The 57,671-nt window shown below is 47.5% G+C and carries 52 protein-coding genes; 25 read left to right on the forward strand and 27 right to left on the reverse strand.

The genetic code is table 11. The features are described 5' to 3' along the window. Window positions 1-183: 183 nt before the first annotated feature. The 7 genes from AAKU64_RS05285 to AAKU64_RS05315 all read right to left on the reverse strand — a co-directional run bounded on the left by AAKU64_RS05285 (window position 184) and on the right by AAKU64_RS05315 (window position 6,464). Window positions 184-1,659, reverse strand: coding sequence for a DUF3426 domain-containing protein (locus AAKU64_RS05285; protein WP_354361598.1), 1,476 nt, complete (start codon window positions 1,657-1,659; stop codon window positions 184-186). A gap of 47 nt (window positions 1,660-1,706) precedes the next feature. Beyond that, entirely contained in the window at window positions 1,707-2,618 is a 912-nt protein-coding gene (gene prmA, locus AAKU64_RS05290; protein WP_354361600.1) for a 50S ribosomal protein L11 methyltransferase, read from the reverse strand. A 24-nt stretch (window positions 2,619-2,642) separates the two neighbouring features. Continuing rightward, window positions 2,643-4,010 carry an acetyl-CoA carboxylase biotin carboxylase subunit gene (gene accC / locus AAKU64_RS05295; RefSeq protein WP_354331118.1) on the reverse strand — a complete coding sequence of 456 codons (1,368 nt, stop codon included), beginning with the start codon at window positions 4,008-4,010 and terminating at the stop codon, window positions 2,643-2,645. 188 nt (window positions 4,011-4,198) lie between these two features. Then, window positions 4,199-4,657, reverse strand: a complete 459-nt coding sequence (gene accB, locus AAKU64_RS05300; RefSeq protein ID WP_322121345.1) for an acetyl-CoA carboxylase biotin carboxyl carrier protein — start codon at window positions 4,655-4,657, stop codon at window positions 4,199-4,201. A 167-nt stretch (window positions 4,658-4,824) separates the two neighbouring features. Beyond that, entirely contained in the window at window positions 4,825-5,262 is a 438-nt protein-coding gene (aroQ, locus tag AAKU64_RS05305; protein ID WP_354361602.1) for a type II 3-dehydroquinate dehydratase, read from the reverse strand. 66 nt (window positions 5,263-5,328) lie between these two features. Then, window positions 5,329-5,868, reverse strand: coding sequence for a TlpA family protein disulfide reductase (locus AAKU64_RS05310; RefSeq protein ID WP_322121347.1), 540 nt, complete (start codon window positions 5,866-5,868; stop codon window positions 5,329-5,331). Then, window positions 5,865-6,464: a hypothetical protein gene (locus AAKU64_RS05315; protein ID WP_354361604.1), complete on the reverse strand. Its 600-nt coding sequence runs from the start codon at window positions 6,462-6,464 to the stop codon at window positions 5,865-5,867. The genes AAKU64_RS05310 and AAKU64_RS05315 overlap by 4 nt, the downstream gene beginning before the upstream one ends. A 242-nt stretch (window positions 6,465-6,706) precedes the next feature. Between AAKU64_RS05315 and mpl the strand changes: the two genes are divergently transcribed. The 9 genes from mpl to AAKU64_RS05360 all read left to right on the forward strand — a co-directional run bounded on the left by mpl (window position 6,707) and on the right by AAKU64_RS05360 (window position 15,221). Further along, window positions 6,707-8,116, forward strand: a complete 1,410-nt coding sequence (mpl, locus tag AAKU64_RS05320) for a UDP-N-acetylmuramate:L-alanyl-gamma-D-glutamyl-meso-diaminopimelate ligase (protein ID WP_354361606.1) — start codon at window positions 6,707-6,709, stop codon at window positions 8,114-8,116. Next, window positions 8,113-8,685, forward strand: coding sequence for a YqiA/YcfP family alpha/beta fold hydrolase (locus AAKU64_RS05325; protein ID WP_354361608.1), 573 nt, complete (start codon window positions 8,113-8,115; stop codon window positions 8,683-8,685). Before mpl ends, AAKU64_RS05325 begins: the two co-directional genes overlap by 4 nt. A 60-nt stretch (window positions 8,686-8,745) precedes the next feature. Continuing rightward, entirely contained in the window at window positions 8,746-9,336 is a 591-nt protein-coding gene (locus AAKU64_RS05330) for a chorismate--pyruvate lyase family protein (protein WP_354331108.1), read from the forward strand. Between the two features lie 102 nt (window positions 9,337-9,438). After that, a complete protein-coding gene (locus AAKU64_RS05335; protein WP_354361610.1) occupies window positions 9,439-11,571 on the forward strand; it encodes a ribonuclease catalytic domain-containing protein in 2,133 nt (710 codons plus the stop codon). Window positions 11,572-11,651: 80 nt separating this feature from the next. Beyond that, the gene (locus AAKU64_RS05340) at window positions 11,652-12,545 is read left to right on the forward strand and encodes a TonB family protein (RefSeq protein WP_416200139.1); all 894 of its coding nucleotides are present in this window, start codon (window positions 11,652-11,654) and stop codon (window positions 12,543-12,545) included. Next, window positions 12,542-13,450 carry a shikimate dehydrogenase gene (gene aroE, locus AAKU64_RS05345; protein WP_354361612.1) on the forward strand — a complete coding sequence of 303 codons (909 nt, stop codon included), beginning with the start codon at window positions 12,542-12,544 and terminating at the stop codon, window positions 13,448-13,450. Before AAKU64_RS05340 ends, aroE begins: the two co-directional genes overlap by 4 nt. Further along, window positions 13,447-14,133: a monofunctional biosynthetic peptidoglycan transglycosylase gene (gene mtgA / locus AAKU64_RS05350; RefSeq protein ID WP_354361614.1), complete on the forward strand. Its 687-nt coding sequence runs from the start codon at window positions 13,447-13,449 to the stop codon at window positions 14,131-14,133. The genes aroE and mtgA overlap by 4 nt, the downstream gene beginning before the upstream one ends. Then, window positions 14,130-14,594, forward strand: coding sequence for a hypothetical protein (locus AAKU64_RS05355; RefSeq protein ID WP_354361616.1), 465 nt, complete (start codon window positions 14,130-14,132; stop codon window positions 14,592-14,594). Before mtgA ends, AAKU64_RS05355 begins: the two co-directional genes overlap by 4 nt. A 93-nt stretch (window positions 14,595-14,687) precedes the next feature. After that, a complete protein-coding gene (locus AAKU64_RS05360; RefSeq protein WP_354361618.1) occupies window positions 14,688-15,221 on the forward strand; it encodes a GNAT family N-acetyltransferase in 534 nt (177 codons plus the stop codon). A gap of 117 nt (window positions 15,222-15,338) precedes the next feature. Here AAKU64_RS05360 and AAKU64_RS05365 read toward each other — a convergent pair whose 3' ends face one another. The 5 genes from AAKU64_RS05365 to thiD form a co-directional block, all read right to left on the reverse strand. Continuing rightward, on the reverse strand, window positions 15,339-17,246 hold the full coding sequence (locus AAKU64_RS05365) for a bifunctional diguanylate cyclase/phosphodiesterase (RefSeq protein WP_354361620.1): 1,908 nt from the start codon (window positions 17,244-17,246) through the stop codon (window positions 15,339-15,341). 10 nt (window positions 17,247-17,256) lie between these two features. Then, the gene (locus tag AAKU64_RS05370) at window positions 17,257-17,937 is read right to left on the reverse strand and encodes a transglutaminase-like cysteine peptidase (RefSeq protein WP_354361622.1); all 681 of its coding nucleotides are present in this window, start codon (window positions 17,935-17,937) and stop codon (window positions 17,257-17,259) included. A 374-nt stretch (window positions 17,938-18,311) separates the two neighbouring features. Next, window positions 18,312-18,635: a hypothetical protein gene (locus AAKU64_RS05375; protein WP_354361623.1), complete on the reverse strand. Its 324-nt coding sequence runs from the start codon at window positions 18,633-18,635 to the stop codon at window positions 18,312-18,314. Between the two features lie 86 nt (window positions 18,636-18,721). Then, window positions 18,722-20,008, reverse strand: coding sequence for a glutamate-1-semialdehyde 2,1-aminomutase (hemL, locus tag AAKU64_RS05380; RefSeq protein WP_354361625.1), 1,287 nt, complete (start codon window positions 20,006-20,008; stop codon window positions 18,722-18,724). A gap of 145 nt (window positions 20,009-20,153) precedes the next feature. Beyond that, complete coding sequence (gene thiD, locus AAKU64_RS05385) at window positions 20,154-21,014, reverse strand: bifunctional hydroxymethylpyrimidine kinase/phosphomethylpyrimidine kinase (RefSeq protein WP_354361627.1); 861 nt, start codon at window positions 21,012-21,014, stop codon at window positions 20,154-20,156. A 180-nt stretch (window positions 21,015-21,194) separates the two neighbouring features. On the opposite strand from thiD, the gene AAKU64_RS05390 reads away from it, so the two are divergent. The 6 genes from AAKU64_RS05390 to AAKU64_RS05415 all read left to right on the forward strand — a co-directional run bounded on the left by AAKU64_RS05390 (window position 21,195) and on the right by AAKU64_RS05415 (window position 32,078). Beyond that, window positions 21,195-21,347 carry a rubredoxin gene (locus AAKU64_RS05390; protein WP_322121697.1) on the forward strand — a complete coding sequence of 51 codons (153 nt, stop codon included), beginning with the start codon at window positions 21,195-21,197 and terminating at the stop codon, window positions 21,345-21,347. Window positions 21,348-21,508: 161 nt separating this feature from the next. Next, window positions 21,509-21,910 carry a response regulator gene (locus tag AAKU64_RS05395; RefSeq protein WP_322121366.1) on the forward strand — a complete coding sequence of 134 codons (402 nt, stop codon included), beginning with the start codon at window positions 21,509-21,511 and terminating at the stop codon, window positions 21,908-21,910. Between the two features lie 32 nt (window positions 21,911-21,942). Then, complete coding sequence (locus tag AAKU64_RS05400) at window positions 21,943-22,308, forward strand: response regulator transcription factor (protein WP_262837714.1); 366 nt, start codon at window positions 21,943-21,945, stop codon at window positions 22,306-22,308. Between the two features lie 44 nt (window positions 22,309-22,352). Then, window positions 22,353-22,955, forward strand: coding sequence for a chemotaxis protein CheW (locus AAKU64_RS05405; protein WP_354361629.1), 603 nt, complete (start codon window positions 22,353-22,355; stop codon window positions 22,953-22,955). Window positions 22,956-23,048: 93 nt separating this feature from the next. After that, window positions 23,049-25,400: a methyl-accepting chemotaxis protein gene (locus AAKU64_RS05410; RefSeq protein WP_503012690.1), complete on the forward strand. Its 2,352-nt coding sequence runs from the start codon at window positions 23,049-23,051 to the stop codon at window positions 25,398-25,400. A 153-nt stretch (window positions 25,401-25,553) separates the two neighbouring features. Beyond that, the gene (locus AAKU64_RS05415) at window positions 25,554-32,078 is read left to right on the forward strand and encodes a hybrid sensor histidine kinase/response regulator (RefSeq protein WP_354361631.1); all 6,525 of its coding nucleotides are present in this window, start codon (window positions 25,554-25,556) and stop codon (window positions 32,076-32,078) included. An 88-nt stretch (window positions 32,079-32,166) separates the two neighbouring features. Here the strand turns inward: AAKU64_RS05415 and AAKU64_RS05420 are convergent, their stop codons facing one another. Next, on the reverse strand, window positions 32,167-33,684 hold the full coding sequence (locus tag AAKU64_RS05420) for a cryptochrome/photolyase family protein (protein ID WP_354361632.1): 1,518 nt from the start codon (window positions 33,682-33,684) through the stop codon (window positions 32,167-32,169). Between the two features lie 98 nt (window positions 33,685-33,782). Between AAKU64_RS05420 and AAKU64_RS05425 the strand changes: the two genes are divergently transcribed. The 9 genes from AAKU64_RS05425 (at window position 33,783) to AAKU64_RS05465 (ending at window position 41,924) form a co-directional block, all read left to right on the forward strand. Then, window positions 33,783-34,505 carry a YqgE/AlgH family protein gene (locus AAKU64_RS05425; protein WP_354361634.1) on the forward strand — a complete coding sequence of 241 codons (723 nt, stop codon included), beginning with the start codon at window positions 33,783-33,785 and terminating at the stop codon, window positions 34,503-34,505. 14 nt (window positions 34,506-34,519) lie between these two features. Further along, window positions 34,520-34,972, forward strand: a complete 453-nt coding sequence (gene ruvX / locus AAKU64_RS05430; RefSeq protein ID WP_354361636.1) for a Holliday junction resolvase RuvX — start codon at window positions 34,520-34,522, stop codon at window positions 34,970-34,972. 58 nt (window positions 34,973-35,030) lie between these two features. Then, on the forward strand, window positions 35,031-35,543 hold the full coding sequence (gene pyrR / locus AAKU64_RS05435) for a bifunctional pyr operon transcriptional regulator/uracil phosphoribosyltransferase PyrR (RefSeq protein ID WP_354361638.1): 513 nt from the start codon (window positions 35,031-35,033) through the stop codon (window positions 35,541-35,543). Continuing rightward, window positions 35,536-36,495, forward strand: coding sequence for an aspartate carbamoyltransferase catalytic subunit (locus AAKU64_RS05440; RefSeq protein WP_322121374.1), 960 nt, complete (start codon window positions 35,536-35,538; stop codon window positions 36,493-36,495). Before pyrR ends, AAKU64_RS05440 begins: the two co-directional genes overlap by 8 nt. A 143-nt stretch (window positions 36,496-36,638) precedes the next feature. Further along, window positions 36,639-37,922: a dihydroorotase gene (locus tag AAKU64_RS05445; RefSeq protein WP_354361640.1), complete on the forward strand. Its 1,284-nt coding sequence runs from the start codon at window positions 36,639-36,641 to the stop codon at window positions 37,920-37,922. A gap of 269 nt (window positions 37,923-38,191) precedes the next feature. Beyond that, window positions 38,192-38,932 (forward strand): lysophospholipid acyltransferase family protein, encoded by a 741-nt coding sequence (locus tag AAKU64_RS05450; protein WP_354361642.1) that lies wholly within the window; start codon window positions 38,192-38,194, stop codon window positions 38,930-38,932. Between the two features lie 142 nt (window positions 38,933-39,074). Further along, a complete protein-coding gene (locus AAKU64_RS05455; RefSeq protein ID WP_354361644.1) occupies window positions 39,075-39,287 on the forward strand; it encodes a hypothetical protein in 213 nt (70 codons plus the stop codon). 51 nt (window positions 39,288-39,338) lie between these two features. Then, window positions 39,339-41,075, forward strand: a complete 1,737-nt coding sequence (locus tag AAKU64_RS05460) for a tetratricopeptide repeat-containing diguanylate cyclase (protein ID WP_354361646.1) — start codon at window positions 39,339-39,341, stop codon at window positions 41,073-41,075. A 21-nt stretch (window positions 41,076-41,096) separates the two neighbouring features. Beyond that, the gene (locus tag AAKU64_RS05465; protein ID WP_354361648.1) at window positions 41,097-41,924 is read left to right on the forward strand and encodes an SAM-dependent methyltransferase; all 828 of its coding nucleotides are present in this window, start codon (window positions 41,097-41,099) and stop codon (window positions 41,922-41,924) included. A 207-nt stretch (window positions 41,925-42,131) separates the two neighbouring features. Here AAKU64_RS05465 and AAKU64_RS05470 read toward each other — a convergent pair whose 3' ends face one another. From AAKU64_RS05470 to AAKU64_RS05485, 4 genes are all read right to left on the reverse strand, one after another. Beyond that, window positions 42,132-42,995: a symmetrical bis(5'-nucleosyl)-tetraphosphatase gene (locus AAKU64_RS05470; protein WP_354361650.1), complete on the reverse strand. Its 864-nt coding sequence runs from the start codon at window positions 42,993-42,995 to the stop codon at window positions 42,132-42,134. Next, complete coding sequence (hemH, locus tag AAKU64_RS05475) at window positions 42,992-44,098, reverse strand: ferrochelatase (RefSeq protein WP_354361652.1); 1,107 nt, start codon at window positions 44,096-44,098, stop codon at window positions 42,992-42,994. Before hemH ends, AAKU64_RS05470 begins: the two co-directional genes overlap by 4 nt. A gap of 23 nt (window positions 44,099-44,121) precedes the next feature. Next, window positions 44,122-45,768, reverse strand: a complete 1,647-nt coding sequence (gene recN / locus AAKU64_RS05480; protein ID WP_354361654.1) for a DNA repair protein RecN — start codon at window positions 45,766-45,768, stop codon at window positions 44,122-44,124. 99 nt (window positions 45,769-45,867) lie between these two features. Continuing rightward, entirely contained in the window at window positions 45,868-46,761 is an 894-nt protein-coding gene (locus AAKU64_RS05485; protein WP_322121382.1) for an NAD kinase, read from the reverse strand. A 152-nt stretch (window positions 46,762-46,913) separates the two neighbouring features. On the opposite strand from AAKU64_RS05485, the gene AAKU64_RS05490 reads away from it, so the two are divergent. Then, window positions 46,914-47,615: an HAD family hydrolase gene (locus AAKU64_RS05490; protein ID WP_354361656.1), complete on the forward strand. Its 702-nt coding sequence runs from the start codon at window positions 46,914-46,916 to the stop codon at window positions 47,613-47,615. A gap of 146 nt (window positions 47,616-47,761) precedes the next feature. On the opposite strand, the gene AAKU64_RS05495 is transcribed toward AAKU64_RS05490, so the two are convergent. The 10 genes from AAKU64_RS05495 to AAKU64_RS05540 form a co-directional block, all read right to left on the reverse strand. Further along, a complete protein-coding gene (locus AAKU64_RS05495; RefSeq protein ID WP_354361657.1) occupies window positions 47,762-49,774 on the reverse strand; it encodes a S9 family peptidase in 2,013 nt (670 codons plus the stop codon). 179 nt (window positions 49,775-49,953) lie between these two features. After that, entirely contained in the window at window positions 49,954-50,955 is a 1,002-nt protein-coding gene (locus AAKU64_RS05500; RefSeq protein ID WP_354361659.1) for a CopD family protein, read from the reverse strand. Then, on the reverse strand, window positions 50,956-51,330 hold the full coding sequence (locus AAKU64_RS05505) for a copper resistance CopC family protein (protein WP_354361661.1): 375 nt from the start codon (window positions 51,328-51,330) through the stop codon (window positions 50,956-50,958). Between the two features lie 70 nt (window positions 51,331-51,400). Continuing rightward, a complete protein-coding gene (locus AAKU64_RS05510) occupies window positions 51,401-52,840 on the reverse strand; it encodes a multicopper oxidase family protein (RefSeq protein WP_354361663.1) in 1,440 nt (479 codons plus the stop codon). Between the two features lie 9 nt (window positions 52,841-52,849). Beyond that, window positions 52,850-54,358: a TolC family protein gene (locus tag AAKU64_RS05515; protein ID WP_354361665.1), complete on the reverse strand. Its 1,509-nt coding sequence runs from the start codon at window positions 54,356-54,358 to the stop codon at window positions 52,850-52,852. Window positions 54,359-54,518: 160 nt separating this feature from the next. Further along, window positions 54,519-54,962: a hypothetical protein gene (locus tag AAKU64_RS05520; RefSeq protein ID WP_354361666.1), complete on the reverse strand. Its 444-nt coding sequence runs from the start codon at window positions 54,960-54,962 to the stop codon at window positions 54,519-54,521. A gap of 292 nt (window positions 54,963-55,254) precedes the next feature. After that, window positions 55,255-55,989: an arsenical resistance protein ArsH gene (gene arsH, locus AAKU64_RS05525; RefSeq protein ID WP_354361762.1), complete on the reverse strand. Its 735-nt coding sequence runs from the start codon at window positions 55,987-55,989 to the stop codon at window positions 55,255-55,257. Further along, window positions 55,958-56,395 carry an arsenate reductase (glutaredoxin) gene (arsC, locus tag AAKU64_RS05530; protein ID WP_354361668.1) on the reverse strand — a complete coding sequence of 146 codons (438 nt, stop codon included), beginning with the start codon at window positions 56,393-56,395 and terminating at the stop codon, window positions 55,958-55,960. Before arsC ends, arsH begins: the two co-directional genes overlap by 32 nt. Window positions 56,396-56,467: 72 nt before the next feature. Continuing rightward, complete coding sequence (locus AAKU64_RS05535; RefSeq protein ID WP_354331041.1) at window positions 56,468-57,208, reverse strand: aquaporin; 741 nt, start codon at window positions 57,206-57,208, stop codon at window positions 56,468-56,470. Next, the gene (locus tag AAKU64_RS05540; protein WP_354331039.1) at window positions 57,205-57,576 is read right to left on the reverse strand and encodes an ArsR/SmtB family transcription factor; all 372 of its coding nucleotides are present in this window, start codon (window positions 57,574-57,576) and stop codon (window positions 57,205-57,207) included. The genes AAKU64_RS05535 and AAKU64_RS05540 overlap by 4 nt, the downstream gene beginning before the upstream one ends. Between the last annotated feature and the right edge of the window lie 95 nt (window positions 57,577-57,671).

Genomic DNA, 57,671 nt, shown 5'->3' on the forward strand with positions numbered 1-57,671 from the left:
TTTGATTCTTGACATACTTTGCTCTCCAAAATGATCCAGTCTGGACAGTGCATGAAATTATTTGCTGTTCATAGATGGTAGCGTTGGACGCTTACACTAATGAGGGCATTGTTTTTGATTGAGCGGGAATATTGCTAGCCCGGCGTTGTGTCGCAACACCGCATTCAACACTAAAGAATAGAATTAGGGATAGAAGATGCTTAGGTGATAACCGGATGCTTTGGTCTGAGATAACTCGAAATACAGTTTGATTTGCTGGTCGCTGGCGGCGCTAAAGCCTTTACTCAACTGGTTTGCTAAATCAGTTTTGTTCTCGAGCTTGGAGTCTAATTTATTACTATCTGACTTAGTGTCGGGCCTATTATTTTTGTCACTCAAGTACTCTTCTGGCTTAAATACTTTACGCAAGACAGGCTTATCTTTAGCGTCATTTAAAATCAGCTCCACCATTGGCCATGCTTGTGCGGTGGCGCTTTTATTTTGTAACTGTATCGCTAGCGAAAAGACATTCTTATCCGTCGACAAGGCTTGCAACTCATTTGATTCCAGCGAGATTTGATCGATTTGGGCGAGCAAGCTAATTTGGCAATGCAGTAATTTGCAGGCATCGGCCAGCATCGGTTTAGTTTGCGGCACCCAGGCTGCGATGTGATTGCGTGCAATAAATATGCCTTGTCCCAGCAGCCCGACAAACAGGACTAACGACAAAGTAATCATCAAGCCGCGCAGGATTTTGCTACGTCCTTTACGTTTTTCCGCCGCTAAAATAAAGCCCGGTGTATCGAGATCAGTCTCTGCGTTTGCATCCGTTACTGGTGATGTACCTTCAGATAAATCGTCAGTGATGGAATCTGCTTTACCAGTCGTGTCAAAAGTCAGGCCGTCATGCAAATAAGCCTCTGGCTCACCAGCATAATCATCAGCTTCGGGGTTTGAGTTTCCAGGCTCATCTGCGTTGACGGTATTATCGGCGCTTGCAGGCTCATGCAAATAAGGTTCTTGCTTGTGGTCTGCGGGGCCAGTATCCTCTTCCGCCTCTGTCGCAGACCATCCTGGTTCATCCATCAAGGCAATGCGGGTTTGTAGTTCTACTTGCCCGATTGCTTCATCATCTAAATTGCTGTCGTTAGAGAGTGTGGTCTTATCGTGCTTGGCAGGTGAGCTGATGTCCTCATCCATCCCGAGATCAAAATCTAAGGAGTCAGCGCTAATTTCTGCTGCTGGAGAGTCAGTCACCAGCGCGGTGTTGGCTGCTGTAGTGACTGCGGTACTGACTACCTCGCTGATTGGTGTCTGGGGCGGTGTTTGATCGATGCCAGACGACGAATCTGCTACAGAAACTGCTGTATTCAATTCAGCAGTTTGGAGCAGGCTAGATTCTGCTTTTCTCTCTGTTGCAGCGATTTCATGATGCTCGTCGATATGAGAATCGACGTCGGTATTTAAGTCGCCATCAACATTGATAGGCACTACCGGCGCAACTTGCACCTCGAGTGCTACCGTTGGCGCTGTTTGCACCGTCGGCCCGAGCAGATGCTCTATCCCGTTAAACGTCTGCTGGCAAGAGCCGCAGCGCACCAGACCGCCATGCAGTTTTAACTGATCATTGGCGACTCGGAAAGTCGTTTGGCAGTGGGGGCATTGGGTGGCGAGTGCCATGTGATGTCGATGCTTAGTTTTTGCTTATTTAAATTGCTTTATGGGGCTTAGCTAGGTTTTTTTCCGGAGAGCGCTACCCAGCCCTCATGTTCTGCCCAGACTGTGAGTGTAATAAACGGTGCATAAGCGGCGGCAACTTCTTCTGCCTGACGGGCTAAAACACCGGATAAAATTAAAAATCCACCAGCCGCAACCCGACCAGATAACATCGGTGCCATGACCTTTAATGGGCTGGATAAAATATTCGCGACCACGACATCAAACTGCGTTCCAACCGGATGGGATGCAGAGAATTGCTCAGGCAGCGTGTAAGTAATATCGCAATGATTGCGTTCAGCATTAAAGTTGGCTGACTCGATCGCTTGAGGGTCAATATCCACGCCGACAACGGCTTGCGCACCCAGTTTTTTTGCCACCATCGCTAAAATGCCAGAACCGCAACCGTAATCCAATACAGATAACTCTTTTGGCGCGTGCGCCTCTAGCCATTCCATGCAGAGGCGAGTAGTCGGGTGACTACCGGTGCCAAATGCCAGACCGGGATCTAGCTCCAGTACCAAGGCTGCAGGGTCGGGAATCTCGTGCCAGCTCGGTACTACCCAAATATTTTTGCCGATGTGTATAGGCTCAAACTGCGATTGGGTCAATCTAACCCAATCCTGATCTTCTACATGGCGAGTCGTGTAGGCTGGAATTGTTGTCAATGCAATCGCCGCTGATGCTTCTGCCAAAATTGCGGCAGCATCGGCGTCGGCAGCAATTAACGCCACCACCCGACTACGATCCCAAGCCGCTTCTTCCGGCTCCATACCTGGCTCACCGAATAACGGTTTTTCAGCATCAGTACCTTCATCCGCATCTTCTACCGACACCGATAAAGCACCCGCTTCCATCAAGGCATCTGACAGGTTTTCAGCGTGTTCACGCGCTACTTCGATGAGAATTTCTATCCAGGCCATGTTTGAATCTTTCTGCTTACTAATTTACTTCGTTTTTTTGGACAGATCCGGCATTTCTGCCAGCTTGTGTTCCAGATAATGGATGTTGGTGCCGCCTTCAATAAAGCGGGCATCCACCATCAATTCACGATGCAAGGGGATATTGGTTTGTATGCCTTCTACTACCATTTCGGATAAGGCGATTTGCATGCGGCGGATGGCTTGCTCACGCGTTGTGCCGTAAGCAATTACTTTGCCGATCATGGAATCATAATTTGGTGGTACAAAGTAGCCCGCGTAGGCATGTGAATCTACCCGAATCCCAGGACCGCCTGGTGTATGCCAGGACGTGATGCGACCTGGTGACGGGACAAACTTAAACGGGTCTTCTGCATTGATACGACATTCAACTGCATGGCCTTTGAACTCGATGTCGGCCTGGCGGAAACGCAATTTTTCGCCGAAAGCGATATGAATCTGCTCTTGCACGATATCGACACCGGTGATCATTTCTGTCACAGGGTGTTCTACTTGCACGCGAGTATTCATTTCGATGAAATAGAACTCACCGTTTTCATACAAAAACTCAAACGTACCAGCGCCACGATAGCCAATTTTGCGGCATGCAGCGGCGCAACGTTCGCCAATTTTTTCTATAGTCTTGCGAGGAATACCCGGTGCCGGTGCTTCTTCAATTACTTTTTGGTGGCGACGTTGCATGGAGCAATCGCGCTCGCCTAACCAGATCGCATTGCCGTGCTGATCTGCCAGAATCTGGATTTCCACATGGCGTGGATTTTCCAGAAATTTTTCCATATACACTTCTGGATTGCCGAAAGCCGCGCCTGCTTCTGCTTTGGTCATCGTAACCGCATTCAGCAAAGCAGCTTCGGTGTGTACCACGCGCATACCGCGCCCGCCGCCGCCGCCAGCCGCTTTGATGATGACCGGATAGCCGACTTTACGGGCAGTTTGTACAATTACTTTTGGATCATCCGGCAAAGCGCCTTCAGAGCCTGGTACGCAAGGCACGCCAGTTTTGATCATAGCTTGCTTGGCAGAGACTTTATCGCCCATCAAGCGAATGGATTCCGCACGCGGTCCAATAAAGACAAAGCCGGATTGCTCAACCCGCTCAGCGAAATCTGCATTTTCAGATAAGAAGCCGTAGCCAGGGTGAATCGCTTGCGCATCGGTCACTTCTGCTGCGCTGATGATCGCTGGCATGCTGAGATAGCTCAGATTGGATGGCGCTGGCCCGATACAGACGGACTCATCGGCTAGTTTGACGTATTTGGCTTCACGGTCGGCTTCGGAATGAACGACGACGGTTTTGATACCCATTTCGCGGCAGGCGCGCTGGATACGTAGCGCGATTTCACCCCGGTTGGCAATTAGAATTTTTTCAAACATGATATGAATTTTACGGTGGCAGTGCTTGCAGCGTTGCAGGCAGTATTTTTATAAAGCACTGATTTCTTTAATGAGATCATATAAAAAAACTGGGTTTAGCTGTGGCTTTAGCTGTGAGACTTTAGCTGTAAATTTAGCCAGGAGTAATCGTAGTGTTCGCCGAGAGTGATCTTGCGGCGATCTTACAACTATCCTACGATAAACAAGGGCTGACCGTATTCAACAGGTTGGCCGTTTTCCACCAAAATCTGTTTGATCGTGCCAGTAAAATCGCTTTCGATTTCATTCAACAGTTTCATCGCTTCGATGATGCAAAGGGTTTCGCCTTCTTTAACGCTTTTTCCGATTTCTACAAACGCGGCATTACCAGGCGCAGAGGAGCGGTAAAAAGTACCAACCATAGGGGATTTGACTACATGACCATCGGGAACTACTGGTGCTGCAGGTGCGCTTGCTGCTACTGGCGCTGCTGCCATTTGTTGAGGCATTTGCTGCATATGTTGCGGCTGCATCATCACAACTTGATTTTGCGGCATTGCAGAAGATTTAACGATGCGGACTTTACCTTCGCCTTCAGTGACTTCGAGTTCTGCAATATCTGACTCGGCGACGAGATCGATCAAGGTCTTGAGTTTTCTTAAATCCATGTGAAATCCCCTAGTGAAGATGTTTCTGAGCGAGCAAAATGACTCAGAAAACGTGATTAGAACAAGCGCATCAGCGCAATAACCAGCTTAGAAAACAAGCATTGAATGGACATAATTATATGTCATATCAAAGATAATATGGGTAAATTGCGTGAAGATGCAAGAATTTAAAGATTTTTTAGGCTAAAGTCAATCGCTAATCGATAGCCTTCAGTGCCAAGTCCGAGGATCACGCCTGTGGCGACGTCGGACAGATAGGAATGGTGCCGGAAGTTTTCTCTTTGGTGCACGTTGGAAATATGCACCTCAATAAACGGAATTGCTACACCAACCAAAGCATCGCGCAAAGCGACGCTGGTATGTGTGAGTGCGCCGGGATTAATAATGATCGCGTTAACTTGCTCCAATCTTGCTGCATGGATGCGGTCAATTAAAGCGCCTTCATGATTACTTTGAAAACTTTGCAGTTCCGCCCCAGCTTGCGCGGCTTGCAATTTTGCTGCACTTTCTAGGTCTGCCAAGGTAACTGAACCGTAAATATGCGGCTCACGAGTCCCGAGCAAATTTAAATTCGGACCATTCAGCAGCAGCAGTTTGCTTGCCATATTATCAATTCTATTTCACGAAGATAACGCATTTTGCCGCTATTTACTTGGTATTGGCAAGGAAAACTATTTTGCTACGTTAGATAGTTTTGCAATATCAGCGCGCAATTCCTCCATTTTTAAGCGTCCCAGATACTGTTTTGCAATACTGCCATCCGCCGCAATCAGTACTGTAAATGGCAACCCACCGCCTTGATTGCCTAGCTGGCGCGATAATTCTGTGCCTTCCATGCCAGCTGAAAATACTGGATAAGTAATCTGATATTTTTTGGCAAACTCAGCAATATTGGTCGGACTATCGATGCCTAAGCCTAGTAATTGAACATTCTTTCCAGATAGTTCCTTTTGTAGCGCAGATAACTCGGGCATTTCTTGTACGCAAGGACCGCACCAGGTCGCCCAGAAATTAACGACTAAAAACTTACCTTGCCATTGCGCCAGTTTCTGAGCCTGGCCTTTGCTGTCAGATAGTGTGAGCCCCATCAATTGCGCCACACTGGTATTTTTAGGTGCTACGGGCGCCAATTGCTTATTGGCGGCGACTACGCCTACAGTTGCTGAGGCAATCGCGATCAGTACTGCTGCGATAAGAAAACGTTTATTCATTCCTGACTTTCTGTAATCAATGCTTTGACTGCGGCGATAGAAGCGCGCTCATTGCGTCCGCCATGTTTGATGTCGTCCTGGTTGTATAAAGCCAGATGAACACCTTCCTGTTTGTACATGAAGCTGAGTGTTTCAACTTGTTCACTACGTTTATGGGCACGATTTCCCGCACTATTTTCGGATACTTCAAAGCGGATATCTTTGTTTAGCAAAAAAATCGTGACGTCCTTGCTATTGTCGGTAAATAAATGCAAATGAATATCAGAATGCTCGCCGGCGGTGCCATTTAACGCGGCGCCGACCAGGTAGGGATTAAACTTCTCCAGTTCTTGCATGACCTCAACAGCAATTTTTCGTAATTCCAGCAAACGTTGCGGCTGTGTGTCACCAAAGAAAATCGCATTGTATTCACGGACTTCTTGCTCAATTTCTTGATTATCTGGCATCACATCGCCACGAATTTTTTGGTTGCCCAGCAACTGTTTGGCAGCGCGTCGCTTGGCAGATCCATAGTCTGCACCATCCTCAGCGATCATACGGGCTGCCAGCGCAGCGATTTCTGCGCGCAGGGAGTCGGATTCGTTTAGGCTGCTCATCATCATTGCGGCATCATAAACCAAAATACTTTGCGATGTTTCTAGTCGTACGGAATCTCTTGGCAGATGTCTTGAGGCGGTCGTCTGTCAGGTAGAATTGCGGGATTCTAAAATTTGCAGGATTTGTGCCAAATCGTTTTAGTCTGTTTGATCGTTTTGATCACACGGAATTATTCTCACGGTCTCGCTAATTCCTGTATTGCACTTATTCGCTTAGGCGCTTCGATAGCGCGATAAAAACCATGCATATTCATATATTAGGTATCTGCGGCACATTTATGGGCGGTCTGGCGGTCTTGGCGAAGGAGGCCGGACATAAAGTTACTGGCTGCGACGCCAATGTCTATCCGCCGATGAGCACTCAGTTGCAGGCGCAAGGGATTGAGCTGACCGAAGGTTTTGCGGCGGATCAAATCGCGTTGGAGCCGGATTTGTTTGTGATTGGTAATGTGGTCACACGCGGCAATCTGCTGATGGAAGAAATTTTAAACCGCGGTTTACCCTACATCTCTGGTCCGCAATGGATGGGCGAGCATATCTTGCGCGACAAGTGGGTGCTGGCGGTAGCAGGTACACATGGCAAGACCACAACGTCGGCGATGCTGGCATGGATACTGGAGTCTGCTGGTTATGCGCCAGGCTTTTTAATCGGGGGAGTGCCGCTCAATTTTGGTATTTCCGCCCGACTCTCCGGTTCGCAAGCCTCGGATTTTTTTGTCATTGAGGCGGACGAGTACGACACGGCGTTTTTTGATAAGCGCAGTAAGTTTGTCCATTACCATGCTAAGACCGCAATTTTAAATAACCTCGAATACGACCACGCAGATATTTTTCCGGACGTGGCGGCGATAGAAACCCAGTTCCATCATTTGGTGCGCACCGTGCCCGGCGTCGGGCGCTTGATTGTGAATGGGGAGGAAGCCACTTTACAAAACGTGCTACAACGCGGTTGCTGGAGTGAGAAAGAATTCTTCACTACCGATGCGTCTGCAGACCAGCAAGGCTGGTCCTTGTCGCTGCAAGATGGCGAAGATTTTGAAGTGTTTTTCAATGGTCAATCCCAAGGTGTGGTGCAGTGGCAACTGAACGGTGCTCACAATCGTCTGAATGCTTTAGCCGCGATTGCTGCTGCACGCCATGTCGGCGTCACTCCTGCGATTGCGATTGAGGCGCTGGCGCAGTTTGTCAACGTCAAGCGCCGTATGGAAGTGCGTGGGGTTGAGGGTGGAGTTACTGTCGTTGATGATTTTGCACACCATCCTACGGCAATCACGACAACGGTTGCGGGTTTGCGTCGCAAGGTCGGCGCCGGGCGCATTTTGGCCGTACTGGAGCCGCGTTCCAACACCATGAAGTTGGGTAGTATGAAGCAAGCCTTGCCCGGTAGTCTGGAGCAGGCTGACTTGGTGTTTGCCTACGCAGCTCCGACTGCTTCTGCAGGAGGCAAGTCGGTGATAGGATGGGATCTGGCAGAAACCTTGAGTCCGCTGGGCGCCAAAGCCTCAGTCTTCAATGATCTTGACAAGCTGGTTAGTGCCATCGTGCAGCAAGCGCAAACGGGTGACCACATTCTGGTGATGAGCAACGGCGGTTTTGGTGGAATTCATCAAAAATTGTTGGATGCGCTGGCGAGCAAAACGGTCGCTGCATGATTTTATACCTGCATGGCTTTCGCTCCTCACCACAATCGTTTAAAGCACGCAAAATGGCGGAATACATGCACAGCTTGGGGCGTGCAGAAGAATATGTTTGTCCACAATTGTCGGCATCGCCTTTGCTGGCGATTCAGCAGGCAGAGCAACTGATGTCAGCTTATGCTCCAGAAGATATCACCGTGATTGGCTCGTCGCTTGGTGGTTTTTACGCGACCTGGCTGGCAGAAAAATATGGCTGCAAGGCGATCTTGCTCAACCCAGCCGTCAAGCCGCCACGTGATCTGGAAAAGTATGTGGGTGTCACGACCGCTTATCACAGCGACGAGGTGTTTGAGTTTAAAGCGGAATACGTGCCGCAATTGCGCGCATACGAAGTGGCGGCAATCACACAAGCTGAGCGTTATTTTTTGCTGGCTGCGACCGGTGACGAAGTGTTAGATTGGCGCGAAATAACAGCGCATTATCCGGCCGCCAAACAAATCGTGATCGAAGGAAGTGATCATGGCATGGCGGATTTTGTCGATTATCTGGATCAGGTTTTATTGTTTTGTGACGCGGGAATCTGATCTTGGTTTGCTGTGTTTGCGATCAACGATATGAGTGACGGCCGCGTGAGCAGTGCTACTTTGAGCGCTACCATTTTGCGTAGTCATTCGCCTGCTTTTGCCCATTGGCTTACGCATGTCAATGGTGTTCAGGCTTCCGCAAAAATGGTTGATTGGCTGACCAATCGCTCCTCGCTGACGGCCAGACTAGTGGCCTGTTCAGATCAGTTTAGAGTACAGCGTTTGCATCAGCGTCAGGCAATTTGTCTGTCAGATGAGGCGATGCAGATTGGTTTGCCGCGCCGCGCCAAAGTATATGAGCGGGAAGTATTGTTGCGCTGTGATGGCGAGGCGGTGGTGTACGCACACACTGTGCTACCGTTGACCGCAACTGCCAGTCAGTGGCCATTATTTAGTTCGCTTGGTGAACGCTCTTTGGGCTCAACTTTGTTTAATGATCCTTTGGTGCAGCGTGGTGATTTGACGTATGCGCGTTTGCGGAGAGCGCATCCGCTGATGCGCAGAATCGCTGCCGTAGATGGAATAGATTTGGAGCAATCCGCCAGTCTCAGTCTGTTAGCGCGCCGTTCGGTGTTCCGGCGCAAAGGCGCTTGTTTATTGGTGACCGAGGTATTTTTGCCTGCGATTGCTAGCTTGATGAATAAATACTAGTAGGGTGTATTTTTAATCGTCCAGAGAATCATTGGACATTAAGCGGTATTTTTGCAGATACTCCCATGAAAATGATTATTTTGTAGAGAAAAGAAGTATTGCATGAATTTATTTTTTGAAGAATCCGGTGACTTTAAAGCGGGTAGTGTGATGTCCCAAACCGGCGAGGCATATCAGGTAGAACTCGCCAGCGGCAAGCGCAGCAAAGTGCGCGTTAAAGACGTGCTACTGCAATTTGCTTCACCCGATGCCAGCAGCTTGCTCGTGCAGGCAAAAACGCTAGCCGCTGAAATTGATCTGGAATTTTTGTGGGAAGTCGCAGGCGAGGAGGAGTTTGGGTTTGCAGAACTTGGTACCGAATATTTTGGGCATGCACCCAAACCGGAAGAAGCCGCAGGTCTGATTTTGGCCTTGCATGGTGCACCGGTTTATTTCTACAAAAAAGGTCGCGGTCGTTATAAGGCGGCGCCAGAAGCGTCGCTCAAAGCCGCATTGGCTGGGATAGAGAAGAAAAAGCAGCAAGCGATTATCCAGGCAGGCTATGTAGAAGAGTTAAAGCAGCGTCGCTTGCCGGATGCGTTCAAATCACTGGCCTTGCAACTGCTGTTTAAGCCAGAAAAAAATGGCATCGAATACAAAGCCTTTGCCGAAGCCTGCGATGCACTGCAAATGTCGCCACAACGCTTGATGCTGGCTTGCGGTGGCGTGAAGAGTGCTAAAGATTTACATTTCTCTAAATTTTTATTTGAGAATTTCCCGAAAGGTATTGGCTTCCCGCCGGCGCCTATTCCGTCCTTGCCGGCTGATTTGCCCGAGGCAGATGTGCAAGCGTTTTCGATTGATGACGTGACCACGACAGAAATTGACGATGCGTTTTCCGTCGTCATGCTGGGTAATGACCAGATACGCATCGGTATCCACATCGCGGCACCGGCGCTGGGCATACAACGCAATGATGCACTCGACATGATTGCACGCTCGCGCATGTCGACCGTGTACATGCCCGGCGATAAGATCACCATGTTGCCTGATGCCTTGGTAGAAACTTATACCTTGGGCGAGGGGCAGACTCGTCCGGCGCTGTCCTTATATGTGACGCTCAATACCAGCGACTGGAGTGTGATCTCGACGGAAACCAAGTTGGAGGCCATCCCGATGGCATCCAATTTGCGCCATAACGATCTAGACGCCTTAGTCACCGAAGAGAATCTCGCCAACGATGCCGGTGAGTATCCGCATAAAGCCGAGATCGCGCAGATATGGCAATGGGCGCAAGTATTGGAAAAAGGTCGCATGGCCAAGCGCGAAGGTTTTGGTTTAAAACCAGAACAAACCAATCGCGTCGATTTCAATTTTTATGTAGAAGATGATGTCGTCTCCATCGTCCGCCGCAAGCGTGGTGCGCCGCTGGATAAGATGGTTGCCGAGCTGATGATTTTTGCCAACAGTACCTGGGGTAAATTCATGGCAGATCATGGTATTCCGGGTATTTACCGAGCGCAGGGTGGCGGCTCCGGTGGTTGGGCGGCCAAGATGCAAGTGCGCATGGTCACACATGCTGCGCCGCATCAGGGCTTGGGCGTGGATCAATATGCCTGGAGCACTTCACCACTGCGTCGTTACACCGATCTGGTCAATCAATGGCAGATCATTGCCTGCGTACAGCATGGCGTCACTGCACCGCTGGTTGCGCCGTTCAAGCCAAAAGATGCCGACCTGTTTGCGATTGTGTCCGGTTTTGATGCCGCCTATGCCGCCTATGCCGATTTCCAAAATAATATGGAAAGATATTGGTGCTTGCGTTGGTTAGGGCAAGAGAACGCACGTCAGGTTGATGCAGTCGTCTTGAAGGATGAAGTGCTGCGTCTGGTCGATATTCCATTGATTATCCGCTTGCCGGGTATGCCGCAAATGGCGCGCGGTGCGCAAGTTAAACTGGATATTCTGCGCTGGGATGAAGTTGATCTCAGTGTCGAGGCGCGGGTCCTCGAAATGCTCTCCAGCGTCACCGATGAAGGTTTGGTTGATATGGATGAGAGCGATGACGATACTGCCGCTGTAGTTGATACTGAGGTTGATGCTGATACTGAAACTCAGACTGCGCCAGAAAACGAATCGCCGAACCAGTCTGGCAGCATCGATAACAACGCTGATACCTCAGAAGATCAGAAACTTGAAGCCGATACGGCAACGGGCGATGTAAAATCTGATTCAGACTTGGTAGCAGATAATTAATAAAAAATTAGTCAGAGCCTGGATAGCTCATAGTTCTGACTAACGTAAAACAAAGCTCTTTCAAAACGACGATATTATTTGTGAAATCCATCTTAGATAATCTGATTCTCTCCATCGCTATCATGGTCTCGTTGGTATTGCATGGGACGATACTGCTACTGCATTTTGTCGCTCCACATCCGGCAGAAGTCGTGGCCGCTGACCCTGGTTTAGAAGTCATCTTGGTCAACGCCAAACACGATAAAAAGCCACTCAAAGCAGAGGCATTGGCGCAAGCCGATCTGGATGGTGGCGGCGCTAATGACAGCGGGCGTGCTAAATCACCTTTGCCAGATATGCGTAAAACTGAAAACGGCGACAGCATCATGGTCGCCAAGCGCAAAGTAGAGGAATTAGAAGAGCAGCAAAAAAAATTGATGGATCAAGTCAATTTAAAAACCCGCGTCAATACGCCGCCCCCAACCGACAACAAGCCAAACGACGCTAAACCGACCAGCAATGGACAAGATCATGTCGACAGCACGCAGGCGCTGGCACGCATGGCGGCTGAAATTTCGCAAAGTATAGAAGACCAGAATAAGCGCCCGCGTAAAACTTTTATTACACCCAGCACCCAGGCAGTTGGTTACGCGGTGTATTACAAGACTTTGCAAAAACGGGTGGAAGATATTGGTACCTTGGATTTTCCGCAAAAAAACGGCAAAAAATTATATGGTGAGTTGATTGTGTACATTCCGATTTTTCAGGACGGTACTATTTATGAAAAAGATGGCGGTCCAAAAGTCGAGAAGTCATCAGGTAATCCCGCATTAGATGCCGCCGCTTTACGTATCGTCAGACGTGCAGCGCCGTTTGGTAAATTCCCACCCAATATGCGCTCGAATGATAAAGACGATTTGTGGATAGTGATCACCCGTTTTAAATTTACTCGTGACCAGCAGTTAGAAACCGAGTTGCGCGGAGGTGGCAATTGATTGCTTCTTCAGAGCCCGATCGTTATGTGGTGATCGGCAATCCGATTGCGCATAGCAAATCGCCGTCTATTCATGCCAGCTTTGCGATGCAGACTGTGCAACATATCGACTATCAGCGTTTGCTGGCACCGCTAGATGGTTTTGCGGACTGTGTGCAGGCATTCCGTTCTGCGGGCGGTAAAGGTGCCAACGTCACCGTGCCTTTTAAGCTGGAAGCATTTGCATTAGCCACCCAACTGACACCGCGCGCACTAGCCGCCGGTGCGGTAAATATGCTCAAGTTTGATGGTGAGGAGATCATCGGCGATAACACCGATGGACAAGGTCTGGTCGCTGATATTGTGCAAAACGCAGGCATAGTATTAAAAGCGAAACGTATTTTGTTACTGGGCGCAGGCGGAGCAGCGCGCGGTGCAATTCTTCCCTTATTAGAACAACATCCGGCAGAACTCATCATCGCTAATCGTAGCTTGGTACGCGCACAAGAGTTAGTCGCACTGGCACATCAGTACAATCCCGATGCGGCGAGCAATAGCAGAGTTCAGGCAGTGCCATTTGCTGACGCAGCGGGCATCTTTGACGTCATCATCAACGCCACCTCAGCCAGTTTGCAGGACGATCTGCCGCCTGTTCCTGCCGGCGTATTTGCGTCCCATACCTTGGCCTATGACATGATGTACGGCGCTCAGCCAACGACGTTTCTGCGCTATGCCGCCGGGCAAGGTACGCAGACCAGAGATGGCTTGGGTATGCTGGTGGAACAAGCCGCCGCTGCGTTCCAGTTGTGGCGCGGCGTGCAACCAGAGACGCAAAAAATATTAGCTGATTTACGCATGGCTTTAGCTGTATCTGTATCTGCACATGCAACTGCACCTGTATCGACAACAGCACCGGAGCCAACATGAAGCGCGTCCTTTTATGGCTGATCCTGTTGCCACTATTATTATTTGTGTTGTTGCAGGCGTATTTCTTATTGCAAATTTGCTGGTGGGTACATTTCAATCCCTCATCTACCAGTTTCATGCGACATCAATTAGATCTGTTGCAAGAGAAAAATCCCGACGCCAAACTTCAACAGAAGTGGGTGCCGTACGCTAAGATTTCTAATAACCTAAAGCGTGCCGTGATTGCCTCAGAGGACGATACTTTTGTCGATCATGAAGGAGTCGATTGGGAAGCCTTGCAAAAGGCTTATGAGAAAAATCAGAAGAAGGGCAAGGTCGTTTCTGGTGGCTCCACCATCACCCAGCAATTGGCTAAAAATTTATTCTTATCCGGCCAGCGCAGCTACTTGCGCAAAGGGCAAGAATTGATCATTACCTACATGCTAGAACTCTGCATGGATAAAGAACGTATCTTAGAAATTTATTTAAACGTAGTGGAGTGGGGCGTCGGCGTATTCGGTGCAGAGGCAGCGTCGCAACATTATTACGGCGTGACGGCGGCAGCACTCAGTCCAGCCCAGGCGGCAAGGCTGGCCGTAATGTTACCCAAGCCTAGATACTTTGATAAAAATACTGGATCCGGCTACCTGCAAAGGCGTAGCGAACTGATCCTGAGACGAATGAATTCTGCTGAACTACCATGATCAATCAAAAACAATCTGGCTTTATGAGCTTATGGACTATTTCCTTCTTGATGATGTTATTAACTGCAGTAGGCTTGAGTGTTTTATATATGGCGCGTTATGGTGAATTGCCTTTTCCACAGGCTCGAGCCAGATGGAGTAAATCAGCGAATGTGATTTCAACTGAATTAAAAAATGCCAGTGGCATGCAATCATCCGTTAGCTCACAAGATACAAGCAGCACGCCAAATGCCAATATGCAGCAAGCTGTAACGATAGATGCTGGTGTGCGTCGTTGCACCGTTAACGGCAAGACGGTTTATTCCGATACTTTGTGCCTCGATAATAATCCCACGACTAAAACGCTCAAGCTGCACGACAATAAGTCCGACGCGCCGAAAGCGCCCGCATCCGCAGCAGATAGCAATGATCTGGCTGGACAAGATTTGCGTGAGAAAATTTTGAGCAAAATGCTGAAGTAAATTGTAGAACTTGCTTGGAATAGCATGGCAATTCTGTCTAAGCAATCTAGCAAATAAACTACGTATATTCATTTTTAATCTGACAGGGCATAAATGAACTTCATGCAACTACGTACTGCCACCTTATCCGACGCTAAAGCAATCGCCCATCTTCATGCTGAAAACTGGAGACTGGCGTATCGGGGTTTGCTGCAAGATGCTTACCTTGATCATGAGATTCATGCTGAGCGCTTAGCGTCGTGGGAAGAGCGTTTTCACCAGCCTGCAGCAAATCAATATATCGTTGTTGCAGAAGAGAACGGTGTTCTTTGTGGCTTCGCTTGCGCATTCGCAAACGAAGATCCGCAATGGGGGCATTACCTCGATAATCTGCATGTCGCAGCCGATAGTAAAGGGCAAAATCTCGGTGGAAAATTAATGGCCGATGTTGCCGTCTGGAGCCGCAGTCAAAATGCAAGCCAAGGTTTGTATTTGTGGGTGCTGGAGGCCAATCATGCCGCCATACGCTTTTATCAGCGCATGGGCGGTGTTGCGGCAGATACCGAATTATGGGAGCCACCAGGTGGCGGCAAAGTGCCGACCTTGCGTTATGTCTGGCCTGAACTGAGTCAGCTTGGTTCTAAATAGGGTTAGTTGATAATCTGAGGCCTTGAATTAAAAATAATTTACTGAAGCTTGATCACTCATTACTCATCACTCATTATTCATTATTCAATGAGCGATCAATTCAGTCTGACTTAGGTGTTATCTCGCTACAACCCCAACTCCCGTCGCTCCGGCAATTCCTAAATTAGTCAGAGCCGCCATCTCCTCAGCACAGCCAACACCTTCAGCGAATACCTGGATATCGATATGATTCAAGATATTTGCCATGCCTTTGATAAATGCCTGGTTACTTGCATTGGCATCAATGTTGCGGATAAAGCTGGCATCAATTTTCAGGTAATCCAGTTTGATGTCGTGGATTAAATTCATACGGCTGAGTTGATGACCGGCGTGTTTGAAGCCGATTTTGCAGCCATAAGGATGCACGATTTGTTCAAAAATTCTAAAGGCATCCAGATGGTTGAACACACCATTTTCTGGAATCTCCAGCCATAAGCGCTTGCATAGTTCTGTGTTGTTTTTCAACAGCGTTTGTACTGCTGCACGGAATGTCGTATCCCGGATTGATAATGCGGATAAATTGACGGCAACACCCGCCAAACTTGGATTTTTTCTTAACTCGTTTAAGCCCAGATTCATCGCCGCTAGATCTAACTGTGTGCTCAAACCCAAGCGTTCTGCAACGGGCAAAAAACGTCCCGCTGCAAACCAAATATCATCAAACATCAAGCGTAAAGCTGATTCCTGATGGACGATGTTTTGCTGGAAATCCACTACAGGAAATAGCGCGAGCTTGACTTTATCTTGCTGTAAGGCTTGCTGGATTAAGTTAGTCCATTCTTCTTTAGTTTTCGGTGCCTGCGTGATGTCTAAAGGTAGCGCACGATGGGTGCCGCTGATACCTGTGCTTTCTACGCTGGCGACGGCGCTGTCGACTTGGGATAAGAGTTTGCCAGAGCTGATGCCAAAATTAAACTCACCATAGCCGACGCAGATTGTGCAGGAGTTTTCGGCGACTGCGTTGACCGTATCTTGTATCCGTTTCAGTAGGGCCGTTGCCAGCGGCTCGGCATTACTTTCCCTGCACAGTATTGCAAAGTCCGAGCCGTTTAAGCGGGCAGCAAAACCTTCTTCTAATTCCGACACGCTACCCGTCAATTGTCCACCGATTATTCTTAACAAGGAATCTGTCTTCTCGCGTCCCAGTTGTTGATTGAGCTGTGAAAAATTCGCCAGTCGCATCAGTATCAGACTACCAGTTGCGGTATGTTCCTCTTCTATCATGACTTGCAGGCGCGCCATAAAATGGGAACGATTGGCCAAGTTTGTGATGGCGTCGGTATTGGCTTCGCGTTGTAATGTATCGAGTCTGGAGGCTTCTTCTGCGAACATAGATTTGAGTAAATTGACGGAGGCATTCATCGCTACTGTGAGCTTGCGAAGTTCTGGCACATCGGATTCTGGCGTGGTGACAAAGCGTCTTTCAGATAATGCATTAGCTTGTTCAATCACGGTATCTAAAGGCCGCTTCAAGCGGCGTAAAATGCGGGTGCCGAGGTAGCCAGAAATCAAACCGGCCAGCCCAATCGCTGCTAGCATTTTGCAGGAAGAATCCCATAGCGCTTGATAAGCAAAACCACTTTGCGTCACGATAGAAATGGTGCCGACTTGTTTCCAACCATTGCTGATTTGTGCCTGACCGGGGAATGAGTTGATCGGGAATAGCTGGATAAACCATTTCGGAACACTCGCTCGCTCGGGTTCTGCAACGCGTTCAACCAGTTTTTTTCCTTCTGGATTAATGATGCTGATATTTTCGTAATAGCCGCGATCAAATAAAGCTGTGACGATCAGTTCCAGTTCGACGGCATCGATGTTTTTTTGATTCAGTGATAAGGCTAAGACGCTGGCGTTATCGGCATTTTTCATGCGTAGCTGTTCATTCAGATAGGCCCGTGAACTCAGTGTGGAGGCAAGCAAACTTCCTACCGATGCCAGCACGGTACTGAGGATAATGGCGAGCCAGAGTTGACGATACATGGACATAAATTTTCCTTTAAAAACCTTCTCGTTTGGCACGTTCTAACAGATCTTGCCAGCGCGATAGCCGGCTAGTGCCGCCGGCACCAGGTTTGGTATTACCTGCGACGCCCGAGTAAATGCCTTGACTGTTAAAGCTGAAGATCGGGATTAAGTCTGGCCGGCGTGAAGCCGGACGAATATCGTTGACCAGACTATCCAGGATCAATGGCTCGGCGCTACTTGATGGGTAGTAAGCGAGGATCATGTGCGCCTGTTGTGCGCTAGTGCCATCGGCATTGGTGATTTTTGCTTTGACGTAAATCAGGCGTAACTGATTTTCGGGTACGTTCATGTTCAGCAGGGTGAAGTACTTGGCGATGACGTAGTCTTCACAATCGCCTTTTTCTTTCGATAAAAGTTCCATCGGCGTCGCCCAATAATCCTCAACGCCCCAGACTTCCTGATCCTCGGTATAAGTGATTTTTTGATTGAAAAAATCATTCACTTTTTCTAATTTGGCGCTAGTCGTAAGCGCCATGTTTGTCTGAATCAGGTTACGCCATTCCAGCAGCAGTTGCTGGTTGCCACCCATGGCGCGTAGCGTAGATTGCAGTCGCGGAAAATCAAGGGCACTCACCGTCAGCAACACACTGCAAGCGAGCAACAGCAATGCTAGTTTGCAGAGGGTATGTGGGAACGTGCTGCGTAGAGACAAATGGTTGACCCAAGGTTGAGAGGTTTAGATGAGGTTTTCTGTATCAAGCACTGAATAATTTTGTACAAAATGGGAAGAACCTATCTAGCGTCATTTAAATATACTCCCCATTATTTTTTTCTAAAACGCCTTATTGTCCAGTAAGTATATGGACAACTAATAAATACATACTGGGAGTATATATTTAATCTTTTGTATAATGCAGATCAACGCGAGACTTAATTTTTTTGTCGACACAAAAGGGAAATCTCGGTTTAACTCAAATTTCCTTTTATCAGCGTAACGCGTGGGGTTAAAACCTCACCTACATATCCACATCGAATTTCTAGCTTTTAGTAGACAAAATAAACTACTACTTCATTGCTGTCTGGATGTCATTTGCTATAGATCGCGGCAAATAAACAGCCTAAAAATAATATTGCCCAAATAACTCCCCAGCGCAATGCTGCGGTTTTATTCGGCATAACAATTGTTAATATCATCATGCCCAAGGATATCTGCACACCGCCCATCCATTGGGCAGTCAATCCATCCGCGCTAAAGAGTTGGCCGCGTTTAGTAGTACCCGCAAAATGACCAGAAAAAATCGCCAGTAAACCTAAACCCAGCATTACAGCCGCGAACAAGCCTGTAATGACATAGACAATACGCTTTTGGCGTATTTGTTCATGGATTTTTAGGTCTTCAGGATGCTGCATGAACCTAGTCCTCTTTTTACTTTAGTGTTCTGTTTTATATTAACTTTATTCAGTTTGCTAAACAAAGGCTGTAACCTCGGAGGCCATTACTTCACTAGTTCCGCAAACGCTTTTTTCGCCGCAGCGATCGTCTCAGCGATGACCGCATCGTCATGTTGTGCTGACACAAAGCCTGCTTCAAATGCTGACGGTGCCAGGTAGACGCCGGCGTCTAACATCAGATGGAAGAAGCGGTTGAAGCGGTCTTTATCGCTGGACATCATGGCAGCATAAGTCGCTGGAACCTCGGCAGCGAAGTAAAGGCCGAACATGCCGCCCTCTGAATCTGCGCAAAATGGGATGTCTGCTTCTTTAGCCGCAGCGCTTAAACCTTCCACTAATTTGCGGGTTTGCGCGGTCAGATTTTCATAGAAGCCAGGCTCTTGTACCAGTTTGAGTGTAGTCATGCCAGCAGCTACAGCAACCGGATTGCCAGACAAAGTCCCCGCCTGATAAACGCCGCCAATCGGTGCCATGTGTTGCATTAAATCCGCACGTCCACCAAACGCCGCCACAGGTAATCCGCCGCCAATGACTTTGCCTAAGGCCGTGATGTCTGCGTTAATGCCGTACAGCGCTTGTGCGCCGCCCAAGCCAACGCGGAAGCCGCACATGACTTCATCAAAAATCAATACGCTGCCATATTCAGTGCACAGGCGACGCATGGTTTGTAAAAATGCCGGCGTGGCTTTGATCAGATTCATGTTGCCTGCAATCGGTTCAACGATCACACAGGCGATGTCTTTGCCGTAGGCTTTGAAGGCGTCTTCCAGTTGTTGCGGATTGTTGTAGTCGAGCACCAAGGTATGCTTGGTGAAATCCTCTGGCACACCGGCAGAAGTCGGATTGCCGAAGGTGAGCAGGCCGCTGCCAGCTTTTACCAAAAGTGAATCGGCATGACCGTGATAGCAGCCTTCAAACTTAATAATCTTATCGCGCTTGGTCGCGCCGCGAGCCAGACGCAATGCGCTCATCGTTGCCTCGGTGCCGCTGGATACCAGTCGCACTTGTTCTATTGAGGGCACGAGGCGACAGATTTCTTCTGCCATCTCGATTTCGCCTTCGGTTGGCGCACCAAAACTGAGGCCGCGTGTAGCAGCTTCTTGTACCGCTTTGACGACAGCCGGATGTGCGTGACCAACGATGGCGGGTCCCCAGGAACCGATGTAGTCGATATAGCGCTGATCTTCTGCATCCCAAAAATAGGGACCCTCTGCACGTTTGATAAAGCGCGGTGTACCACCTACGGATTTGAACGCACGCACGGGTGAGTTAACGCCGCCGGGAGTGGTTTTTTGTGCGCGTAAAAAAAGACTGTCGTTGGTATTTGTCATAGTTGCGTAAAAAGATGAATGGGGTGTAATGAGGTTAGCGGCGATTACTGTAAAAAATATTTAATGTGAGGTAAGCGTCCAGCAATTAAAAAAAATGGTGAGCCAGTAAAATCCAGGCGCTAGAAAGTTATAGCAAGACCCCAGATTATTCAGGCTCTTTTGCCCAAAAATAACGATCTGGAATTAATCTGCCCATACCCAGCCGTTGGGCGTGACTAATAGCAGCTAGCGTAAATTCTTGCGCTTCTAAAACTGCCTCGGGGATTTCAAGTCCGTTTGCCAATAATGCGGCAATACTGGCAGACAAAGTTGTGCCTGCGCCAACGTGTGAGCCAGTGATTCTCTGCCAATGGTCATTACGGACGACGCCTGCTTCGTTAAACAAAATATTGGCTACTTCATTGGTGGTGGTCGGTGTGCCGGTGACAAACACGTATTCACAACCGGATTCGATCAAGGTCATGACATCGGCCAGCATCTCGTCGTCGATATTAGTTTCGGTATTCAAATTATCGGATTCATCGGATTCGCTTACTTCATTTGGCTCGCGCCAGGTTTCTGCTAAACGAGATAGCTCTACTGCGGAAAGCACTAGTACGGTCGCTTGAGGTATCAACAATTCACGGATGGCTAATAACAGATCCTCAGCTTCCGGGTCGTCTGGCATGCCAGAATTAAACGGATCAAGTACCAATGGCAAAGCGGGATAATCAGACACGATCTCCGCAATGACGGTGACATTTTCTACGCTGGCGATTTGGCCAACTTTAAACGCGACAACTGGCATGTCTTCCAAAATAGTCCGGGCCTGGTCAACAACCAGATCGGCTTCCATCGGGTGAACATCGTCAATTTGAGAGGTGTCTCCAACCAGAATCGCAGTGATCACAGGCAAGCCGTGGCAGCCCATTGCAGCGAATGAGGCTAAATCTGCTTGTATGCCGATACCAGATACGGGATCCGAAGCACCAAACGTAAGAATGAGAGGAGAAATTTGGTTTTGCACGGTGGGTAGATTAATATAGGCGACTTTGTGGAGATGATTGCACGATATTCTGTACTCGTGGCGCGTATTTGACGTGCTTTAGTAGCAAAAAATTCGTACGACAGTCTCCGTATTTTACTTGATTGAAGGGTTTTGGTCGTGAGCGATAAACAAACAACAACTGCAGAATTTAAGACTTGGATGTGCCTGATTTGTGGTTGGGTGTATGACGAAGAAGCCGGTTTGCCCGACGAGGGCATAGCGCCTGGAACACGTTGGGACGATGTGCCGATGAACTGGACTTGCCCTGAATGTGGCGCCCGTAAAGAAGATTTCGAAATGGTGGCGATGTAAGATAGTTAAAATTTAATTTTATTGCTTAAAAGATAAATTTCTGAATCATTTGATGCCGGTTGTTGCAGTTGAATGTTTATTCATGGAAAAAGTGTCGCAAGTTTCTTATTTTTTGTTACAGTGTTAGATGATTTTTAACGCAGTTTATTAGAGATAATCTTATGTCAACCTTGACAGGTAATGAAAGCTTGAAAATTATGGTGATCGACGACAGCAGCACGATTCGTCGGTCGGCAGAGATTTTTTTGGGGCAAGTGGGTTATAAAGTGGTTTTAGCGGAAGACGGCTTTGATGCGCTGGCTAAAATTAATGATTCACACCCTGATTTAATTTTTTGCGACATTTTAATGCCAAGACTGGATGGTTATCAGACTTGCGCATTGATCAAAAAAAGTGCCAGATTCCGCGACACGCCCGTTATCATGCTGTCTTCTAAAGACGGTTTGTTTGATCGGGCGCGCGGCGCTATGGTGGGGTCGGATGAATATCTTACCAAACCGTTTACTAAAGACAGTTTGCTCAAGACCGTTCGTAATTACACATCCGGCACGCCATCCAAATGATTTCAAAGTAAGAATATTGAGGTAGAAATAAAATGGCTATACAAAAAATTCTGGTAGTGGACGATTCTCCAACTGAGCGTTATTTCTTGACTGATATTCTGGTCAAAAATGGCTTCTCAGTTTCTACCGCAGAAAACGGCGAAGAAGCGCTGACAAAAATCAAGGCAGACAAGCCACAACTGATTTTGATGGATGTAGTGATGCCAGGTCAAAATGGTTTTCAGATCACGCGTGCAATTGCCCGCGATCCTGAGACGCAAGACGTCCCTGTAATCATTTGCACTAGTAAAAATCAAGAAACCGATCGCATTTGGGGTTTGCGCCAAGGCGCGCGTGACTATTTGGTAAAACCTATCGACCCACAAGAGTTATTGGCGAAAATCGCCGCTCTTGGTTAATCGTTTACCTTGTTGAACTTTTCCGATAATCACTTCAGAAATTTATGGATCAAACTCCTCGCGACATAGACCCGCCTGCAGCGGTGACACGCTTAGATGGTGTAAGACCCGATAAGGCCTTACGCCGTACCCGTTTGCGGGAGTTTCAGGCACAGCTAGTCGAGCGCATGCAAGCGGCGCAGACTGGTACTCGCCTCAGTGCTAGTCAGCTCGGTGTGATGATAGGCCAAGTGCGTTATTTGTTAGATCTGCGAGAGGCGGGTGAAATCGTGTCCGCCGGATCGATGACCAAGGTGCCGCTGACTAAAGACTGGTATCTTGGTTTGTCAAACATACGCGGTAGCTTGACTAGTGTTGTCGATCTGGCGCGTTTTGAAGGTCGTGATGTCACAAATGTAGATAACAGTTGCCGCGTAGTCGCTTTTGCACCTAGCTTGTCTTTCAATAGTGGTTTGTTGGTGTCACAAGTGTTGGGCTTGCGCAACGCTGCTGATATGGAAGAGCAATTGGTATCAGATAATACTGACGAGCATAGCTACAAGCCTTGGATGATAAAAAAATATCGTGATCGGGATGCAAATATCTGGGTTGAATTAAGCCTCGCTGCTTTAATTCAAAACCAAGACTTTTTGCAAGTTGGTCTGTAGGGTTTGTAATCGCGTAAGTTCGTAATTTTGTAATTCGTCAGCTATCCAAAATAATATAGCTGGTAGCTTCTCAATCGTTTAGGAGACCTAGTAATGGCATTTAAACTACCGTCCTTGTCCAAGAAAAAACAAGACCATGAGCTTGACTTAGCTGAATCAGGCGTTCGGGAGTTCAATGATGCTGCCGATTCGATTGAAGAGGCAAGTAATGTGAAAATGCTCTCACCAGAAGCGTCAGAAGCTTCGTCTGAAAATCTGCAGGTAGAGCAGCCTGTTAAAGCACCGGTTGAGCGACCAGCAGTAGCACACGCAGATGCGACTTTTATCGGTGACGTTATTGAAAAAGGTGGGGATATCAGACTGCCTATAATCGGTAGTTTGCCTCTGCAACGTCAGATTCGTGTTCTGTTGATTTTAATGATCGCATCCCTACTAGCGGTTGCGCTTTTCGTGTATTTAAATTCGACACAATCAACCTTAATTTCTACTCAGGCGCAAATTGCGGGTGAGGCGCTGATGCACTCCCAACGTATTGGTAAAGCTGCACCGAACTCGATCCAAGGTAATCCAGCTGCGTTTAAACAGCTGGATGAAAGCCACAGGGAGCTGAATAACGACTTAAATATTCTGTTGAATGGCGGTTCTTACCAGGGGCGTGACGTGAGCAGGCCTGATTCAACTCTTGAGCCAGTATTGAAAGATACGCAAAAAGCGTGGAAGAACTCTGACAAAGCTGCAGATACGATTTTGAAGCTGCGCAAAGAATTAACTGGTTTCGGTCAGACGCTACAAAAACTGAATGGTTTGTCTGGTGGATTGCTGGAACTGACTGAGCAAATTTCGACATTAAAAGTACAGGGCGGTGGTACTTCTCGTGAAATTTCTGCTTCTGGTCAGTTGGTTATGTTGACACAACGTCTGGCTCGTAGTGCGAATGAATTCTTGACCTCAGAGGGTGTAAATCCTGAAACAGCATTTTTGTTGGGTAAAGATACCAATACTTTCCGCGATCTTGTAGATGGCTTCTTGAACGGTAGTGAAGTTTTACGCCTAACAGCGACAAAAGATGCAGATACTCGTGAAAAGCTAACAGAATTGCAAAAATCATTTGCAGAGTATCAGGCATCGGTTTCTAGTATTCTCGGTAACCTGCAAAATTTTATTGCTGCTAAACAGTCAGAGCAGTTACTGTTTAATGAGAACGAAGATTTAAAACAAAAACTGACTAAGCTGCAAAAAACTTACACTTCACAGCAAGATTCAACCAGTATCTATTTCTTGTTGATGTTGATCAGTGCCGTATTCGCATTGTTATCTGCCGCTGGTATTGCGTTAGTACTGTTGCAAGATAGCCGTAACCGTACAAAAGAAGCGAATGAACGACGGGTTGAGGCTGGCGCACAAATGTTACAAGCGCAAAAGCAAGAGGAAGAAGCGAAAGCAGCAAACGATCAAAATCAGGCTGCGATTTTGCGACTGATGAATGAATTGCAAGAAGTTGCGGATGGTGACTTAACGATTCAAGCAACGGTATCCGAAGATATCACTGGAGCGATCGCTGACTCGGTTAACTACACGGTGGAAGAGTTGCGTGGACTGGTTGGTCGCGTAACGTCAACAGCTGCGCAAGTTACTTCAGCATCAAATCATGCGCAGGGCATTTCAAACGATTTGTTGGAAGCATCACAGCAACAATCACGTGAGATTTCTGATGCGGGTCAAATCGTTGTGACCATGGCGCAGGATATTACTGACGTATCACGTTCAGCCAATGAGTCCGCCGAAGTTGCGCGTCAATCAGTTGCTGCGGCAGAGCAAGGTTCTCACGCGGTGGAAAACGCGATCAAAGGTATGAACGAGATTCGTGAGCAAATTCAAGAAACATCTAAACGGATTAAACGACTGGGTGAATCCTCACAAGAAATTGGTGAGATCACGGAACTGATTTCCGATATTACCGAACAAACCAACGTTTTGGCGTTGAATGCGGCGATTCAGGCGGCGTCAGCGGGTGAGGCAGGCCGAGGCTTCTCGGTGGTTGCGGAAGAGGTTCAGCGACTGGCGGAACGTTCGGCTGAAGCGACCAAGCAGATTGGCGCCTTGGTTCGTACGATTCAAACAGATACCCATGATGCGGTTGCCGCGATGGAAAAATCAACACAGGGTGTGGTTGAGGGTGCAAAGCTGTCCGATGCTGCTGGTACTGCGTTGTCTGAGATTCGTAGTGTTTCTAATCGTTTGGCCGAATTGATTCAAGGTATTTCCTTGGCGACGGAGCAGCAAGCGACTTCTGCGAACGGCGTTGCACAAAATATTCAGCATATTTTGACGATCACCGAACAAACTCAGAACGGTACTCAACAAACTGCGCATTCCATTAGTGAATTGTCGATGTTGGCTGAAGAACTTAGAAACTCGGTATCTCGCTTCCGAGTTGCTGCTTAGTTACGCAACTAATTTAGTTTGCTAATTTAGTTAGCTAAATTATCCAGCTACTGGCTGTTTTATAAATATGTGCGTATATGTGCATATGCAGTCAAATCATAAATGCACGGCGATAAGCGAAGGTTTATCGCCCTTTGAGTTTGCGGGGTACGCATGACATCTGATTTTTCAAATTCGCAAGAAACTTCCCAAGAGCAGTTTGATATTGGCCCACTCTCTTGGGTCATGGGCGAAGTTCGCGAAGCCATAACCAGTGCCGGAAAATTGTTGTCGGATGCAGTTTCCCAAGACGACGACAGCAAATCTACTATGTTGCTTCATGCAAAAAGCTATTTGCATCAAGCGCATGGTGCTTTGCAGATTGTTGATATTGACGGCGTCTCTATCGTCACGGAAACAATTGAGGATCTGGTCGAGCGCTTGCAAACAGGACAGTTGGAAATGTCTCAATTGCATGTTGATGTGATCAACGATGCTTTCCATGCCATTTTGCGTTATCTGGAAGATTTATTGTCTGGCAGTGCGCATCAACCTGTCCGTTTATTTCCTTATTACCGTGCTTTGTTACAACTTAAAGGCGCGGAAAGAATTCATCCTGCTGATTTGTTTTTTCCTTCACTGTCGGTTCAAGAACATATCCCTGAGCTGACACTAAGTTCTAAGATCGTTAAGGTTGATTACACCCATATCAGACAGCGGTTTGAGAAACTTCTGTTGGTAGTATTGACCAATAAAGATCATGCGCAGCAATTGCAAGCTGTACAGACTATGCATGATTTAATCGCTGAGATCGAGCAGGTACAAACTACTGCGCAGACAAAAGCCTTTTGGTTAGTGATGCGTGGCTTTGCAGAAGCGGTATCCAAAGGTTCGATCAAAAATGAACAGTATGTAAAACAGATTTTTGGACGCATTAATTTACAGATACGTCGCTTGGTTGATGGTGTCTCTAGTATTCCGGAACGCTTATTACGCGATGCATTATTTTTCATTGCACAGGTTGATCAGCCTTCTGAATTTGTTGCACAAATTCGTCGTGCCTACCAATTAGATAATCAAGTTCCGCTCGATTATGATCAAAAGAATTATGGAAAAATTCCCGCTAATATTCTGGTAACTGCCAAAGAGCAAGTCGCAAATTTAAAAAATTTGTGGGGCAGGATTGCGAACGGCGATATGAGTGTTGCGGATCGTTTTTCGCAAAAAATGAAAGATCTGGCAGAGAGCGGCTCTCAATTGAACTCTCCGGCTCTGTCCAAATTGCTGCGCGAATTGAGTGGGATTTCGCGCCACGCGGCACATACTTCGGATAACAGTAAGATTGGCATGGAGTTGGCCACTAGTTTGTTATTCGTTGAGAATGCACTAGACCAAATTGCACGTCTGCCAGCACATTTCTCTGAGCGTGCCGATGAAATCACAACGCGTTTATTGTCGCTAGTGTCTGGTGACGAACCGCCGAATCAGGCTGCGTGGATGGGGGAAATTTCAAGAGAAGCTCAGCAAAGACAGACGATGTCGGTTCTGGTTACAGAGATGCAGTCCAGTTTGCGCCAGGTTGAAAAAATCTTGGACGAATATTTCCGAGATCCTAATAGTTTAGATGTCCTGACGCCGGTCGATCCAATTCTGCATCAAATTGGCGGTGCGCTAGCTATTTTAGATCAAGATGATGTAATGCTTTCAGTAGAGCATACGCGTAAAGTGATAGGCCAGTTCGCCAGTATTGCTGGTACTGAGCATGCCGAAAATTCGTACCAAAATGTAGCGCAAAATATTGGTGCTCTATCATTTTTTATCGAAATATTGCAATCGCAACCAGATACCGCAAAGAAAAAATTCAGTTTTGATACAGAGGCAGGCTTACTTCGTACGAAGCTGTTAGACAAAAATTCAGACAAAGAATTATTGCCGACTTCGCTAAATGCGTCTTCATCATCTTCAGACATCAATATCACTAACGATATTGGTCATGCGGCAAGTCATACAACTGATACAGTTGTGACCGCTGAACAAGAGCTATTAAATCAGCAGCATCAATCCGATATGCTGGTCGCTTCATTAGTGGAGCAGCCGGGTAATTCTGAACTGCAAGCACAACTAAAAGATTCTCTCGAGTCAGAGCGTTCAGTTGCTACTTTGTTAGACGATGCAGAGGCTAATACCAGAGCCAAAGCAGCTATAGATTTGTTAGATAAGGCAGATGCGACGATGTCGCAAGATTCTTTGAATGAAATCGTTGCAGCGACGACGCATACAGTCACTGAATCTACGCCAACTTATGTACCTGAATTGCCTGAGGGTGATGAGGCAATTGATGCCGAGTTATTGGAAATTTTCCTGACAGAAGCGGATGAAGTATTAGAGTTTGTCCGCAAGACTGTGCCTCATTCCAGACTCAATCCAAATAATCAAGAAGACCTGACTAGCTTGCGTCGCTCTTTCCATACTCTAAAAGGAAGTGGGCGGATGGTTGGTCTGACTGTCTTTGGTGAGGCCGCCTGGAGCATAGAACAGGTGATGAATCTGTGGCTATCTGAGTCGCGCAACGGTAATGAAAATTTATATGCATTGCTTGATAAAGCTGCGGATGAATTAACTGTATGGGTAGAAGATTTAAAGCAATCTGGCTACTCAACGAGAAATGGTCATGCTGTTATTGCCGCTGCTGAGAGGATGAAGGCGGGACAAGATTATTCATATATAGAAGAGCAGCAAGCTACGCCATTAAGTGAAATAGCAAATGAAGTAGTTGGCACCCCAGCGTTACAAGAAAGTATCGATGCTGAGCCTGAAGTTTCTGAGATAGTAGCTACTCAGGTTGTAGAGGAAAATACCTCTGCGACTGAACACGAGTCAGTAGAGGAAGTAATCCAAGCGATCGCACTCGAGGATGAGGCGGACGATTTACATAGTGAGGCATTGACTGAGCATGCTGACCTGGCCGCTTTTGTGGCAGAAATACCTGCACATGCCGAGTTGCAAGAGCAGGACAGTCCAATATTAGACGAGCCTTCGCATGATTTGCTGGTTGCGTCTCCGAATGCGGACAATCTTCCTGATTTAAATGTTGACGATGTTTTGCCTGTTTTGCCACTATTAGATTCGACAAACTTAAATTCTGCCAACCTAGACGTAACGAATTTAGATGCTCCTGATCAGGTCGCCGATACTCAAGATACTAATCAAGTTAGCGAATCTGCAGATACAGCTCATGCCACTGCATTGACTGATAATTTGATCGGCACTAGCAGTGCTCAAATTATTGAATTCCCTGATTTGTCCAAGCCTTTATCAACGCAAGATGATAATGTCAAACGTATTGGCGATATCGAAATTAGTTTGCCATTACACACGATTTACATGGCAGAGACGGATGAAATTGTTCGCTTCTTGGCGCAGGACTTTGCAGAATGGCGACACGAGCCACATCGCCCAGTATCTAAGCACGCAGTTCATGCAGCACATTCTTTGGCCGGTAGTTCTGCTACTGTCGGATTGAAAGCGGTGCAAGAATTAGCGCATGGTTTAGAAATGGTTTTGCAGCGCTTGGAACGCCACCCTGTCACTTTAGATAATGCTGAATATGACGTAGTAGATCACAGCGTCGATGCGGTTAAATCAATGCTGCAAAAGTTTGCCTTATCAGAAATGGCTGAACATGCCCCAACTGAAGTGCGCCAATTAGAGAAATTGCTGCAAGCAATTATCGGGCGGTCAGATGCTGGTGCCGATGATGAGTTCATTACATCCACAAATGAAAAACTTGATTTAAACGACCTTAGCGAATCACCTGATATTGTTGAGACTAAGGATTTAGCTGCTCAGTCCGATTCTTTCGTAGAAAATTCAATCGATACTGCAGAGGATGTTTCTGCTGAAACCACTGAATTTGAAGCCTCTGAAGTTCATGGAGAAAATGCAGATACTTCTCTTGTTGATATTTCGCAGCATGATGTCCCTGAATTAACTGCATCTTTAGGCAATCAAGACTTAGTTGCTACTGAGCACCCCGTGTTAGAAGTTGCTGAGATGCCGGTAGTTAAGGATACTCATCAGGCTACCTTAGCTTCACCTCCAGTTCTAGAGTTGAGTGAGCCAGACCCAGAGCCGGAAGTTCAAATCATAGAAGTTATAGCGCAGCCGCTGGAGACCCCAGCGCCTGCAGATGTATTGGCAGAAACTATCGTTGCCAGCGCATACGAACCTGCGGTATTAAGCTCAGATCCTGATCTACGCATTAAAGATGATCTCGATCTTGATTTGCTGCCAGTATTTATCGAAGAGGGCCACGATTTGTTGCCTATGGTTGGGCAGCTATTGCGTACTTGGAAGCAGCAACCAGAAGAGATCGCGGTACCACAATCTATTCTGCGTTTGATGCATACAATTAAGGGTAGTGCTCGGATGGCTGGTGCGATGGAATTGGGTCAGCACACTCATGATATGGAAACTCGCCTTGAAAACCTGATGCACGCAGGTGCTGGCGGGGTGGCACGATTATCCTTGATGGATGATCTGCTGATGCGACACGATTACAGCATGCAATTGTTTGACCGTTTGCAAAATCCAAATGCGGTCGAAGTACAAGCGCCAGCAGCACCACTTACTGCAGCGCAAGAGCTAGATCAGTTCCAAGAGACTTTGAGTGCGCCAGTTGCTGAAGTAGTGCAAACACCAAGAGAATTGGTAAGCCTGACCTCGATTTTGCCGCTGCAGTCTTCCAGTCCGTCATTTAATAAAGCGGTCAGTTCCACGCCTCGTACCACTGTGCCAGCGGCTACAACACCCGCAGCACCGGTGCCGTTGGTGCGGGTACGAGCAGATATTTTGGATCGTCTGGTCAATCAGGCCGGTGAAGTTTCTATCTCTCGCTCCAAACTAGAAAATGAAGTAAGCACCTTACGTACTTCGTTAACTGAATTGACCGATAACGTAAATCGCTTGCGCGATCAATTGCGTGAAGTAGAAATTCAGGCAGAAACGCAAATTACATCGCGTATGGCGATGTCAGGTGATCGTGAATTTGATCCATTAGAATTCGACCGGTTTACCCGTTTGCAAGAACTGACACGGATGATGGCAGAGAGCGTCAGCGACGTATCTACTGTGCAAAATAACTTGACTCGTACGATTGACAATGCATCCAATGACTTGCATGTGCAAGCGCGCCTGACGCGTGATTTGCAGCAGGATCTGATGCGTGTTCGTATGATTCCGTTTGCTAGTATCTCTGAGCGTTTATATCGTGTGACACGTCAGACTTCAAAAGAGGTTGATAAGCGCGTCAATTTAGATATTCGTGGCACTTCAGTTGAGATCGATCGTAGCGTGTTGGAAAAAATGGTTGGACCTTTCGAACATTTGTTACGTAACGCTATTGTCCATGGCATTGAGTCACGCGAATCACGTCGTCAAAATGGAAAAGAAGAAACAGGTGAATTGCTAGTTGAAATTCGTCAGGAAGGTAACGAAGTGGTGATCCACTTTACTGATGATGGCCAAGGTTTGAATCTGGCACGTATCCGCGAAAAAGCCAAAACGGTAGGTTTGCTTGGCTATGACGAAAGCGCTAGTGATGCTGAAGCCGTTAACATGATTTTTGAGCCTGGCTTCTCAACTGCCAACGAAGTAACCGAGTTAGCCGGGCGCGGTGTTGGCATGGACGTAGTTCGCTCTGAAGCTGCATCCTTAGGCGGTCGGGTTGAGGTAACTTCTGTCGAGGGTAAAGGTGCGCACTTTACTATTCACTTACCACTGACTTTGGCTGTGACTCAAGTGGTTATTTTGAAGTCAGGTGGAAAAACATTTGCGGTGCCGTCCGTCTTGGTAGAGCAAGTACAGCAACTGAAATCGGCTGTATTAGCTAATGCCTATAACGACGGCGCAATCATGTGGCAAGGCAATCGCGTTGCCATGCATTATTTGTCTACCTTGCTTGGTGAGAATGAAGTTGCACCGACTTCTCAGCAATACACACCTTTATTGATTATGAAGAGTGGTGCTGAGCGCGTCGCAATTCATGTTGACGATATCGTCGGTAACCGCGAGGTTGTGGTTAAAAATATTGGACCACAATTAGCGCGTATGGCAGGTATTGCTGGCGCAACGGTGTTGGGTTCAGGCGAAATTGTTTTAATCCTTAATCCTGTGCCTTTGGCATATAGAATGGAGCACGAACATGCTCGCCATCCTAGTGCAACACCAACGCCAGAAAATCCAGATATGGGTGCCGTCGCTAATCTCAATACCGAGCCAAGTAAAGTCCAATCGGTTCCAGTACAAGGTTTGCGGACTCAGCACACTATTATGGTGGTGGATGATTCGTTGACCGTGCGCCGGGTTACACAACGCTTGTTGACGCGTGAAGGCTACCAGGTTGTGTTGGCAAAAGATGGCATTGACGCGCTGGAACAATTGCAGTCAGTTACTCCCGATGTCATGCTGGTAGATATTGAAATGCCGCGCATGGATGGCTTCGATTTGACGCGCAACGTACGCAGTGATGCACGTACCAGTCATATTCCTATCATCATGATTACATCACGTACTGCGGATAAGCATCGCAATTACGCGCAGGAGTTAGGTGTAAATGAATATTTTGGTAAGCCGTACCGCGAGGACGATTTATTGGGAGCGATTGTGCGCTTCGTAGGTAAAGAAGCCGTTGTCATTTAATTTTCTCCACCTGAGAAGTTCAATTTTAGATCAGCTTCTTGATTAAACTTCTCAGTAAAAATGTTCTGATGAGTCTTAAAAATGCACCCTAATCAGGTGCATTTTTTTCGTCCGGTTTTTTCACAACGGCATAGCGTGCCAGTGTCGCCTTACGCGCCTGATCATGGGCAATCACCGGCGCAGGATAATCCTTACCTAAGCGGACACCTGCAAGTTCCAAGACCTCAGTTGTCTGTGTCCAGGGCGCGTGAATTTGCTTGTTACTGAGCTTGCTTAATTGGGGTAAATACTTGCGAATGAACTTAGCTTCTGCATCAAATTTCTCTGATTGTGTTACAGGATTAAAGATGCGGAAATAGGGTTGCGCATCACAGCCAGAAGAGGCCGCCCACTGCCAGCCACCATTATTTGCCGACAAATCAAAATCATTTAAATGTTGTGCAAAATAACGCTCACCCCAGCGCCAGTCTATCCCAAGGTCTTTGATCAGAAAACAGGCCGTCACCATCCGTAAACGGTTGTGCATATAGCCAGTCTGATTCAGTTGCAGCATGGCAGCGTCGACTAATGGATAGCCAGTACGTCCCTCACACCAGGCCGCGAATAAGGATTCTGCGCGAGCGCCACTCTCCCACTGGATGGCGTCATAATCAGGTTTAAAAGCATGACCAACTACGCGCGGATGGTGATTCAGGATCATGAAATAAAAATCCCGCCAGATCAGTTCATTCAACCAGGTTTGTGCGCCCGATTGGTCTGCCACTGTGCGCACGCAAGCCATCGCCTCTCTGACCAAATGGCGCACTGAGACAGTCCCAAACCGTAAATGTACCGATAGATACGAGGGACCTTTGACTGCTGGATAATCCCGCGCCAGATCATATCGATGAATTCGATGTAAAAAATCCTCAAGCAATTTGGCTCCGCCGGACATGCCTGCCGGTATATTCATATGGGAGTCGCTTGTGTCGCTGAACCCCATTGCCTGCAAGCTTGGTATGCTTTCATCCGGAAACGCTCTTAAGCGATCAGCATAGGTTTCAACCGGATAAGGCTTGCTATAAAAATCGCTGCCTTCTGCATAGAATTTTTTTAGCCACGCGTTTTTGTAAGCCGTAAATACTGAAAAAGTTGTGCCAGCCAAGGACAAGACCTCGTCTTTCTCAAAAATCACCTGATCCTTACGGGTATGAAGTGCGCAGTTAAAACTAGCGAGCCGAGTTTTAACAATGTTGTCCCGTGCAATCGCCTGCGGTTCGTAATCATGATTAGCGAACACTACAGAGGCATGCAACTCCGCTGCCAGTCTGGGAATTTCATCTTCAGGATCGCCATGCAGGACTATCAGACTCCCGCCCATTTTTTTCAGCTCTTGCGCTAATTCTTTGATGCTTTCGTAGATAAACCAGACGCGTCTGTCGTTGGCAGGCAGTCCTTGCAAAATCGTGGCATCAAATATAAAAACACAATATACCGCTGCGCTGTGTTTCAGCGCGGCATATAACGCAGCATGGTCAAAGCTACGTAAATCACGTCTGAACCAGACTAAAGAAACGGGCAAAATATCGGTGGAGGCAGGATGGGTTGTCGGGGAAGAAGAGATCATTTTATGAGTTAATTGACATGATTTTCAGGTGGTAATGCCAGCGTTTGCGCACCTTAGCACACATCGAAAAAGCACGCCAAAAATGCTAAAATGTCGACATGGCGAAGCAAATTAAACCCCCGAAGTCTGACAATCCAGTGCAACAAGAGCCCGAGGCTACTATTGCGCCTGATCAAGTGTCTCCTGCGTCTTCTGGCGCATCTGCTCCAAACTCCTCTGAAGCGCAACACCAACCGCAAGCACCATCTGCATCAGAATTAAATCTGACCAATCATTTTTTGATCGCCATGCCCTCCATGCTCGATCCGATTTTTGGTGGAACCGTGATTTACCTGTGCGAACATAATCAGCGCGGTGCGATGGGTTTGGTGATTAACAAGCCGACTGATTTGACAGTAGCAGGCCTGTTTGACCGGATTGATCTTAAGTTAGAAATTATCCCTAATTCCCATCCTATGCGTGAGAAGCCTGTGATGTTCGGCGGCCCCGTGCAGGATGACCGGGGCTTTGTATTGCATGCTCCAGTTGGTAAATTTTCCTCTTCACTTAAAGTAACCGACGAAATTGCTTTCACCACATCGCGCGATGTGCTGGAAGCCGTAGCTTCTGGCGATGGGCCGGAACAAGTCATGGTCAGTATTGGTTATGCCGGATGGAGTGCGGGTCAGCTTGAACAAGAAATTTTAGCCAACGGCTGGTTGACGGTAGCAGCAGATGCCAAAATTTTGTTCGACCTGCCGATAGAAGAGCGATTTCTGGCAGCGATAAAATTACTCGGCATTGATCCGCTGATGCTCGCCTCCGAGGCAGGACACGCCTGATGACAAGTCTCGCTATGTCTGCTCCAGAACCGAATACTTCCCCCATTTCCGCCCCCGCTATTGTTCCTGGTTCTATTCCTCTTACAGGCACGATATTGGCATTTGATTTTGGTTTGAAGCGTATCGGTGTTGCTGTTGGTAATACCGTGCTCAGACAGTCGCAGGCGCTCTCTATCATCAGCGCTGCTACCAATGATGCTAAGTTTGATGAAATTGCTGCGCTGATCAAATCCTGGCAACCTATTTTATGTGTGATTGGTTTACCCATGCATCCCGACGGTGCCGAACATGAAATGACACAGCGCTGCCGGCGGTTTGCTAATCAACTGCATGGCCGGTTTTCCGTGCAGGTGGAGTTGGTTGATGAACGCTATTCTTCCGCCGTCATCCATGCTAAACGTGGTGAGCGTATTGATGCACAAGCTGCGGCACTCATATTGCAACAATATTTTGATGCCACGAATTGACTCTACTAATTTATTCATTAACTGATCCTAATAACTGATTCCATCAATGAAGCTTGCTATGACCACTACGAAGCAGTTACCAGACGCAGAGACGCTTTACCAGCAATTGCTGGCGCAAATTAAGGCACGTGTTGCCAACGATGATCATCTGGCGATTGTTGGTATTTATTCCGGTGGTGCGTGGCTTGCCGAGCGACTAACTTCTGATTTAGGGCTGCAGATAAAACCTGGATTTATCGACGTCTCGTTTTATCGCGATGATTATGCCGAAAAAGGTCTGCACGCCGAGGTCAAGCCGACCCAAATTCCGTTTGATGTGAACGGTGCCAGCATTATCCTGGTCGATGATGTGCTCTATACCGGTCGCACCACGCGGGCAGCGATTAATGAACTTTTTGATTACGGTCGCCCCGCAAAAATCATGCTGGCTGCTTTACTGGATCGCGGTGGCCGCGAACTACCGATCGCCGCTGATTTCGTCGCCCACACTGCCGAATTTGAACCCTCTTCATCCGTCAATCTGCGACGTGCAGATTCAGGACAACTTAGCTTCTCAATCGATCATGCATAATCCCCAACTCAATAAAAATGGCGAACTCCAGCATCTGCTGACGATTGACGGCTTGCCAAAATCCATCGTCAATCATATTTTGGATACCGCCTCCTCTTTCGTCAGTATCAGCGACAGAGAAGTCAAAAAAGTACCTTTGATGCGCGGTAAAAGTGTCTTCAACCTGTTCTTTGAAAACTCTACCCGTACCCGCACCACGTTCGAGATTGCCTCAAAACGTTTGTCTGCTGATGTAATCAATCTTAATATTTCCGCCTCCAGTACCAGCAAGGGCGAATCGTTATTAGATACGATAGACAATCTGGCTGCGATGCATGCCGATATGTTTGTTGTGCGCCACGCCACCTCCGGCGCACCGTTTCTGATTGCCAAACATCTCAACGACACCAAGCAAAATCATGTGCATGTGATCAATGCGGGTGATGGACGTCATGCGCATCCAACCCAAGGTTTGCTGGACATGTACACCATCCGTCACTACAAAAAAGATTTTACTAATCTGACGGTCGCTATTGTCGGTGACGTACTGCATAGCCGTGTTGCGCGCTCCGACATCCACGCACTGACGACCTTAGGCGTGCCAGAGGTGCGTGTGATTGGCCCGCGTACTTTGTTGCCGGGTGGCTTAGAGCAGATGGGCGTGCGCGTGTTTAATAATATGGATGAAGGTCTCAAAGGCGTCGATGTGATCATCATGCTACGCCTGCAAAATGAGCGTATGAGCGGCGCTTTACTGCCTTCCGCGCAAGAATATTTTAAAAGCTACGGCTTAACACCGGAGCGACTGGCATTAGCAAAACCAGATGCTATCGTCATGCATCCAGGTCCGATGAATCGTGGTGTAGAGATTGATTCTGCGGTCGCCGATGGCCCGCAGGCAGTGATCTTGCCGCAGGTGACATTTGGGATCGCGGTGCGGATGGCGGTGATGAGCATCGTCGCTGGGAATTAATTAGAACTTACGCAAAACCGCCCCAACTGCGTTGTAGCTCCTAGCTGTACTAAAGTACTAACTTCGTCGCTACGCCTTGCTGGCACAATTTTGTGTAAGTCCTTTTAATATTATTACGTAGAAAATAAAGAAGAAAAACCAGAATGAAACTACACATCAAAAATGGCCGTGTGATTGATCCTGCCAACCAGATCGACGGCGTACAGGATATTTATATTGCCGCTGGCAAGATCGTCGCCATTGGTCAGGCACCTGCTGATTTTGTCGCGAATAAAATCATAGATGCGACCGGATTGATTGTCGCGCCAGGCTTGGTCGATCTCAGCGCCCGCTTGCGTGAGCCGGGTTTTGAATATAAAGCTACTTTAGAGTCCGAGTTGCAAGCCGCCATGCGCGGTGGCGTGACTAGTCTGGTTTGTCCGCCAGATACTGATCCAGTACTGGACGAATCCGGTCTGGTTGAGATGCTCAAACAACGTGCCAAAATCCAAAACAAGGCACATGTTTACCCCTTGGGCGCACTTACCGTTGGATTGAAAGGCGAAGCCCTGACAGAAATGTCTGCGCTGACCGACGCTGGTTGCATCGGCTTTTCGCAAGCGGATGTCACCATTGCCGACACCAATATATTGCAACGCGCACTGCAATACGCCAGCACTTTTGCTTACACCGTCTGGCTGCGTCCGCAAGATGCTTTTATTGGTAAAGGTGGCGTAGCCCACAGTGGGCCCTTGGCATCGCGCCTTGGCTTATCCGGTGTGCCCGTTATGGCAGAAACGATTGCACTGCACACCTTATTTGAATTGATGCGTGCGACAGGTGCCAAAGTCCATCTATGTCGTATTTCATCTGCTGCCGGGTTAGATCTGGTGCGACAGGCAAAAAAAGAAGGTTTGCTCCTCACTTGCGATGTCGGCGCGCATCACGTTCACCTGACCGATGCCGACATCGGCTACTTCGACGCCAATGCCCACCTCACGCCGCCACTGCGAAGCCAGCGTGACCGCGATGCGATCCGTAGCGCATTGTTAGATGGCACGATAGACGCCATCTGCTCAGACCACACGCCGGTCGATGATGATGAAAAACTGCTGCCATTTGCCGAGGCATCACCCGGTGCCACTGGTTTGGAATTGCTCTTGTCGCTGACTCTGAAATGGGTAGAGGACAGCCATGGCACAGTCTCCATGACGCAAGCTTTGTCGACAATCACCAACGGTGCCGCCAAGGTCGCCAGCTTGCCTTGCGGTGCGTTGAGTGTCGGCAGCGTCGCCGACCTGTGTCTGTTCGATCCAGCAGCCCGTTGGCTGGTCGAACCCAAAGCCCTGACTAGTCAAGGCAAGCACACGCCATTTATCGGCTATGAACTGCCCGGCATCGTCAAAGCCACTATCGTATCTGGTCATGTAGCCTATGAAGTGGTCTAGCCAAAGTCGCTAGTTCGTACACAGTTGGCCGACTGAAGTGCCTGTTGTTTGGCAAAAATAGGGGAGTATGGGTAATAATCATGCTTAATATCCAAGTAATATATGGACAATTAAAAATACCCACTCCCAGTATATATTTAACTAAATAGGATTTACGCAAAATTGTCCCAACAAGGCGAGCGATGACGACAGTGCTTCGCTACGGCTAGGTGCTGCAACGCGGTTGGGGCGGTTTTGCGTAAATCCTGTAAAAAAGATACAGGGTAGGCATGATAGCTTGGCGTTTTATACGTATCATCGTTCACTTGTTTGCGGGCATGCTCACCTGTGCGGTGATTTTTCCGTGGACTAGCACTGCAACCCACGAGGCGCTAATCCGCCGCTGGTCTAAAAACTTACTTACCATTTGCAAAGTCAGAGTGCGCTTGATTGATCGCGCAGCCGACTCCCTGTCAGCGCACGCGTCTTCCAACGTGCTGGTTGTATCCAATCATGTTTCCTGGCTAGATATTTTCGTATTAAATACGCTGCAACCCTGCCACTTCGTCGCCAAATCCGACATCCGAAAATGGCCACTGGTCGGCTGGCTGTGCGAAAAGGCGGGCACGATTTTTTTAGCCCGCGGCAAGCAACGCGAAGTACGTCGCATCTATGAAGGCCTGGTACACCAGATCGAAGCAGGCAAACGCATCGCCTTTTTCCCCGAAGGTACCACTGCAGCACAGGGTGCAATTTTGCCGTTCCATGCCAATCTGTTTGAAGCCGCCATCGAAGCCCGCGTCCCGGTCCAACCCTTTGCCATCCGCTATGTCGATGCTCAAGGAGCATTGCACACCGCAGCGGATTTTATCGGCGAGATGACCTTCGTCGAAAGCATGCGACTGATTTTGCAAGGCGGCGGCATGACAGCCGACCTCATTCGTCTACCAGTCATTTCAACTGAAAACGCACACCGGAGAGAGGTAGCACAAGCGGCTTGGGTATCTGTCGGCGAGGGCTTAGGTTCGTAAGCTCAATAATCGATACAAATTTTTACTTCTGGCCGCTACGTATCGAGCACAGAAGTGACAGATTTTTTCCAGTGTTTAAAAGAAACATTATAGAATCCTTAAGGCTGTACCTTATCTTTAACCCAACCAAAGGAAAACGATTATGTCAAAACTATTGGATTATTTGAATGTGCTCGACAAAGACGCAGTTGCACGCGATGCTCATAATGCTGATCCTGTAAATACAATGACAGATTTTGGATTAACTCAAGAAGAGCAAGATGCTTTTATGTCGGGTGATAAAAATCTAATAGCAGGTTTATTGGGGATTTCTTCTAGCGAACTGCCGTCTATTGAAGTATCTCAAACCTCTTAAAACTCTTTATTTACTTTTCTCTTTAGCAAGCTTTAATTGAAGGTGTATATTTTGAAGCTGATAAATATAATTGCTATTACGATATTAATCAGCCTTATATCTCCTGTTTTTGCTGATAGTAATTTAACTGTTGATGCTAGATGTAAATTAGCGGCTCAGTTTTTGAGTAGTGATCCTGAAAAAGCAAAGGCAATATTAAATCAACTGGAAAAAGAAACATCGAGTTTTACGCGGACGCAAACTGAAAAATTCCATTTGCTTAAGGCATCTCTTTTAGGATTTTCTGGACGTCACAAAGAGCGTATTGAATTGGTCAAATCTTTTATTGATCAGGTTTCTGATCCAGACTACAAAACGAAATTCTTGTATCAATTATCGGCCTCTCATACTGCACTTGGCGATTACGAAAGTGCTTTGGAAGCCATGAATCAAAGCATTTTGATGCTGCCGAAGGTTAATACGTTGATCGCGAAAATCGACATATTACAAGCGGCGATAACATTGTTTGTGTCCTTGCGAGCATATGACGAGGCACTTCAGTACACTCAAAGAATGCTCTCCCTTCATACTTCTGATGACGATCTTTCTGCAAAATGCCTTGGTAGCGCAAACTTGGTAGAAATAAAATTTCTGCAGGGTGAACGATTGATCGCAAGATCTCTAATGCATGAAACTGAAGAAATTTGTGACTTAAATGGTCGGGCATTTATTTCATTGATAGTCAAAACGCTTGGTGTGGTAGATTTAATTGATTCAGGTAATTATTTACAAGGCATAGACGCTGGCCTGCCATTATTATTTGAATTCTCGAATACCAATCAAAGTGCTGACAATGCGACTCAATTAGAAGAGGCATTGGCTCGTGGGTATCTCAATATTGGTAATCTTGTTTTAGCAGAACGATATGGCTTAGTCGCCTATCAACATGCGAAAGAGGCACATGTCGTTCAGCTTATGGAAAAAACAAGCGAAACTATGGCTGCGATTAAGCGTGCGCAAGGGCAACTTCCTATTGCGTTGGAGTATTACGGTACAGCTTTGGTCTTAAAAAATAAGATACTCGATGAGCAGCTACAAAAAAATATTGCCTATCAGCGTGTGAAGTTTGATACGCGGGATAAAGCCAATCAAATGAGCTTGTTGGAGGAAAAAAATAAGGTTCTTCATATCGAGCAGCAATTAGAAAAGCGGAACAATCAATTATTGTTGGTTGCAGTAACTTTCGTACTGGGATTATTGCTGTCTATTTTGATCTGGTTGATGAAAACCTTGGAACAAAAAAATCGCTTCCGTCAATTTTCCCAAACAGATGGCTTAACGCAGGTCGCAAATCGTATGCACTTTATGACTTGTGCGACCGATATTTTTGAAAAAAATTCTAGTGGGATGAGCATCATTTTGTTCGACATGGATTTGTTTAAAAAAGTGAATGACACTTTTGGTCACGCTACAGGTGACTGGGTCTTGAAGACAGTGACCGAGGTAGTGCAGTCTCAGCTCCGTAAAGTAGATTTGTTCGGACGGCTTGGAGGTGAGGAGTTCGCCATTTGTATGCCGGACTCGAATTCAGACACGGCCCTGCAGTTAGCAGAGCGCTGCCGCAATGCGATTGAATCTATTGACACCACCGCAAGCGGTCATCAATTCAAATTGTCCGCTAGTTTTGGTGTAGCCAGTTTTCCTGTCGGACCAAATCGTACGTTCAAAGCGACGCTGGAAGCAGCGGATCAGGCTTTATATTTGTCTAAATCTCGGGGGCGTAACTGTGTATCCGTCCATCATCAGTAGTTTTTTATCTAAAGGACGTCTATGTCCAATCAAAAGCAAGGTAAGTTAATTTGCGTCGGTACGGGCATGCGTATGGCCGGACAACTTACCCCGATTGCCCAAAGTTATATTGAAAATAGCGATATCGTCATTGCTGCCGTACCTAATATTTTCGCCCGCAAATGGCTACAAGGTATCGCTAAAGAATATATCTGCTTGCTTGGCTATTACAGCGATGTCGAGATCGAAGGGAAAGATCGTCGTGATACCTATCGCCGTATGGCCGATACGATTCTGGATCAGGTGCGTGCTGGTAAAACTGTGTGTGCTGCGTTCTACGGGCATCCCGGTATTTTTGCCTGTATCGCTCACATGGCAATCGCGGATGCCAGAGCCGAGGGTTACAGCGCTGTGATGGAGCCAGGGATTTCTGCCGAGGATTGTCTGGTGGCAGATATCGGAATTGATCCGGCCAAAACTGGTATGCAATCCATGGAGACAACCCAATTTATGATCTACCAGCATGTGCTTGATCCAACCTGTTTACAAATCTTGTGGCAGCCTGGCTTAGCGGGTGATTTGAGCTTGAAGAAGTTTGAGACTAATACCGCGCATTTACAAATACTGGTGAACAAACTGGCTCGTTACTATCCTCTTGAGCACGAAGTTATTTTGTACGAGGCTGCCACCAACCCCATGGAAAAGATGCGAATTGACAAAGTACGTCTAGGCGACTTACCGACGGCACTGTTGAGGCAAATCACGACGCTGGTGATCCCGCCAGCAAAGGCAATGCAATTTGATCAGGCTGTGATCGATCAATTGAATGCAATTGCCGAAGCGAGCAAAGTGAGTCAGCAAGCAGCGTAAGCTTGATCGCCTCGTTATGGAATTAAAACTGTAGGGTGCGCCATGCGCACCAGCAAAGATGAGTGTGGTGCGCATGGCGCACCCTACGGTTAAAATCATCGTCCAATGATAATGCGGCTTGCAGGCCATTTTCGTGCCAGAAGCCGCAGAATGATTAGACATCCAGTTTGATATTTTTTAAATCAACGCCGGATAGATCATCTAGCCTTAGCCCGGTTTTTGCTGCTGCGGGCAATCGACTTGCACTACGCTGTGATCATTCAGGCATACCGCCGTCAGCTTGCCACCCCAGACGCAGCCAGTGTCTAAACTCAACAAGTCGTCACGAATGATCAAGCCCAGTGTTGACCAATGGCCAAAGGCAATTGGTTTGCCTGCGGTCTGACGACCTGGAACGTCAAACCAAGGGAAATAACCATCAGGCGTGTCGTCCATACCCTCTTTGCTGGCAAAATCCATTCGTCCATCGCTGCTGCAAAAGCGCATCCGCGTCAGTGCGTTGACGATGCCGCGGTAGCGGTCTGCACCTTGCAGAGTATCGCTCCATTGATCGGGTGTGTTGCCATACATCTGATTCAAAAAATCGACATAGGCATCGCTACGTAAAACTACTTCTACCTCGTGTGCTAAGTTCAAGGTTTCTGCTATTGTCCATGCGGGAAAAACGCCAGCATGTATCAGCAGATGATCTTGCTCGAACAATGCCAGCGGTCGATGACGCAACCAGTTTAATAATTCTTCCCGGTCGGGTGCGGCTAAGATGTCGTCGATGGTGTCGTTGCGATGCGCTTTCCGGATTCCGTTGGCGACGGCGAGTAAATGCAGATCGTGATTGCCTAATACGCTATCAGCACGTTCACCCAGACTGCGAATCAGGCGCAACGTGGCTAGGGACTTGGGGCCACGGTTGACCAGATCGCCCGCAAATAACAAGCGGGGAGCAGGGGCGTGCTGCGGGCCTTGTTGCGGTACATCTTTGTCTATCAGCGCAATCAGTTCTAACAACTGATCATGGCAACCCTGGATGTCGCCAATGACAAATACCTTGTTAGATTGGGTTGAGGTAGTCAATGCTCTGCACCTAAACGTTTAGATTCTGAGCGGCTAATCTGCGCATCTTGTTTTTGTTTGTCGCGCATACTGACCGTCATCATCGTCGGCCAGCCGATCAGATGTTGCTCGGTAATTTCTGCTAGCCCGCGCATCCACTCTGGCGATTCATTCAGGCAGGGAATGTAATTAAATTCTTTGCCACCAGCATGTAAAAATTCATCACGGACTTCCATCGCGATTTCTTCCAAGGTTTCCAGGCAATCCGCGATAAAGCCCGGACAAACTACATCAATACGTTTGGTGCCTTGTTGTCCGAGTGCTTTTACTGTCGGGGCGGTATAAGGTTGCAACCATTCTGCGCGCCCTAGCCGTGATTGGAAAGTGACGACATATTGTTCTTTGGTCAGACCTAACTGTTCCGCTAACAAACGGGCGGTTTTATAGCATTCGCAATGATAGGGATCGCCGCGCATTAAAAAGGCTTTTGGCAACCCATGAAAACTCATCACCAGTTTGTCCGGGCGGCCATAGCTTTGCCAGTGGTTCATGATCGAGAATCGGAGTGCGCGGATGTAGGAATCATGGTCGTGATAACTTCTGACCATACGCAACTCGGGCATGTTTCTAATTTTTTGATAATGCTGAAAAACTGCATCTGCGTTAGCTCCCGTTGTCGTCGCTGAATATTGCGGGTAGGCAGGTAAAATCAAAATCCGGTCATAGCCATCGGTTTTTAATTTTTGTAAAACGGTCGGGATGTTAGGAGAGCCATAGCGCATTGCATGAGTCACATGGACCTCATGTCCACGTTCTCCTAAATAGCCTTTTAAAAGTGCGGCTTGTTTTTCGGTATGCACCTTTAACGGCGATCCATCCTTGGTCCAAATCGACGCGTATTTAGCTGCGGACTGTTTGGAGCGAAATGGCAAAATAATTAAATTTAAAATCAGCCACCAAATCATGCGAGGTACTTCTACCACCCGCGGATCAGATAAAAATTCTTTCAGATAGCGACGTACTGCGGAGGTCGTCGGCGCATCTGGTGTGCCGAGGTTGATTAAGACGACAGCGATTTTGCCTATTTTGCCGTGGGTGTGATCTGGTTCTTTGAGGAAGCGCATAGTTTTTATTAAAGTGTTTTAAATTAAGATGCCAGTAATTCTCTGGCATGTTTGCGCGTCGTAGCGGTGATTTCTAGTCCGCCTAGCATACGGGCAATTTCTTCTACCCGTTGTTTGGAATCAAGCCTGGCGATCTGCGAATGGGTTTTGCCATCATTACTATTTTTGCTGACTTCAAAATGTTGATTGGCCTGACTGGCGACTTGCGGTAAATGGGTCACGCAAAGCACTTGCCGGTCTTGCCCTAAACGTTTTAGCAGACGCCCGACGACTTCTGCAACACCGCCACCGATGCCGCTATCCACCTCATCAAAAATCAGTGTCGGTGTGGCGGTCGCGCAAGAGGTGATGACCGAGATTGCCAGCGAAATTCTCGCTAGCTCGCCACCGGAGGCCACCTTCGCCAGCGATCTTGGTTGTACGCCGGCATGGCCCGCTACTTGAAATTCGATTTGTTCTAAGCCGTAACTGGCTGGTTCGCATTCAATTAAAGCGATCGCAAATGATCCGCCACTCATACTCAAATCTTGCATCGCTGTTGTCACTGCAGCGGACAATTCTTGGGCTGTCTTATGACGTGCTTTGGATAACTGCTGTGCATTTTTTTTGTAGGTGGCAAACGCTTTTTCTTCCTGCGCTTTGAGTGCCTGAATATCTGATGCATCTGCCAATTGAAGCAACTGTTCGGACAAGGTCGCAAACTCTAAATGTAAGGTCTCAGGCGTCACATGAAAGCGGCGCGCAGTGGAGTGAATAATTTCCATCCGCGCTTCTACCGCACGCAAGCGTGCCGGATCAAGTTCGATCCGGCTCAGATAATCATTTAATGCATAGCTGGTTTCTTGCAAATTGATACGGGCGGAATCCAGTACATCAATCACAGGTTGTAGAGCCGCATCGTAATCTAATAACTTCGATAATTTTTGTTGTAGTGAAGACAGCTGCGACAACATAGGATGATCGGATTCTGTGATTAGATCGGCGGCTTCTTGCGCACCTTCTAGCAGGCTGGCGGCATGTGCCAGACGGCTATGTTCATGGCTGATGCTTTCCCACTCGCCAGGCTGGATTTGCAGCTTATCGAGTTCTTTAACTTGCCATTCAAGACGTTCTTTTTCTAGCAAAACGTTTTTGGAGTCGCGTTCAAACTCCTCTCTTTGTTTGACCAGATTGCGCCAGGTTTTAAATAATTGTGCGACTTCTTGTGCGGATACTTGCAAGCCACCTTGCATATCCAGCAGCGCCCGTTGCGCATCACTTTTAAGTAAAGACTGGTGTGCATGCTGACCATGAATGTCGACTAATAAATCGCCCAGTTCACGTAACTGTCCTGCGGTAGCGGTGATGCCGTTGATATAGGCTTTGGAGCGACCGGCATTGTCGATCACCCGACGCAAAATGAGTTGATTGTCGTCATTAGCAAAGTCATGCTCCGTCAGCCATAGAGATGAATTGGCGTCTAAAGAGAATTCTGCACAGATATCGGCACGAGCGGCACCTTCACGCACCATACTGGCATCGCCACGTCCGCCTAAAGAGAGGCTGAGGGCATCAATCAATATGGATTTACCAGCACCAGTCTCGCCAGTAAACACCGTGAAACCAGCAGAAAAATCGAGTTCTATCGCATCGACGATAACAAAATCACGGATAGCAAGCGTGCGCAGCATAAGGGGATTCGGTGTAAAAAAGAGATAACAAGAGGTGGAATGAATGCAAAAAATGCGCTGCTATCAACCGATAGCTGGTGTCGTTCTACGCTGGCTATTTTAACGTAAAGCGCCCTCTACTGACGGGTACTCATTCCAATGCAATTTTTGCCGCAAGGTGTCGTAATAGTTCCAGCCTTTTGGATGTAAAAAGGTGACTGTATGAGCGGATCGCTGGATCACGATTCTGTCTTTGTAGATCAGGCTAGCGAAGGATTGCATATCAAAATTGACGCTGATATCTCGTCCGGCGACGATTTCAATTACGATCTCGCTGGAATCCGGCAACACTATCGGGCGATTGGACAGGGCATGCGGCGCAATCGGCACCATCACAATGCCGCTCAGGCTAGGATGCAACAATGGTCCACCGGCCGAGAGCGCATAGGCCGTTGAGCCTGTAGGGGTAGAAACGATCAGACCGTCGGAGCGCTGGTTGTACATAAAATGCTGATCAACGTCGACCCGCAATTCCACCATGCCAGACCCAGTGCCACGCGATACCACAACATCATTAAATGCCATTCCGCTAAAAATCTGCTCGCCGTCACGGATCACAATACCTTGTAGCAAACTACGTTTTTCGGATTCGTAATTACCTTCCAGCATTTCTGTAATGACGGGCAGCATGCGGTCCAGCGGGATATCGGTAATAAAACCAAGTCGTCCCTGATTGATACCGATTAGCGGCACATTGTAGGGGGCAAGCTGGCGGGCGATCCCTAGCATCGTGCCATCGCCACCGAGGACAATCGCGGCGTCAGCATTTTTTCCGATATCAGGTACCGACAGCACGCTAAAACCTTCCACCGAGATATTTTGTGCAGTCTCTTCGTCGAATACGACAGTGTGACCGGCCTGGCCTAAAAAATCGGCTAGCTCAGTCAAGGATTCGATAATGCCTGCGGCGTTATATTTGCCTATCAGTGCGATGGTTTTAGACGAGGAGGTCATAAAGGTTGGTAATGTGAGCACGGATGACGGAATGACTCAGATTAGACCATAATTGCGTTTGATTTGGATATTCCAAATAGCGACAAGCTGTTGCGATCCGCTGTAATCCGTTGGAATCGGGCAAAAATCACAAAAATAGATGAGAAGCGAAGATGAGTAGTCCTAAGATTAAAGCGGTGCTGTTCGATTTAGACGATACCTTGTGGCCCGTCGCACCAGTGATTCAATATGCCGAGGCGAGCTTATACCAGTGGATGATGTTTAATACGCCAGAAGTAGCGCAACATTATTCGATTGACCGCATGCGCAGTTATCGTGAAAAACTGGTCAAAACCAATCCGCGCTTCCAATATGATTTGTGGTCGCTGCGCCACGCTTTATTGTCGAAGTTATTCCTGGAATTTAAAGTTGATGTGACAAAGGCAGATGAGGCCATGGCAGTCTTTGCCGATGCGCGTAATAAAGTCAGCTTATATGATGATGTGGTGCCAGGTTTGCAGGCATTGAGCAAACGGGTTGAACTGGGGTCCATTTCTAATGGCTTTGCCGATTTGCATGTCATTGGACTGGCCCCACATTTCAAAGTTTCGCTCGCCGCCCACAAGTTTGGCTGCGCCAAGCCCGATCCAAGAATCTTTAGTGCTGCATGCAATGCGTTAGATTTGCCGCCAGAACAGGTGATGTATGTCGGCGATGATTTACTATTGGACGTGGAAGGGGCGCAGCGCGCCGGTATGCAAGGCGTCTGGATGAACCGCCACCAAGTCGCACAAGACAAGCCACATCATGCACATATTAAGCCAGATGCCGTGGTAGCGAGTGTGCATGATGTGCTAGCGATGTTTTTGGCTTGAGCGTATTGACCCGATGTTTGGATCAAAATGCTGCGCATCTAAAAAAACTTAACCACTATATTTTGATAGTTGAGTAGTTCGACTCGATCTGATAGTCGCCGATATAAAGGTAATCAGCGATTAGATCGAGCGCTCATTCACCTATATTATTTACCAATATTGGCGTCTAAAAAGTGGTCTACTTTGTTCCAAAAATCTAATCGGTTTTTGACCAATCCCCAGCCATGACCTTCCTCAACATATTCAATCCACTCAACTGATGAGTTTGTCTTGCGGACGGCAGCTAAGAAGTCTTTCCCATGAGCGATAGGAACACGTCTGTCCGATCCACCATAAGCAAGTAGCAGCGGTTGCCGAATACGATCTGCTATTTCAACTGGTGAAGTTTCTTTTAGTTGGGCTGCGTCTTTTACTTTGTCGCCAATTAATACAGGCATACCGTAGTTCTGCCATTGAGCGTCGGCATCGCTATTCCAGTTTGACTGGTACATTAAGTTTAAATCCGTTACACCAACCCAATTCACGCCACAACGAAATAATTCTGGATTTTTTGCTAGTCCCATTAGCACCGCATATCCGCCATAACTAGCCCCAGCGATACAGATACGTTTCGGATCGGCGATTCCTTGTTGTATCGCCCATTTTGTACCATCGGCGATATCATCTTGCATAGCAAGGCCCCATTGTTTCCAGCCTGCTCTGAAATGTTTATATCCGTAACCGGTACTACCACGGAATTCTGGCTGCAATACCGCATAGCCTTTAGACGCTAAAAACTGTACTTCCGGATCCCAGCCCCAGTTTACTCCCCGAACAAACGGACCGCCATGCACTAAAACCACCATGGGTAAATTTTTATTGGCTTTGCCTTGAGGCAGTGTTAAATAAGCCGGAATTTCTAAGCCATCTCTTGCTTTATATCGCACCATATCTTGTGCCGCCATTTTCTTTGATTCTATGTCTGGATGTTTTCCTCCAATTAAATCTAACTCCTTACTTTTTATATCGTAAATTAAAAATGTCGCTGGTTGCACATCTGAGTAGGATCGTATTAGTACAATCTGACTCACTCCATTCCTTGAGATGGATACGTCGTTGATGGTGTTTGGCAATAAAGTATCGATTGACGCTTGAATTTTTTTCATTTCTTCATCAAACCAGATCGTTGACGAAGCATCGTTTTCATAACGGACACCCAACAATTTTTTCTTGGAAAAATCAAAAATCATTGAACCGGCAAAATCGTAACCAGCAATTGAAACCACGGGATTAGGATCAATAGCATTCTTCTCTAAATCAAAACGATATAAAGCACTTGTGTCATGACCGTTTCGAGCGGTCACATATAATGATCCATCCGGACCGAAAGAAAATGGCGTGAAGCTGCCTTCTTTGAAGGTGTTGAATTGAGATAATTGACGCCACTTTTCTGTTTTAGGATCGAGATAGTAAATAGTGCTGATACCCTCGTTTGTAGTTATATTGATGCGCGGAGTACCAAATTGATCAATTAGCCATTCTTTGCTATCCCCAGGTCTTGTTATGTGCTCTGCAGCCCCGGTTGTTGTATCGAGTCGTATGAGCGACAATGCTTTTAAATCATAAACAGCATCCCAAACTGGATGTATAACAAATACGCTATTTGATCCATTACTAAAATCGACGGAAAAATAATAATTGTCTGCACGCAAAATCCGGCTTTTAATATTACTTCCAGTGGTAAATTCTTCGCCCCAAACCCGATCAACTAAAGTTTTTGCTCCTGATCCATCACGGTTTATCGCATACAAACCTGGGAAAAATCGATTGTCACCGATGCCTACATTCTTATCCCCAGTGCTAAATACCAACCTGTCATTATTTACCCAGTGAAATTCTTCAATATCAGCATTGCTGAAACCACTAATAATTTTGGACGATTTTGTCGCTAGATCTACGACCGCTAATTGCATACGACCACTTTTTGTTGCAACTAATACCCCCAGATATTTTCCGTCTGGCGATAGGGCGGCTTTATCTAATTTTGGATTTTCAAAAAAAATGTCAACAGAGGTTTGTTCTGCGCCAGCTCGTGAATTTGATGCTGCTGAAAATAAAATGACGCCAATTATCGCAATAGTAAAAACTAATTTACTCCGGCCAATGAAATTACTAATCATAACTTTTGATTTGATGTTTTGAAAAAGAAATCAATGATAGCCGAGGATAAATAATGTTTTTATGTAAAGTTAATTTATTTTCACAACACTGCAAATTAAGATCAATAGTGTCGTTAATCAGTAACGAAATATATTGGAATTTGGCGCTATTAATCAAGCTACTAACTTAGCTATCCGCACTAACTAGCCGATGGTGGCGAAGTCGAACTGAGTATCGCCGCAACAAAAATGACGATCAAAAAAATGATCGCTTCTGCTTGCAGTATTAAAGCAAACCGCCGCTCTGTCGGATGTTGCTTAGATTTTTCTAGTGCCTGCAGCAAATCAGGCATCACATAAAAACGGTTATATCCGCCTAGCGCTGCGGCACCAATTACCAGTGCAATTTTAAATAGCAGAGTAATGCCGTACGCACTGTCTGTGATTGCGCTGACACTGTTGACGTCACCTAGCCCTCGCCATACGTTTAGGCCACCGGTTATAAAAATGCCGACTAACCCCCAGCTAGCAGAGTGCGACAGTACAGTGACATAACTAATGCAATCGCGTCGGTGATCTTGCAGCGAGCCTACCGGTTTGGCGAGCACGCTCAATCCCGCGATCAGTACTTCTCCAACCCATAAGCTGACCAATAGCAGATGCACCCAATCGATCATCACTGACCAGGTGAAATCACCGGATATCACCGCATGACTAACGACACTGCGGCTGTAAGCAAATACTCCGATGCAGATTGCGAGGATGATTTGTTGAGTCCGTAAATGCTGATGAGATGTCGTTAGTTTCGATAGGAATATATTGATAAAAACGACCATGACCAAGGCGGAAGCGCCGACCAAATAAGCGTGTCCAAAATGGGTACTGCTTGCCAGTGCGATGCCGGCATCCCACGATGCTAGTAGCGGCAGTTCAACCATAACTGCAGCTTCTATCCACAGTACGCCGGTACTGGCGATTAGTGTGATGATTGTTGAGATTGTCAGGATGCGCTGCAAGCGTGACGCAGCAGTAAGTGCCCAGGATGATGGTTGCCTTGTTAATCCCGCAAGGCTCTTCCGGTTGCCTCCCCAGCTAAGCCCAGAGCTAAGCCAGACTTGTGACGCCAGCGCGCCAAGCATAATCGCAAATGCCAGATTTAACGCCCAGGTAGCCAGATGCTGTATCACTCCTATTTCTGCCACTTACTTCACCTTAAAGCTAAATGTGCCTTTGGTTTTATGACCGTCTTGCGTCATGACTGTCCATTGCACCTGATAGTCTCCTGCGGACAAGTTGGGTACAGCAACCGAGATGATTTTAGGATTGGTTTTATCAATGATACTTTTGTCTAAAGCCAGCGCGTTTTTTTTGGCATCTAGCAATTTTATTTTGCTGAATGTCTCTTCCAGATTTTCATTAAACTGGATACGGATTTCTTTTGGTGACTGATCTAGCACCTCGGCCGCTTTCGGTGATGACGATTCCAGTTTGCCATGCGCATGCGCGTGCAGCGAGGTAAGTCCTGCCAACAACAAAAAGCTTGTGGCTACTAATTTTTTGATGTTTCTTGAGTTCATATTGAGTCCTGATGACGGATGATTAAGGATAACAAAATAGGGATAACTAAGTGAGGACAACCAAGATATGTTAAGGATGATGCATATGTCCCTCAGGCTTACGGATTTGTACTTCAATCTCTTTTTCAGGCTTGATGTTTTCTGGCGCCGCTTGAGTCCCTTCTGGTGAAAGACGTTTTGCCTCAGGTAGCGCACCCGCCCACTCAAATGCGACCGTACCTTTGGGATGCTGATACCAGCCCGGATCTTTATAGTCGCCCACAGCTTGATTTTTACGTACTTTGACGACGCTAAACATACCACCCATATCGACAGAACCAAATGGGCCGTCGCCCGTCATCATCGGTGCGGTGTTATCCGGTAGTGGCATTTGCATCTGGGCCATATCCGCCATACCACTGTCGCCCATTGCCATGTATGCGGGAATTAAATCGGTAATTTCCTTAGCGACTTTGGCGTGATCAACGCCGATCATGGTCGGTACGGTATGCCCCATAGCATTCATGGTGTGATGCGATTTGTGGCAATGAAAAGCCCAATCACCTTCTTCATTGGCGACAAATTCGATCTGACGCATTTGCCCTACCGCGATATCGGTAGTGACTTCTGGCCAGCGTGCTGTTTTTGGGATCGCTCCGCCATCGGTACCGGTGACCTGGAACTCATGTCCGTGGATATGAATCGGATGATTTGTCATCGTCAGATTGCCGATGCGTATCCGCACCTTGTCATTTTTGCGCACGACCAAGGGATCAATGCCGGGGAAAATCCGGCTATTCCAGCTCCATAAATTAAAGTCCAACATCGTCATAATCTTGGGCGTATAAGCACCGGGATCAATGTCGTAGGCATTCAACAGAAATACAAAATCACGATCAACCTCATCGATTAACGGATGTTTCGTTTTGGGATGGGTAATCCAAAATCCCATCATGCCCATCGCCATTTGCACCATTTCGTCGGCATGCGGGTGATACATAAAGGTGCCGGGACGACGTGCCACAAACTCATAGACAAAGGTTTTTCCGGGCTGAATTGACGGCTGGGTCAGACCAGATATACCATCCATCCCATTGGGCAAGCGTTGCCCATGCCAATGCACGCTGGTATGTTCTGGCAAACGATTCGTCACAAAAATCCTTACCCGGTCGCCTTCAACGACTTCGATCGTTGGGCCCGGCGATTGACCGTTATAACCCCATAGATGTGCTTTAAAGCCGGGTGCCATTTCACGTACGACTGGCTCTGCGACTAGATGGAATTCTTTGACACCCTGATTCATCCGCCAAGGCAGCGTCCATCCATTGAGTGTCACCACCGGGTTGTAGGGCCTGCCCGTAGTCGGGTGTAGTGGCGGCATGGTATCTGGTGTGATTTGTGTGGCTGGTTCGGGCAATGCGGCCATGGCCACTTTGCTCACAGAAGCGCCGGTAACTGCGGCGGCGATGGTGCCTGCCACAGCGCCAGCCATCGTACCCATACCACTTAAAAAATGTCGACGATTGGTCATAATAATTCCTTAGTGTTCTGCGGCAGAACCGGAGACAGAGATCATTGTGGATTGTGATGAAGTCATGCTGGGCTTGCCAGTCATGCTCATCTCCAGGTCTGCTTGTGCAAGCCAAAATTCTTTGAGCGCATCGATCGCGCTATTGACGCTGGTAATTTGTGAGCGCGCATCGGCCAGCAGATCAAATACGCTGATAAACATGCCGTTATAGCGGAGTTGATTCTCTTGTGAAATACGTTTTTTTAAGGGAACGACCTCATCCCGATAATGCCTGGCGATGTCATAACTGGCGCGATAATTAGCATAGGCTTCCCTGATTTCAGAGCGGGCTTCCAAAGCAGTCTGGCTGGCTTGATTGACTGCCTGCATGTAGAGCGCCTCGGCTTTGGCAGTGCGTGCAGTGCCCCAGTCAAATAGTGGCAACTCTAGGCGTACTTCATAACCATGTTGCGTTGCTTGTTGGTTGGAGGTATTTCGTACGCCGCCGAGCTCCAGTACGTTGATAAAGCGGGTAACTTTATTCAAGCCCAAACTCTCTGCTAACTGCTGCGTATTCAGCTTAGCTGCCTGCACATCCAGTCGTTGGACAACAAGCTGGTTGATTACCGTTGCTTCTTCATCCGGTTCAGTCTTGATATCAGTCAGAGCCAAAACATCGGGAAGATCAGGTAAGCGCTCAGGTAGTTTGAAACTCGTTACGCCAGTATTTTCCTCACTGAATTGATCTATTCCAAGCAGGCGAATCAAACGCTCACGACTGCGGATGCGGGCTTGATCAGCACGCGCCAGATTCAACGCTGTGTCGGAATAAAAGCTGAGTTCACGTGCCTCTTGCAGGGCATTAAAGTTGCCCGCTGCTTTCATGCGTTTGGCCAGTTCTGCGCCGGCTTCGGCAGATCTTTTGACTTGTTGAAGATAGCGTACGGACTCTTCTGCTGCCACCGCGATGAAGTAGGCTTTACGGGTTTCTGCCACCAGGTTCAGCATATCCATCATGACTTGACGCTGGGTTTGCTCAAAGCGATGACGCTCCATTTTGCTAGTGAGTGGCATCGCAATCAAGCGGGCAATATTGAAGCTGATACCCCGATCAAATTCAACTTCATCACCGCGTCGCAAGCGGCTAAAGCTGAAACCAGGATTGCTCATGCGACCTGCCTGTACCAGATCAGATTCAGCAATGCCCAACGTATCAAATGAGGCCTGCAAGCCTTTGTTATTCAGCAGCGCGAGTTGCACTGCTGCGTCAACCGTTAATGCTTCAGCGAGTAATTCTTTATTGCGGTCGTTGACTTGCTGCCGGTCTACATCACTTTTAATCCACTGCACGTTTTTATGCAGTTTGTCGGTAGCTGTTTGTTGTACAACAGCGAAGCCACCGTCCTGGCTAAATGAGGCGCAGGCAGAGAGCGTGATGCACGCCGTAAATGCCGAGCAGAGTTTTATGTAGCGGCGCGATCGCTTTGGTAATAGATAAATAATGTCCCAATATGCATAGGACGATTTTTGGTAATTCATGCGATACCTCTTGGTTAGCCATCCAGCGAATGGTAGAAATTCCCATTGATGGAGACAGAAAAAAGTAGATTAACTATGGCTTATAGTTTTGGGCTTGCAGCATGCGAGTGCTGACACTGTATGACCGCAATGACAAATTGCGGACGCGACAAGACACTGCTTAAGCGAAAAATCGAGGAGGGCGTTCTGGAGCGTTGGTAATAAATCCAACGTGGGAGATAGTTTGAAAAGCGATACGTTCAGATGCTGCTGCATTGACTTGCGGTTTGATCGCATCACTCAGAATCACAGCACCGACACAGCAAGCGGCGCAGGCACTGCATTTATGCTTGACCGATAGATTGGTGTCGCTACTGTGGTGGCTATGGCTATTATTGCCGGCTGCATTACTCACTGTATTGTTCACCTGATCGCTCAGCATATCGTGATGCATTTCATCATGCATGACTCGCTGATCTGATGGACTTGCGTGTTGTCGCATTGGGTGTGATGGGTTCATATGATGCTGACTGCCGCACATCAGCATAGAGGCCGCCGCGAACCCTTGCAGCGGGATCGCAATCATCAATATCCATAATAAGAATAGTCTGACGGGCTTTTTCATATGTCGACGATTATAGCGGGAAAATACGCTAGCGGACATCGCGCCAGTGTTGATGCGACTCCATTTGGTTTCTGTTTTGATCTACGTTTTGATCTCAGTCCGCTACACAATTGCCTATGGGTTATTAATATACTGTCATATGTATATATGGAGTGTCCATATAAAGTCTGGGCAATAAGAGATATTTTATAAAAAATAGGGGGAGTATATTTTTTTACGTAAGAATGTAGTGCTGGATGATTTTGCCGTATGTCGGTTAATTCAGATGGACGTCACGTTTTCTAATCGGTATTTATATCGATCCTTGGTTCACACGTTTGGGCAAAGCCTCGGCACTCTCTTTACGTTCGCTGTACCGATCCACCAGATACGGTGCGACATCGCGTGTCAGCAGCGTGAACTTCATCAACTCTTCCATCACATCCACTACACGGTCGTAATACGCTGATGGCTTCATCCGTCCCGCATCGTCGAATTCTAAAAATGCTTTGGCGATTGATGATTGATTGGGTATCGTCAGCATTCGCATCCAGCGACCCAAAATGCGCAACTGATTGACAGCATTGAACGATTGCGATCCGCCGGAGACTTCCATGACTGCCAGCGTTTTACCCTGTGTCGGACGCACAGCGCCGATTGACAGAGGAATCCAGTCTATCTGCGCTTTCATAATCCCGGTCATCGCGCCATGGCGTTCTGGCGAGCACCAGACCATGCCTTCCGCCCACAAAGATAAATCACGTAACTCTTTGACCTTGGGATGATCCTCCGGCGCGCCGTCCGGCAAAGGCAAACCTTGTGGATCGAACACGCGTACCTCACCGCCCATCGCTTCTAACAAACGAGCCGCCTCCAGCGTCAGTAATTTGCTATACGAGCGCTCGCGTAGCGAACCATACAGCAGCAAAAAACGCGGCGCATGTGTGGCAGGCGCTGCGGGTCTTAACTGTGTATTGTCAGGTACTGCAAATAAGTCCTGATCCAGATTAGGCAGATCATTTAGCTTGGACACGGCGAACCTCGTTATCAATCAATTCGATCACTTTTTCGCCATCTTCTTTGACGAATTCACCCAGTTGCGGTAACGGTAAAATATCTAACACCAGTTCCGACGGTCTGCATAGTTTCGTCCCCATCGGGCTTACAACAATCGGGCGGTTGATCAGGATGGGATGCTTCAGCATAAAGTTGATTAGCTCATCGTCAGTCCATTTGCTGTCGTCCAATTTGAGCTCTTCGTACGGAGTCCCTTTTTGTCGTAGCAAGTCACGCACCGGGATGCCCATGGCCGCAATTAACTCCAGCAATTTATCGCGACTTGGCGGCGTGATCAGGTATTCAATGACCTCTGGCTCGACACCAGTATTGCGGATTAAGGCCAGCGTATTGCGCGAGGTGCCGCATTTGGGATTGTGATAAATCGTGATCGTCATGGAAGTCCGCCTAGGTAATTAAGTAATTAAGTAATAGTTAGCTTAAAAAATATTGAGAGTAGCCGGAATGATTTAAGCAAAATCGTTGGGCGCAAGCTTGCTTGCTATGCTTTTTACTTCTGACAGCGGTGCTGGATAAAGCCAGCAAAATAGTAAAGTCGCAGCGGCCGCACCTAGCAACTGGGCAGCGATAAAGCCCGGCGTATCTGCCGGTCTGATTCCTGCAAAGGTATTGCTGGAGGCGCGCGCTAGAGTTACTGCTGGATTGGCAAACGATGTCGAGGAGGTGAACCAATATGCTGCTGTGATGTAAGTGGCGACGGCAAATGGCGTCAAACTTGGCTTGCTGCGCGAGCAGCCGATGATGGTGGCAATTAAGCCAAAAGTCGCAACAAACTCACTCCACCACTGGCCAGCACCGGTTCGTACATGTGTTGATGCAAAAAATAATGGATCATCAAACATGTAATGTGCAGCTGCCACACCCGCAAATGCCCCAACAATTTGAACGGCGATATAAGCTAACAATTCTGATGAGGGCAAATTTTTTTGCCATGCTTCGGATAGGCTGACTACCGGATTAAAATGCGCACCGGAGACCGCGCCAAACATCAAAATCAAGGCAACTAAACCAGTCCCGGTCGCTATCGCATTCGCCAGCAGAGCGATTGCAATATTGCCAGCGGACAAGCGTTCGGCCATGATGCCAGAGCCGATCACAATCGCGAGCAAAAACGCCGTACCCAGACCTTCGGCGACCAGACGTCGGGATAAGTTCGCTTTGATCCGATTATTAGCGGAGATTTGGGTCATAGGTTTGCAGTACTGCCGTGATTATTCTCTCGCTCGGTGACTTGCTGATCCACCGGTGCGCAGGTCGCGTTTGGAGAGCAAGGATTTCCGCCACAACAGTTTTCCGTCAAAAAGCCGATCAGATCATTCATCACCGTAAAATTGGCGGCGTAAATCATAAATCGCCCATCTTGTTGCACCGTAATCAAACCGGCATGCATCAGCTCTTTTAGATGAAAGGATAAAGACGATGGCGCAATGCCAAGGAGTTCGCTGATTTTGCTGGCGATGACGCCGCTGGGGCCACTTTGGACTAGCAAGCGGAAGATCGCCAGGCGGGAATCTTGGGCAATCGCGGCGAGGGCGCTAACAGCTTGTTTAGTTTCCATATTTAATTCCCCTTGTTTTAACCCAGATTTTCCATCAGACCGCTACCACTTCGCAAAAAACGCAGACGGCGTGCGGTCTTCAGAGGGATAACACC

This window comes from Undibacterium sp. GrIS 1.8 (assembly GCF_040544445.1).
Classification (GTDB): domain Bacteria; phylum Pseudomonadota; class Gammaproteobacteria; order Burkholderiales; family Burkholderiaceae_D; genus Undibacterium.

Coding starts and splice junctions, on each gene's coding strand:
- AAKU64_RS05285 (WP_354361598.1), bottom strand. CDS start 1,659: ATGGCACTCGCCACCCAATGCCCCCACTGCCAAACGACTTTCCGAGTC.
- prmA (WP_354361600.1), bottom strand. CDS start 2,618: ATGGCCTGGATAGAAATTCTCATCGAAGTAGCGCGTGAACACGCTGAA.
- accC (WP_354331118.1), bottom strand. CDS start 4,010: ATGTTTGAAAAAATTCTAATTGCCAACCGGGGTGAAATCGCGCTACGT.
- accB (WP_322121345.1), bottom strand. CDS start 4,657: ATGGATTTAAGAAAACTCAAGACCTTGATCGATCTCGTCGCCGAGTCA.
- aroQ (WP_354361602.1), bottom strand. CDS start 5,262: ATGGCAAGCAAACTGCTGCTGCTGAATGGTCCGAATTTAAATTTGCTC.
- AAKU64_RS05310 (WP_322121347.1), bottom strand. CDS start 5,868: ATGAATAAACGTTTTCTTATCGCAGCAGTACTGATCGCGATTGCCTCA.
- AAKU64_RS05315 (WP_354361604.1), bottom strand. CDS start 6,464: ATGAGCAGCCTAAACGAATCCGACTCCCTGCGCGCAGAAATCGCTGCG.
- mpl (WP_354361606.1), top strand. CDS start 6,707: ATGCATATTCATATATTAGGTATCTGCGGCACATTTATGGGCGGTCTG.
- AAKU64_RS05325 (WP_354361608.1), top strand. CDS start 8,113: ATGATTTTATACCTGCATGGCTTTCGCTCCTCACCACAATCGTTTAAA.
- AAKU64_RS05335 (WP_354361610.1), top strand. CDS start 9,439: ATGAATTTATTTTTTGAAGAATCCGGTGACTTTAAAGCGGGTAGTGTG.
- mtgA (WP_354361614.1), top strand. CDS start 13,447: ATGAAGCGCGTCCTTTTATGGCTGATCCTGTTGCCACTATTATTATTT.
- AAKU64_RS05355 (WP_354361616.1), top strand. CDS start 14,130: ATGATCAATCAAAAACAATCTGGCTTTATGAGCTTATGGACTATTTCC.
- AAKU64_RS05360 (WP_354361618.1), top strand. CDS start 14,688: ATGAACTTCATGCAACTACGTACTGCCACCTTATCCGACGCTAAAGCA.
- AAKU64_RS05365 (WP_354361620.1), bottom strand. CDS start 17,246: ATGTCCATGTATCGTCAACTCTGGCTCGCCATTATCCTCAGTACCGTG.
- AAKU64_RS05375 (WP_354361623.1), bottom strand. CDS start 18,635: ATGCAGCATCCTGAAGACCTAAAAATCCATGAACAAATACGCCAAAAG.
- hemL (WP_354361625.1), bottom strand. CDS start 20,008: ATGACAAATACCAACGACAGTCTTTTTTTACGCGCACAAAAAACCACT.
- AAKU64_RS05390 (WP_322121697.1), top strand. CDS start 21,195: ATGTGCCTGATTTGTGGTTGGGTGTATGACGAAGAAGCCGGTTTGCCC.
- AAKU64_RS05395 (WP_322121366.1), top strand. CDS start 21,509: ATGTCAACCTTGACAGGTAATGAAAGCTTGAAAATTATGGTGATCGAC.
- AAKU64_RS05400 (WP_262837714.1), top strand. CDS start 21,943: ATGGCTATACAAAAAATTCTGGTAGTGGACGATTCTCCAACTGAGCGT.
- AAKU64_RS05405 (WP_354361629.1), top strand. CDS start 22,353: ATGGATCAAACTCCTCGCGACATAGACCCGCCTGCAGCGGTGACACGC.
- AAKU64_RS05410 (WP_503012690.1), top strand. CDS start 23,049: ATGGCATTTAAACTACCGTCCTTGTCCAAGAAAAAACAAGACCATGAG.
- AAKU64_RS05415 (WP_354361631.1), top strand. CDS start 25,554: ATGACATCTGATTTTTCAAATTCGCAAGAAACTTCCCAAGAGCAGTTT.
- AAKU64_RS05420 (WP_354361632.1), bottom strand. CDS start 33,684: ATGATCTCTTCTTCCCCGACAACCCATCCTGCCTCCACCGATATTTTG.
- AAKU64_RS05425 (WP_354361634.1), top strand. CDS start 33,783: ATGGCGAAGCAAATTAAACCCCCGAAGTCTGACAATCCAGTGCAACAA.
- ruvX (WP_354361636.1), top strand. CDS start 34,520: ATGTCTGCTCCAGAACCGAATACTTCCCCCATTTCCGCCCCCGCTATT.
- pyrR (WP_354361638.1), top strand. CDS start 35,031: ATGACCACTACGAAGCAGTTACCAGACGCAGAGACGCTTTACCAGCAA.
- AAKU64_RS05440 (WP_322121374.1), top strand. CDS start 35,536: ATGCATAATCCCCAACTCAATAAAAATGGCGAACTCCAGCATCTGCTG.
- AAKU64_RS05445 (WP_354361640.1), top strand. CDS start 36,639: ATGAAACTACACATCAAAAATGGCCGTGTGATTGATCCTGCCAACCAG.
- AAKU64_RS05450 (WP_354361642.1), top strand. CDS start 38,192: ATGATAGCTTGGCGTTTTATACGTATCATCGTTCACTTGTTTGCGGGC.
- AAKU64_RS05455 (WP_354361644.1), top strand. CDS start 39,075: ATGTCAAAACTATTGGATTATTTGAATGTGCTCGACAAAGACGCAGTT.
- AAKU64_RS05465 (WP_354361648.1), top strand. CDS start 41,097: ATGTCCAATCAAAAGCAAGGTAAGTTAATTTGCGTCGGTACGGGCATG.
- hemH (WP_354361652.1), bottom strand. CDS start 44,098: ATGCGCTTCCTCAAAGAACCAGATCACACCCACGGCAAAATAGGCAAA.
- recN (WP_354361654.1), bottom strand. CDS start 45,768: ATGCTGCGCACGCTTGCTATCCGTGATTTTGTTATCGTCGATGCGATA.
- AAKU64_RS05485 (WP_322121382.1), bottom strand. CDS start 46,761: ATGACCTCCTCGTCTAAAACCATCGCACTGATAGGCAAATATAACGCC.
- AAKU64_RS05490 (WP_354361656.1), top strand. CDS start 46,914: ATGAGTAGTCCTAAGATTAAAGCGGTGCTGTTCGATTTAGACGATACC.
- AAKU64_RS05495 (WP_354361657.1), bottom strand. CDS start 49,774: ATGATTAGTAATTTCATTGGCCGGAGTAAATTAGTTTTTACTATTGCG.
- AAKU64_RS05505 (WP_354361661.1), bottom strand. CDS start 51,330: ATGAACTCAAGAAACATCAAAAAATTAGTAGCCACAAGCTTTTTGTTG.
- AAKU64_RS05510 (WP_354361663.1), bottom strand. CDS start 52,840: ATGACCAATCGTCGACATTTTTTAAGTGGTATGGGTACGATGGCTGGC.
- AAKU64_RS05515 (WP_354361665.1), bottom strand. CDS start 54,358: ATGAATTACCAAAAATCGTCCTATGCATATTGGGACATTATTTATCTA.
- AAKU64_RS05520 (WP_354361666.1), bottom strand. CDS start 54,962: ATGAAAAAGCCCGTCAGACTATTCTTATTATGGATATTGATGATTGCG.
- arsC (WP_354361668.1), bottom strand. CDS start 56,395: ATGACGATCACGATTTATCACAATCCCAAATGCGGCACCTCGCGCAAT.
- AAKU64_RS05535 (WP_354331041.1), bottom strand. CDS start 57,208: ATGACCCAAATCTCCGCTAATAATCGGATCAAAGCGAACTTATCCCGA.
- AAKU64_RS05540 (WP_354331039.1), bottom strand. CDS start 57,576: ATGGAAACTAAACAAGCTGTTAGCGCCCTCGCCGCGATTGCCCAAGAT.